Origin of the sequence: Flavobacterium sandaracinum, from assembly GCF_004349135.1 — a bacterium.
Lineage (GTDB): Bacteria > Bacteroidota > Bacteroidia > Flavobacteriales > Flavobacteriaceae > Flavobacterium > Flavobacterium sandaracinum.
In genome coordinates this window covers 1-57,671 of sequence record NZ_SMFN01000015.1, presented here as the reverse complement: position 1 = coordinate 57,671, position 57,671 = coordinate 1, and the positions used below count along the sequence as shown (strand labels likewise).

50 protein-coding genes and 1 tRNA gene (1 of these 51 running past the window's edge) are annotated in these 57,671 nt (G+C 33.5%); 21 read left to right on the top strand and 30 right to left on the bottom strand.

Translation table 11 applies throughout. From position 1 onward, the window contains the following. Window positions 1-2,344, top strand: partial view of a hypothetical protein gene (locus E0F91_RS12505; RefSeq protein ID WP_132066809.1) — the 3' portion only. The gene continues 26 nt to the left of window position 1, outside the view; only the last 2,344 of its 2,370 coding nucleotides appear in the window; its start codon lies beyond the left edge, outside the window; it ends in the stop codon at window positions 2,342-2,344. A gap of 72 nt (window positions 2,345-2,416) precedes the next feature. Here E0F91_RS12505 and E0F91_RS12500 read toward each other — a convergent pair whose 3' ends face one another. From E0F91_RS12500 to xrtF, 5 genes are all read right to left on the bottom strand, one after another. Continuing rightward, window positions 2,417-3,097 (bottom strand): DedA family protein, encoded by a 681-nt coding sequence (locus E0F91_RS12500; RefSeq protein ID WP_132066808.1) that lies wholly within the window; start codon window positions 3,095-3,097, stop codon window positions 2,417-2,419. A 221-nt stretch (window positions 3,098-3,318) separates the two neighbouring features. After that, window positions 3,319-4,674 (bottom strand): MBL fold metallo-hydrolase RNA specificity domain-containing protein, encoded by a 1,356-nt coding sequence (locus tag E0F91_RS12495; RefSeq protein ID WP_132066807.1) that lies wholly within the window; start codon window positions 4,672-4,674, stop codon window positions 3,319-3,321. A gap of 43 nt (window positions 4,675-4,717) precedes the next feature. Further along, window positions 4,718-5,548 carry a restriction endonuclease gene (locus tag E0F91_RS12490; RefSeq protein ID WP_132066806.1) on the bottom strand — a complete coding sequence of 277 codons (831 nt, stop codon included), beginning with the start codon at window positions 5,546-5,548 and terminating at the stop codon, window positions 4,718-4,720. A 58-nt stretch (window positions 5,549-5,606) separates the two neighbouring features. Continuing rightward, window positions 5,607-6,050 carry an exosortase F system-associated membrane protein gene (locus E0F91_RS12485; protein WP_132066805.1) on the bottom strand — a complete coding sequence of 148 codons (444 nt, stop codon included), beginning with the start codon at window positions 6,048-6,050 and terminating at the stop codon, window positions 5,607-5,609. Beyond that, window positions 6,028-6,519, bottom strand: coding sequence for an exosortase family protein XrtF (gene xrtF / locus E0F91_RS12480; protein ID WP_243698897.1), 492 nt, complete (start codon window positions 6,517-6,519; stop codon window positions 6,028-6,030). The genes E0F91_RS12485 and xrtF overlap by 23 nt, the downstream gene beginning before the upstream one ends. A 132-nt stretch (window positions 6,520-6,651) precedes the next feature. Here xrtF and E0F91_RS12475 point away from each other — a divergent pair, with 132 nt between their 5' ends. The 7 genes from E0F91_RS12475 (at window position 6,652) to rpe (ending at window position 14,098) form a co-directional block, all read left to right on the top strand. Further along, window positions 6,652-7,107: a GAF domain-containing protein gene (locus E0F91_RS12475; RefSeq protein WP_132066803.1), complete on the top strand. Its 456-nt coding sequence runs from the start codon at window positions 6,652-6,654 to the stop codon at window positions 7,105-7,107. A 14-nt stretch (window positions 7,108-7,121) separates the two neighbouring features. Next, a complete protein-coding gene (locus E0F91_RS12470) occupies window positions 7,122-8,075 on the top strand; it encodes an energy transducer TonB (RefSeq protein WP_132066802.1) in 954 nt (317 codons plus the stop codon). 120 nt (window positions 8,076-8,195) lie between these two features. Continuing rightward, a complete protein-coding gene (gene rpsO, locus E0F91_RS12465; RefSeq protein ID WP_066079886.1) occupies window positions 8,196-8,462 on the top strand; it encodes a 30S ribosomal protein S15 in 267 nt (88 codons plus the stop codon). Window positions 8,463-8,697: 235 nt separating this feature from the next. After that, entirely contained in the window at window positions 8,698-10,839 is a 2,142-nt protein-coding gene (locus tag E0F91_RS12460) for a polyribonucleotide nucleotidyltransferase (protein ID WP_132066801.1), read from the top strand. A 173-nt stretch (window positions 10,840-11,012) separates the two neighbouring features. After that, window positions 11,013-11,639: a hypothetical protein gene (locus tag E0F91_RS12455; RefSeq protein WP_132066800.1), complete on the top strand. Its 627-nt coding sequence runs from the start codon at window positions 11,013-11,015 to the stop codon at window positions 11,637-11,639. A gap of 296 nt (window positions 11,640-11,935) precedes the next feature. Then, complete coding sequence (locus tag E0F91_RS12450; RefSeq protein WP_007137700.1) at window positions 11,936-12,799, top strand: sigma-70 family RNA polymerase sigma factor; 864 nt, start codon at window positions 11,936-11,938, stop codon at window positions 12,797-12,799. 636 nt (window positions 12,800-13,435) lie between these two features. Further along, on the top strand, window positions 13,436-14,098 hold the full coding sequence (rpe, locus tag E0F91_RS12445) for a ribulose-phosphate 3-epimerase (RefSeq protein ID WP_132066799.1): 663 nt from the start codon (window positions 13,436-13,438) through the stop codon (window positions 14,096-14,098). A 993-nt stretch (window positions 14,099-15,091) separates the two neighbouring features. Here rpe and E0F91_RS12440 read toward each other — a convergent pair. Then, window positions 15,092-16,636 carry an Rne/Rng family ribonuclease gene (locus E0F91_RS12440; RefSeq protein WP_073352029.1) on the bottom strand — a complete coding sequence of 515 codons (1,545 nt, stop codon included), beginning with the start codon at window positions 16,634-16,636 and terminating at the stop codon, window positions 15,092-15,094. A 417-nt stretch (window positions 16,637-17,053) separates the two neighbouring features. Further along, window positions 17,054-17,344, bottom strand: coding sequence for an HU family DNA-binding protein (locus E0F91_RS12435; protein ID WP_066080765.1), 291 nt, complete (start codon window positions 17,342-17,344; stop codon window positions 17,054-17,056). A 132-nt stretch (window positions 17,345-17,476) separates the two neighbouring features. On the opposite strand from E0F91_RS12435, the gene mutY reads away from it, so the two are divergent. From mutY to gldD, 4 genes are read left to right on the top strand one after another with little or no spacing between them, the layout of a single operon-like run. Continuing rightward, entirely contained in the window at window positions 17,477-18,511 is a 1,035-nt protein-coding gene (gene mutY, locus E0F91_RS12430) for an A/G-specific adenine glycosylase (RefSeq protein WP_132066798.1), read from the top strand. 45 nt (window positions 18,512-18,556) lie between these two features. After that, complete coding sequence (locus E0F91_RS12425; RefSeq protein WP_132066797.1) at window positions 18,557-18,997, top strand: single-stranded DNA-binding protein; 441 nt, start codon at window positions 18,557-18,559, stop codon at window positions 18,995-18,997. 23 nt (window positions 18,998-19,020) lie between these two features. Continuing rightward, a complete protein-coding gene (locus tag E0F91_RS12420; protein ID WP_132066796.1) occupies window positions 19,021-20,316 on the top strand; it encodes a gliding motility-associated protein GldE in 1,296 nt (431 codons plus the stop codon). Between the two features lie 6 nt (window positions 20,317-20,322). Continuing rightward, entirely contained in the window at window positions 20,323-20,886 is a 564-nt protein-coding gene (gene gldD / locus E0F91_RS12415; protein ID WP_132066795.1) for a gliding motility lipoprotein GldD, read from the top strand. A 287-nt stretch (window positions 20,887-21,173) separates the two neighbouring features. On the opposite strand, the gene E0F91_RS12410 is transcribed toward gldD, so the two are convergent. Beyond that, a complete protein-coding gene (locus E0F91_RS12410) occupies window positions 21,174-21,551 on the bottom strand; it encodes a heavy-metal-associated domain-containing protein (protein WP_132066794.1) in 378 nt (125 codons plus the stop codon). A 109-nt stretch (window positions 21,552-21,660) separates the two neighbouring features. Between E0F91_RS12410 and E0F91_RS12405 the strand changes: the two genes are divergently transcribed. Then, window positions 21,661-22,527 (top strand): DMT family transporter, encoded by an 867-nt coding sequence (locus E0F91_RS12405; RefSeq protein ID WP_132066793.1) that lies wholly within the window; start codon window positions 21,661-21,663, stop codon window positions 22,525-22,527. Window positions 22,528-22,682: 155 nt separating this feature from the next. Here the strand turns inward: E0F91_RS12405 and E0F91_RS12400 are convergent, their stop codons facing one another. Next, window positions 22,683-24,731, bottom strand: coding sequence for an insulinase family protein (locus E0F91_RS12400; protein WP_243698896.1), 2,049 nt, complete (start codon window positions 24,729-24,731; stop codon window positions 22,683-22,685). A gap of 11 nt (window positions 24,732-24,742) precedes the next feature. Next, window positions 24,743-26,068, bottom strand: coding sequence for a M16 family metallopeptidase (locus tag E0F91_RS12395; protein WP_132066792.1), 1,326 nt, complete (start codon window positions 26,066-26,068; stop codon window positions 24,743-24,745). Between the two features lie 237 nt (window positions 26,069-26,305). Here E0F91_RS12395 and rplU point away from each other — a divergent pair, with 237 nt between their 5' ends. Beyond that, window positions 26,306-26,728 (top strand): 50S ribosomal protein L21, encoded by a 423-nt coding sequence (rplU, locus tag E0F91_RS12390; protein WP_132066791.1) that lies wholly within the window; start codon window positions 26,306-26,308, stop codon window positions 26,726-26,728. A gap of 23 nt (window positions 26,729-26,751) precedes the next feature. After that, a complete protein-coding gene (gene rpmA, locus E0F91_RS12385) occupies window positions 26,752-27,018 on the top strand; it encodes a 50S ribosomal protein L27 (protein ID WP_026709571.1) in 267 nt (88 codons plus the stop codon). Window positions 27,019-27,204: 186 nt separating this feature from the next. Here rpmA and E0F91_RS17755 read toward each other — a convergent pair whose 3' ends face one another. The 16 genes from E0F91_RS17755 to mraZ form a co-directional block, all read right to left on the bottom strand. Next, entirely contained in the window at window positions 27,205-27,351 is a 147-nt protein-coding gene (locus E0F91_RS17755) for a hypothetical protein (protein ID WP_165930129.1), read from the bottom strand. Between the two features lie 809 nt (window positions 27,352-28,160). Further along, a tRNA-Arg gene (locus E0F91_RS12380) sits at window positions 28,161-28,234 on the bottom strand. Between the two features lie 71 nt (window positions 28,235-28,305). Next, window positions 28,306-28,755, bottom strand: a complete 450-nt coding sequence (locus E0F91_RS12375; protein ID WP_132066790.1) for a GatB/YqeY domain-containing protein — start codon at window positions 28,753-28,755, stop codon at window positions 28,306-28,308. Window positions 28,756-29,024: 269 nt separating this feature from the next. Then, window positions 29,025-30,974 (bottom strand): cell division protein FtsZ, encoded by a 1,950-nt coding sequence (gene ftsZ, locus E0F91_RS12370; RefSeq protein WP_132066789.1) that lies wholly within the window; start codon window positions 30,972-30,974, stop codon window positions 29,025-29,027. A 54-nt stretch (window positions 30,975-31,028) separates the two neighbouring features. After that, window positions 31,029-32,408, bottom strand: a complete 1,380-nt coding sequence (gene ftsA / locus E0F91_RS12365) for a cell division protein FtsA (protein ID WP_132066788.1) — start codon at window positions 32,406-32,408, stop codon at window positions 31,029-31,031. 6 nt (window positions 32,409-32,414) lie between these two features. Then, window positions 32,415-33,137: a cell division protein FtsQ/DivIB gene (locus E0F91_RS12360; RefSeq protein WP_132066787.1), complete on the bottom strand. Its 723-nt coding sequence runs from the start codon at window positions 33,135-33,137 to the stop codon at window positions 32,415-32,417. Beyond that, window positions 33,124-34,473, bottom strand: a complete 1,350-nt coding sequence (gene murC / locus E0F91_RS12355; RefSeq protein WP_132066786.1) for a UDP-N-acetylmuramate--L-alanine ligase — start codon at window positions 34,471-34,473, stop codon at window positions 33,124-33,126. Before murC ends, E0F91_RS12360 begins: the two co-directional genes overlap by 14 nt. 23 nt (window positions 34,474-34,496) lie before the next feature. After that, on the bottom strand, window positions 34,497-35,594 hold the full coding sequence (gene murG, locus E0F91_RS12350) for an undecaprenyldiphospho-muramoylpentapeptide beta-N-acetylglucosaminyltransferase (RefSeq protein WP_132066785.1): 1,098 nt from the start codon (window positions 35,592-35,594) through the stop codon (window positions 34,497-34,499). Between the two features lie 55 nt (window positions 35,595-35,649). Next, window positions 35,650-36,939, bottom strand: a complete 1,290-nt coding sequence (locus tag E0F91_RS12345) for an FtsW/RodA/SpoVE family cell cycle protein (protein ID WP_132066784.1) — start codon at window positions 36,937-36,939, stop codon at window positions 35,650-35,652. A gap of 47 nt (window positions 36,940-36,986) precedes the next feature. After that, the gene (murD, locus tag E0F91_RS12340) at window positions 36,987-38,318 is read right to left on the bottom strand and encodes a UDP-N-acetylmuramoyl-L-alanine--D-glutamate ligase (protein WP_132066783.1); all 1,332 of its coding nucleotides are present in this window, start codon (window positions 38,316-38,318) and stop codon (window positions 36,987-36,989) included. Window position 38,319: 1 nt separating this feature from the next. After that, on the bottom strand, window positions 38,320-39,549 hold the full coding sequence (mraY, locus tag E0F91_RS12335) for a phospho-N-acetylmuramoyl-pentapeptide-transferase (RefSeq protein WP_073351965.1): 1,230 nt from the start codon (window positions 39,547-39,549) through the stop codon (window positions 38,320-38,322). Window positions 39,550-39,644: 95 nt separating this feature from the next. After that, window positions 39,645-41,108 (bottom strand): UDP-N-acetylmuramoyl-L-alanyl-D-glutamate--2,6-diaminopimelate ligase, encoded by a 1,464-nt coding sequence (locus E0F91_RS12330; protein ID WP_132066782.1) that lies wholly within the window; start codon window positions 41,106-41,108, stop codon window positions 39,645-39,647. After that, entirely contained in the window at window positions 41,105-43,108 is a 2,004-nt protein-coding gene (locus tag E0F91_RS12325) for a penicillin-binding protein (RefSeq protein WP_132066781.1), read from the bottom strand. The genes E0F91_RS12330 and E0F91_RS12325 overlap by 4 nt, the downstream gene beginning before the upstream one ends. Then, window positions 43,099-43,446, bottom strand: a complete 348-nt coding sequence (locus E0F91_RS12320; RefSeq protein WP_132066780.1) for an FtsL-like putative cell division protein — start codon at window positions 43,444-43,446, stop codon at window positions 43,099-43,101. Before E0F91_RS12320 ends, E0F91_RS12325 begins: the two co-directional genes overlap by 10 nt. Before the next feature lie 96 nt (window positions 43,447-43,542). Continuing rightward, window positions 43,543-44,451 carry a 16S rRNA (cytosine(1402)-N(4))-methyltransferase RsmH gene (gene rsmH, locus E0F91_RS12315; RefSeq protein ID WP_207919047.1) on the bottom strand — a complete coding sequence of 303 codons (909 nt, stop codon included), beginning with the start codon at window positions 44,449-44,451 and terminating at the stop codon, window positions 43,543-43,545. Next, on the bottom strand, window positions 44,426-44,899 hold the full coding sequence (mraZ, locus tag E0F91_RS12310; protein ID WP_132066778.1) for a division/cell wall cluster transcriptional repressor MraZ: 474 nt from the start codon (window positions 44,897-44,899) through the stop codon (window positions 44,426-44,428). The genes rsmH and mraZ overlap by 26 nt, the downstream gene beginning before the upstream one ends. A gap of 380 nt (window positions 44,900-45,279) precedes the next feature. Between mraZ and E0F91_RS12305 the strand changes: the two genes are divergently transcribed. Both E0F91_RS12305 and yihA read left to right on the top strand, forming a co-directional pair. Continuing rightward, window positions 45,280-46,053 (top strand): alpha/beta fold hydrolase, encoded by a 774-nt coding sequence (locus E0F91_RS12305; RefSeq protein ID WP_066080767.1) that lies wholly within the window; start codon window positions 45,280-45,282, stop codon window positions 46,051-46,053. A 31-nt stretch (window positions 46,054-46,084) separates the two neighbouring features. Continuing rightward, complete coding sequence (gene yihA, locus E0F91_RS12300; protein WP_132066777.1) at window positions 46,085-46,705, top strand: ribosome biogenesis GTP-binding protein YihA/YsxC; 621 nt, start codon at window positions 46,085-46,087, stop codon at window positions 46,703-46,705. Between the two features lie 399 nt (window positions 46,706-47,104). Here yihA and gldC read toward each other — a convergent pair whose 3' ends face one another. After that, on the bottom strand, window positions 47,105-47,443 hold the full coding sequence (gene gldC, locus E0F91_RS12295) for a gliding motility protein GldC (protein WP_132066776.1): 339 nt from the start codon (window positions 47,441-47,443) through the stop codon (window positions 47,105-47,107). Beyond that, window positions 47,443-48,399 (bottom strand): gliding motility lipoprotein GldB, encoded by a 957-nt coding sequence (gldB, locus tag E0F91_RS12290; RefSeq protein WP_132066775.1) that lies wholly within the window; start codon window positions 48,397-48,399, stop codon window positions 47,443-47,445. Before gldB ends, gldC begins: the two co-directional genes overlap by 1 nt. 100 nt (window positions 48,400-48,499) lie before the next feature. Here gldB and nadE point away from each other — a divergent pair, with 100 nt between their 5' ends. Both nadE and E0F91_RS12280 read left to right on the top strand, forming a co-directional pair. After that, on the top strand, window positions 48,500-49,300 hold the full coding sequence (gene nadE / locus E0F91_RS12285; protein ID WP_132066774.1) for an NAD(+) synthase: 801 nt from the start codon (window positions 48,500-48,502) through the stop codon (window positions 49,298-49,300). 101 nt (window positions 49,301-49,401) lie between these two features. Beyond that, window positions 49,402-50,031 (top strand): response regulator transcription factor, encoded by a 630-nt coding sequence (locus E0F91_RS12280; protein WP_066079986.1) that lies wholly within the window; start codon window positions 49,402-49,404, stop codon window positions 50,029-50,031. Between the two features lie 141 nt (window positions 50,032-50,172). Here the strand turns inward: E0F91_RS12280 and dnaG are convergent, their stop codons facing one another. Then, on the bottom strand, window positions 50,173-52,149 hold the full coding sequence (dnaG, locus tag E0F91_RS12275; RefSeq protein ID WP_132066773.1) for a DNA primase: 1,977 nt from the start codon (window positions 52,147-52,149) through the stop codon (window positions 50,173-50,175). 299 nt (window positions 52,150-52,448) lie between these two features. Between dnaG and E0F91_RS12270 the strand changes: the two genes are divergently transcribed. Then, window positions 52,449-56,033, top strand: a complete 3,585-nt coding sequence (locus E0F91_RS12270) for a PAS domain S-box protein (protein ID WP_165930128.1) — start codon at window positions 52,449-52,451, stop codon at window positions 56,031-56,033. 1,183 nt (window positions 56,034-57,216) lie between these two features. Here the strand turns inward: E0F91_RS12270 and E0F91_RS12265 are convergent. Beyond that, complete coding sequence (locus E0F91_RS12265) at window positions 57,217-57,348, bottom strand: helix-turn-helix domain-containing protein (RefSeq protein WP_243698901.1); 132 nt, start codon at window positions 57,346-57,348, stop codon at window positions 57,217-57,219. A gap of 82 nt (window positions 57,349-57,430) precedes the next feature. Between E0F91_RS12265 and E0F91_RS12260 the strand changes: the two genes are divergently transcribed. After that, the coding region (locus E0F91_RS12260) for a transposase (protein WP_132066289.1) at window positions 57,431-57,671 on the top strand (241 nt) is incomplete at its 3' end.

The following is a 57,671-nucleotide window of genomic DNA, read 5'->3' as shown; positions in this document are numbered from 1 at the left end:
ACTCGTTACTTCATTAGTTTCTTCGGTTATTTTTAGCCAGCCTAATGAAGAAACCGTCAAATCAAAGATTGGTGCTGTTCTTGAAAATTATTTTACATTAGATAGAGAAGCAATTCATATTCATGTAAATAAAACAACATTCTTAAGCGAAGAGACTATATGGTATCAAGGATACATAGTCAATAGAAAGACTACTAAACCATTTTACACTTCCAATGTTTTTGTACTATTATTAGACGAAAGAGGAAAACAACTCTCTGAAAAATTAGTATTTGCTGACAATGGTGTTTTTTCGGGTCATATTAAACTAGAACCCAATCTGGATTCCGGAAACTATTACATACAAGTATATACTAACTGGATGAATAACTTTACAGAAAATGAATCTACTTTGGTAAAAGTAAACATAATCAATCCAGACCAAGGCATTCGCAATACAAAAAAAATAGTTAAAGAAACACTTAAAATATACCTAAATCCAGAGGGAAAAAATCTTATTAGCGGAGTTTCAAATACTATCGGGATACAAGTAAAAGACTGCAATAATAATACACCTGTAAATCTTGAAGCAACAATACAAAATAGCAAAGGAGAGGCTTTGCAAACGGTCAAATTAAATAATTTTGGCTTCGGAAAATTTTACACAATCCCAACTACAGAAGTACTAAAAGTAGTAGTGAAATATGAAGACAAAATTATCGAAAATAATTTGCCCTCTGCTAATTTAATAGGCGTAGCTATTGAAGCAAGTTCCTTCATGCTAGAAAACAAAACTACAATCAAAGTAAAAACAAATAAATCTAGTTTCAATAGCTTACAATCACGTGGATTAAATTTAGTCATTCATCAAGACCAAAATTACATCGTTCAACCTTTAAACATTAATCCTAATGACTTAGAGCAAATAATTGTTTTCAATAATACAGATCTAAATCCAGGAATTAATACCATCAGAATAATTGATAATGAATTAAAACAATGGTCTGAAAGACAAATATACATTAGTCCCATTGCAAAAAATAACTATAATGTTATAAAAAATAACCAACAGGTAGACACTATAAAACTTGCCGCATTCTCCAATTCAACTAATAATATGATTAGTATTTCTGTTTTACCTACAGAAACGAAAAGTATCGACGAAAACAATTCTATCATTGCAGGATTGACTATCAACCCTTATATAAAGACATCTCTTCTGAATTCTAATTATTATTTAAATGATGTAAATAGATTAAAATATTACGAATTAGATTTGGCTCTACTGAATCAAGAAATCCTAAAATATGATTGGGAATACATGAAACTGCAACCACCTACTGCACATTATTCTTTTGACATTGGAATTAATCTAAAAGGAACAATGGCTAACCCACCTAAAAATAAATCATTTCATAAAGTAAAACTAGTAAGCAGTAAAGAATTCATAACGGCATCAGCGGATGTTACTGAAAATGGTACTTTCGAATTTCAAAATCTGCTTTTAACAGATTCTACTTATGTTAATTTATCCTTACATAAACTACCGAATTTTGAATATGTTGACGCAAAATTAGCGATACAAGTTGTCAATAGAAAAAAACCTTACAATAAAGTTTTTACTGGTCTTATTAAAGAGAACTGCAATTCAGAAAATGACACTATTAAAACCGTAAATCTTGATTTACCAGACTTTAAGGAAAAAATAATTCAACTTCAAGAAGTTGTAACAAAAAATAAAAAAAAACAATTAACATATAACAAAATTCTTTCAAACAGAATGCTTCGTGGTCATAAAATTGATAGTACCAACAACTTTTCAAGTATTTTAAATTTTATAGAAGCAAACGGGTTCAAGGTTGAACGAACCATTGGCAAGATAAATATATATACTAGATTGCCTGCTTTGTCAATACTACCCACACCAATTGTTTATATTGATGATAGGCAACTCTACTTTGACTATCAAGAACTTGAATTTATAAAAATGGATGAACTTGATGAAATCTATATTAATTCTCTAGCTATAGTGCCAAGCTTTAACAATAATCTTGGAATAATTAGAATTTACACCAAAAAACAACAAAATACTTACTCCAAAAAATCAAATCCAAATTCGTTTTTTGTAAAAGATGCATTTTCAAAAAATAGTCCTTTTCAAAATTTAGATTACGCCAGTGCTTCTAGTAATGGCTTTAATAACTTTGGCATAATTAGTTGGTTTACAAGAACAATTTCAGATTCAAACGGTAATTTCACATTTGATATTCTAGATTATAACAAAAAAAACTGCAAAATTATCATAGAAGGTATGACTACAGACGGACAAATTTTCCATGAAGAAAAGGTAGCTCAATTAAAGTAAAACTAAGCAACACTAAAATGCCCCCAAATAGTTCTACACTAATTGGGGGCATTTTTGATTTTTAAATTAGATTTATTCTTGAACTTTCGATTTTTTACTAAACTTGTAAATTACGGGTAAAACAGTAATTCCCACTAAAGCTAATACAATTAATTCAATATGCTCTTTCAAATCAATTTGATAATTAGCAAGCAAGAAACCATATAAATAATGTCCAGCAAAAATTAACGTAAAAGACCAGATAAATGAACTTAGAACATTATAGAACATAAATTTTTGTTTATCCATGGATACAATCCCAGCTACAATAGGTGCAAAAGTTCTAAATATTGGAAGAAAACGAGCAAAGATGATTGCTTTTCCACCGTATTTTTCGAAAAAATCTTTGGATTGAACTAAGTACTTTCTCTTGAACCAAAAACTATCCTGTTTATTGTACAAATAGTATCCACTTTTTGAACCAAACCAATATCCGACAATGTTTCCCAAAATTCCAGACAATGCTACCAATGTTGATAAAAGAACAACATTAAGAAAATCATTATCAATAAATAAAATATTTTCTATTAATTCCCGGCTATAAATTCCTGCTAAAAACAACAAACTATCTCCCGGTAAAAAGAAACCTGCAAAAAGACCGGTTTCAGCAAATACAATAAATAAAACTATATAAATACCCAATTTAATTCCATTAACATCAAAATGAATATAAAAAAGTGGGTCAATTAAATTCTTCCAATCAAAATCGTTCATTCTACGGTGTTTTATGCTAAAATTATTCGTGTGTGAAAGTACGGATAATATATCTTAACCACAATTTATGTCGCTATTTTAAAGTTTTATTAACGGTTAATACTATAACTCAATTTTAGAAATGTACAAGAAATTTAAATTTGTAAAATACACCTACAAAATTGCCTCTTTTTTCACAAAACTACTTCTACTGACAGGCATACTTCTTTAAGAAAGCAACATCACAATTCAAATTCTTGCCCCATCAGTGGAACTTTACAATCAAAACCATATTTTTCCTGTACTTTTATGCGGAGTTCATCCAGCGGCTCATTTTCACCATGAACTAAAAATACTCGGGTTGGTTTATTCTCCAATTCTGACAACCAATTCAACAAATCTTTTTGATCTCCATGTGCTGACAACCCCTGTATTTCTAATATTTTTGCTTTTACCGGATAATATTGCCCATGAATTTTAATTTCTTTTGCCCCTTCCAATAATTTTCTTCCGCGTGTTCCTTCGGCTTGATACCCTACAATAATCAAAGTTGTTTCCGGCAAACCAATATAATGTTCCAGATAACTCAAAACTCTTCCACCGGTAATCATTCCGCTAGCAGCAATTACCACTTTAGGTTGTTCATCAAAAATAACTTCCATGGTTTTCTGATAATCTGAAACTAAAGAAAACATTTTACTCATTTCGACACATTCTTCCAAGGATAACTTATGCCATTTTTGGTTATTAGAAAAAATATTTAGCGCGTTGATTCCCATTGGTGTATCAATGATGTAGGGAATATTTGGAATTCTATCTTCTTCCCTGAGTTGCCATAACAAGTACATGATGGTTTGGGCACGCTCAACGGCAAAACTCGGAATAATAATCGTTCCGCCTTTATTAACCGTATTATTGATATACATTTCTAGTTCTAATTTAGTGTTCGTTTTAGGATGAATCCGATTGCCATAGGTGCTTTCAAGAAAAACATAATTGGCTTTTTTAGGTTTAGTTGGCGGATACATTAACACATCATCATCCCGACCAATATCTCCCGAAAAAACTAATGTTTTATTTTCAAGCGTCAAAGCAATACTGCAAGCACCCAAAATATGTCCTGCATTGGTGTAAACAACCTCAATTTGAGCATCCAAAGGTATTGGCTCATTAATTTTGATCACTCTAAACAACGGAAAAACTTTTTCGGCTTGTTCCACCGTATACAGCGGCTCGGCAACTTCATGTTTAGAATATTTGCCCTCATTGGCTTTATTAGCCTCTTCTTCCTGAATTTTAGCGCTATCCAGAAGAATAAGTTTCGTTATGTCTTTTGTGGGACTCGTGCAATATATCTTCCCCTTAAAACCCTGATTGACCAGCCTAGGCAACCACCCACAATGATCTAAATGACCATGAGTCAACAAGACAAAATCTATTGTGGAAGGTAAAACTGGCAACGGATCCCAGTTGAGCTCCCTTAAAGGTTTTAATCCTTGGAATAATCCACAATCAATCAAAATCCGAATCCCATTACTCTCGATCAATGTTTTAGAACCAGTCACAGTTCCCGCTCCACCTATAAATTTAACTTTCATTTGATTTGAATTTAAAATTTAACACTCTCAGTAATCATTCCTTCTAAATATACCTGCATAATTCTGACGCTTCTTTTAAAACGTTTTTCATCCGATTAGGACTTAATCCGATTCTATTTAAACATTCTGAATTATTTATAATTTCTTTTACTAAAATAACATCCAAGATTAATAATTTATCTTTTTCAGCGATAGACAATGTCGTTAAGCAGGTTACGGGATAAAGGGAATTGCTATCATTCTTAGTTTTCAAATTGTTATCTTCAGGATAATTCCAACTCAACAAATTTAATCCTGAGCATTTAGCAAAAGTGATTGCGTCTGCTGTAAACCGGCTGTTGGTGACAATCCAACATTTAGAGACCATGTCTTTTCTATCAAAAATAGGATGACTCCTTTCCTTAATGTCATTAAAACGGGACAGAATATACATTGGAACTTTTACATCCGAAGCAACATCTCTCCCAGCATGATACTTACATTCAACCATGGAGATAGTTTCATTTTTTTTAACCAAAACATCTATTTCATGTGAAACACATTTTCCTTGTAATGTCAAATTGGTTATCGTTTTATAATGCTCCGAAGAAAACAGACGCCCTATATATTTTTCAAAAAAGAAACCTGCAGGACCCAAAAGCCGAATTGCTTCTCTTAAATTATACCTTGCTGCATGGGAATTAGCGGTTTTTTTCAACAAGGAAAAAGCCATTTTATAGATTTGTTTCGTAGCGATTCCCTCAAACATTTGTTTTTTTATAGCATGCAAAATCGAGTCTACTTCCAGAGCACTTGCACCAGACTTTAGAAGTGATTTTTTAAGTTTATCCGGATTAAATTCGACAATATCTCCTGAATGTTTTACTATTTTCATATTGACAATAATTTGATATACAATTACTTAGACCAACACTAAAGATAGGTAAAAAAGACTATTTATTCCCTTTTTGGTAATAAAATCCAGGAACAAACAATAATAAAAAAATAGGTTGAATCAAAAACCGACGGATATAAAAAAGAATCCAGTTATGGTTTTCACGAGTAAAGAAAATGATATAGAAAAAAGAAACAATTAGAATCATAAAAAGAAAATAATACAGAACAAAAGCAAACTTAACCATCATTACTTCTTTAAAAAGCACATAAATGATACCTAATGAAAGGGCGGAATTCAATGTGTAACGAAATAATAATCCTAAAAACAATTGGAATGAATTGAAACTTGGCAACCTTAATTTAGCAAAATCCTTTTTGAAGAAATCTAAAAAAGGATCATAAAATAACTGATTCTCAAAACCACGAATGAGTACTAATAATAAAACCAAAAAGAGGAATTGTACTAGTCTCAGCTTATTATTTAGTATCTTTTGAAGCATATCTTGAAAATTTACGGACCCAAATTAACCACAAAATAAAAACTACACCATAAATATACAAAGGAAAAAGGACTCCGTGCAAAAACGGCTCTTGTTTTGGAAAATAAAAAATCAGCGCACTTAAAGCAGCAATTCTTAAAACATTCAACACATAAATAAGTAGGCTTCCGCCAAAAATAAAAAAGAAGGTTGTTTTTAGCTTTCCTGAAAAGGATATCACAAATGAAATAAACAAAATAATCACACTAATCGCATTACAGCCTTCGACAATACGGGCAACATATTTATCATTAAAAAACAACTTCATATAAGGATGTGTAGCACTTTCCTCAATGAAAGATTGATCATTAAATAATTGCATGACCCATTGTGTATTATAACTCACCATTGTGGTAATAGCATCTATTTTATTTTCTTCAAAACCATTAAGATAACGCTGATACAAAAAGGTCAATACTATATATGTCAAAAAAAAAGTGCCTAGAAAAAGCAAAAACGGCTTGTAGAGAGTAAAATAATTTTTCAAAATCTATTTTTTAACAAATTTATGCAATTTTTGAAACGGTCTTTAAATACTTTTGCATAAATAAAAAGTAAAAATATGACATTTCAAGAATTACAACCAAAAGTAACCGAAATCACTTTAAATACAACACAATCTAGAGACGAAAAACTGTTGTCTATCTGTCAATTGCTTAGCAACTCCATTTCTTATTACAATTGGGTAGGATTTTATTTTGCAAATCATGACTCTAAAACCTTACATTTAGGCCCTTATGTAGGAGCAGAAACGGATCATACCGTTATCCCTTTCGGAAAAGGAATTTGCGGACAAGTGGCAGTTTCAAACGAAAACTTTGTTGTGCCTGATGTTGCTGCGCAAGACAATTACATCGCTTGTAGTTTTACCGTAAAATCTGAAATTGTAGTACCTCTCTTTGTAAACGGAGAAAACATAGGACAAATTGATATTGACAGCCATGTCATAGATCCATTCACTAAAGAGGATGAAAAATTCCTAGAGTTTGTGAATCAGGAAATTGCTAAATTGTACTAAAAAACATTTTTATAATGAACAACCTCTATTTTATGAAATCTTTGTTACTAGGCATACTATTAATCCCTATTGCGTTACTAGCGCAGCATAATACTGAAAAAAAAATATACCTAGATTCTTTATGGAACGAGACAAAAGAAGGTAGCCATAAATATTATAGGATAATCAATTCAGATGGCACTACAAATGAGCGCTATCATATCAAAGATTACTATGAATCTGGTATTTTACAAATGGAAGGAAGTTCCAAAACAGAAGATGGATTTGGAAAAGAAGGAGAATTTATTTTTTATTACGAAAACGGTAATATAAAAAACAAAACAAATTATTATAAATCTAGACTATTAGGCAAGGACGATAAGTGGTATGAAAGTGGTTTAAAAAAATCCGAAGGTGAATATTTTGAGTCAAAAGATGGTTTTTCATCCACATATGAAACAAAAAATTTTTGGAATCCAGAAGGAAAACAAACCGTTAGTAATGGAAACGGCTACTATGAGGACAAGACAGAAGATGGATTTGATTCAGGAGAAATTAAAAACGGATTAAAAGAAGGAACTTGGACAGGAACTTACAACAAAAAAATTCACTATATAGAGGAATATAATAAAGGAGAAATCATTTCTGGAGTAAGTAAAGACGAACACAACAAAGAGTACAAATACACTAAGTTAGAGGTCAGACCCGAACCCTTAAAAGGAATCAAAGACTTTTATAAACACATTGGCAAAAACTTTAACGTACCTAGAGTTTATGAGAATATGAAAGGAAAAATTATAACTACTTTTGTTATTGAAAAAGATGGAGAAATTGTTGAACTAAAAAACATCAAATCAGTATTTGAAATTTTAGATCAAGAAGCCATTAGAGTAATTCGTAGCTATGGCAAATGGAAACCAGGAATACAAAGAGGGCAAAATGTTAAAGTACTGTATTCAATACCTATTTTGTTATCTGGGGTAAAATAAAAAAAACCAAATAAAAATAATCATGGTTTGTTGGCTCATATTTCACAATTATTAATTACTTTTGCACCCGTCATATAATAGATGTGTGGCATACATAAAAATCATTAAACAAATATTGGAATGTATTTAACTAAAGAGATTAAAGAAGAAATCTTCGCTAAACACGGAGAAAAAACAAACACTGGAAAATCAGAAGCTCAAATTGCTTTATTCACTTTCAGAATTAGCCATTTAACGGAGCACTTGAAAAAAAATCGTCACGATTATAACACAGAGCGTTCATTAGTATTGCTTGTAGGTAAAAGAAGATCTTTGTTGGATTACTTGAAGAAAACAGAAATCAACAGATACCGTGAAATTATCAAAGTATTGAATATCAGAAAATAATCAATAGTAAAGAGGTGCGAAAGTGCCTCTTTTTTTATTTTACAATTTACAATCTAAAAGTTCTATTTTGGTCCTGACACAAAAGGGATTAGAACTAAGATTATACTATAAAGTCTTTACTAATTAGTATGGACAAATAAAAAAAGTTTGTTTTTCATTGGGTTTTAGGCATTAACTACGCAAAACAACAACTACAACACAACTAAAACCCATGTTTAACTAATAAATTAAATTTATGATTCCACAATTATTTGTAGAAAGTATCGATTTAGGTGATGGCAGAAACATCACAATCGAGACAGGTCGTTTAGCCAAACAAGCGGATGGATCTGTAGTAGTAAGAATAGGCAAAACTGTTATTTTAGGAACAGTAGTGTCTTCAAGAAAAGCAAGTCCTGGTATCGATTTTCTTCCGCTTACGGTAGATTATCGTGAGAAATTTGCTGCAGCAGGACGTTTTCCTGGTGGTTTCTTTAAAAGAGAAGCAAGACCAAGTGATAACGAAGTACTAACCATGCGTCTAGTTGACCGTGTATTGCGTCCGCTTTTCCCAGATGATTACCACGCTGAAGTTCAGGTGATGATTCAATTAATGTCTCATGACGATGATGTAATGCCAGACGCATTAGCAGGTTTAGCAGCATCAGCAGCTTTAGCTTTGTCTGACATTCCTTTCGAAACATTAATTTCTGAGGCTAGAGTTGGTAGAGTTGATGGAAAATTCATCATCAACCCATCTCGTGCTCAATTAGAAGTATCAGATATCGACATGATGATTGGTGCGTCTATGGATTCTATCGCCATGGTAGAAGGTGAAATGAAAGAGATTTCAGAAGCTGAAATGTTGGAAGCAATTAAATTTGCTCACGAACACATCAAAAATCAAATTGCTGCTCAACTGCGTTTACAAGCTGCTTTTGGTAAAAAAGAAACTCGTACTTACGAAGGAGAAAGAGAAGATGAAACTATTTACACAAAGGTAAAAGACGCATCTTACGATAAAATCTACGCTATTGCTAGCAAAGGTTCTTCTAAACAAGAACGCACCGCTGCATTTGCAGAAGTAAAAGAAGAAGTAAAAACATTATTTACAGAAGAAGAATTAGCTGAAAATGGCGATTTAGTTTCTAAATATTTTTACAAAACAAACAAAGAAGCCGTTCGTAACGTAACCCTAGATTTAGGAACACGTTTAGACGGGAGAAAAACTACAGAAATTAGAGATATCTGGTGTGAAGTAGATTACCTTCCATCGGTACACGGATCTGCATTGTTTACACGTGGAGAAACTCAAGCCTTGGCAACAGCCACTTTAGGAACTTCTAGAGAAGCAAACCAAATTGACTCTCCATCTCAACAAGGTGAAGAAAAATTCTACTTACACTATAACTTCCCTCCTTTCTCAACTGGTGAAGCTCGTCCTTTAAGAGGAACTTCAAGAAGAGAAGTAGGTCACGGAAACTTAGCGCAAAGAGCGTTGAAAAACATGATTCCTACTGATTGTCCTTACACAATCCGTGTGGTTTCTGAAGTATTAGAATCTAACGGTTCTTCTTCTATGGCAACTGTTTGTGCTGGAACATTAGCATTGATGGATGCAGGTATCCAAATGATTCGTCCTGTTTCTGGAATTGCAATGGGATTAATTACTGATGGAGATCGTTATGCGGTATTGTCCGATATCCTTGGTGACGAAGATCACTTAGGTGATATGGACTTTAAAGTAACTGGAACTGCTGAAGGAATTACAGCTTGCCAAATGGACATCAAAATTGATGGATTGAAATATGAGATTATGGAAGCAGCATTGGCGCAAGCTCGTGATGGTCGTTTGCATATCCTTGGAAAATTAATCGAAACTTTGGCATCACCTAAAGAAGACGTTAAAGTGTACGCTCCAAAAATTATTACAAGAAGAATTCCTAATGCGTTTATTGGTGCATTGATTGGACCTGGAGGAAAAGTGATTCAAGAATTACAAAAAACTACTGGAACAACAATTGTTATCAATGAAGATCCAACTACAGAAGAAGGTGTAATCGAGATCTTAGGAACAGATCCTGCTGGAATTGAAGCAGTATTAGCTAAAATCAAGTCCATCACTTTCAAACCTCAAATGAATGAATCGTATGAAGTGAAAGTAATCAAAATGTTAGATTTTGGTGCAGTAGTTGAATACCTAGAAGCTCCAGGAAATGAAGTATTGCTTCACGTATCTGAGCTTGCATGGGAACGTACTGAAAATGTTTCTGACGTTGTGAATATGGGCGATGTTTTCCAAGTGAAATACTTAGGTATGGATCCGAAAACAAGAAAAGAAAAAGTGTCTAGAAAAGCACTTATGCCAAGACCTCCACGCGAGGAAAGAAAAGAGTAATCAGATCTTAGTTTACTAAAGGTTTATTTATAGAAAGCCCCAATTCATTCAATTGAATTGGGGTTTTCGTTTTTTATTCTGCCAACGCTTGCTCGATATTTTAATTTATAAATTAAAGTGCCATTATTCATTATAGCATAAATTATTATATTTACATATCTAACTTGTAAAATATGTTTACCAAAGAATTTAAAAAAGCGATACAAGAGTTACCCAGCGCTGAAAAGGACAAATTAATCTTTAGGCTTTTAAAAAGAGATCTAGATCTTGCCAATAGACTCCATTTTGAACTGGTAGATACAGAAACGGTGGAGGATAAAAGAATTGCCTTTGAAAAAGCCATGCTTAAAAAAATTAATTATTTTACGGAGCATTTTTATTCTGTTGGGTATTTACTTCAAGACACGCGATACGTTAGCGGCGACATAAGTGAACACGTGAAAATCACCAAAGACAAGTTTGGCGAAATAAGTTTAAATATCAAAATGCTCAACCACCTCCTCCTGCTGAACAATGAAAGAATTCAGAGTCAGAGTTATAGAAAGGCTTATACCATGTGCATCTATGTAATTGCAAGAGCTTTTAAAATTTTGATCTTGATAAAAGCAATTGACGAAGATTATTTCTTAGACTTGAAAGAGGATTTAGAAAAGCTTGGCGTATTAATAAGCAACAATTCTTTATTAATGAAAACTGCAATTAATAATGGTTTAGATGTAAACTGGTTACTAAATGGTGAAGTTCCTGAAAATATTGTTGCCTATCATAAAGATATTAGACAACAAGGATTTTTAAAATAAAATTTCTGTTTCCTCCTAAGATTTGCGTTTTTCTAAAGTTTCAAAAATTTTATAATAATTGAAACTAAAACCTCTTTTGGGCAATAGACCGCATTAGGGATAGAAGCAACTGTTTGAGCTCTTATTGTGAAGCGCAGCGGAACAATAAAGCGAGTGCGGATAGCCGGGCCGAAGGCAATGCCCATATGTAGAATCTCAAAATACTAAAATGAAAAAAACTTTTCGAAATAGTGTAACTTTTTCGCAACTCCTTACGTATAACCATTTGTACACTTAAAAATTGAGGAGACACAAACATGAGACAACTTAAAATCACCAAGCAGGTAACGAATCGTGAAACTGCATCATTAGACAAATATTTACAAGAAATTGGTAAAGTTGACCTTATTACCGCTGACGAAGAAGTAGAATTAGCACAAAAGATTAAAGCTGGGGATCAAAAGGCACTAGAAAAATTAACAAAAGCCAATTTACGTTTTGTTGTCTCGGTAGCAAAACAATACCAAAATCAAGGACTTACACTTCCTGATTTAATTAACGAGGGAAATTTAGGATTGATCAAAGCCGCACAACGTTTTGATGAAACACGTGGTTTCAAATTCATCTCGTATGCCGTTTGGTGGATTCGTCAATCGATACTTCAAGCATTGGCTGAGCAATCTCGTATCGTTCGTTTGCCTTTAAATAAAATTGGTTCTATCAATAAAATCAACAAAATGTATGCCTTATTAGAGCAATCTAATGAACGTCCACCATCTGCTGAGGAAATTGCAAAAGAACTAGACATGACCGTTAATGACGTAAAAGAGTCTATGAAAAACTCTGGTCGTCACTTATCCATGGATGCACCTCTTGTAGAAGGAGAAGATTCTAACCTTTATGACGTTTTACGTTCCGGTGAATCTCCAAATCCAGACAGAGAATTAATTCACGAATCATTGCGTACTGAAATCGAGCGTTCCTTAGAGACATTGACTCCCAGAGAAGCTGATGTAGTTCGTTTGTACTTTGGTCTTGGCGATCAACACCCGATGACTTTAGAAGAAATTGGAGAAACTTTCGACCTAACTCGGGAGCGTGTACGTCAAATCAAGGAAAAAGCAATCCGAAGATTAAAACATACTTCTAGAAGTAAAATATTAAAAACTTATTTAGGATAAAAATAGTCTAAAGTCATAAAGTCTAAAGTTTTAAAGTCAGCGTACTTTATAACCTTAGACTTTTAAACTTTAGGACTAATAAAAGTAACGACGGTCTGATTAACTGTTCGTTTTTTGATTGATGATTGAAACCTCGGCTGATTACCGAGGTTTTATTTTTATCAATAAAACCTCAGTCTGTTCGAGCAAAGCTCTCGGGTATCCGAGGTTTTATTTTTATCAACAAAACCTCAGTCTGTTCGAGCAAAGCTCTCGGGTATCCGAGGTTTTAGTTTTTTATAAAAAACTAGTCAGTCGAAACTTTGCTCTAGTGATTAGCTTCGCTCTATTCCGCTTTCAATATCAAGTTTGAAGTACTATTTTTTCTATCTCAATTCTTTTCACTTTTCACTTTTCACTTTTCACTTTTAACCAATATGGCGTAACCCTCCGTAAAAACTTCGGGTCGGGCTTTTCGTTACAATCTTTTTATTAAAAAAAATAAAAAGGATTTCCACTTCAATCCCTTACGCAAATTACAGAATTAAATACGAATTTCATCCCAAAAAAACTTTCGCCAATTGCTGCAAAAAAAACTACTTTTGTACAAACAACAACTTAAGAATCTGAAATAAATTCAGATTAAACAACTACACAATGAAAAATACACTTATTGCTCCATCCGTACTGGCCGCCGATTTTGGAAACCTACAACGCGACATCGAAATGATCAACAACAGCCAAGCTGATTGGTTTCATATTGACATCATGGATGGCGTTTTTGTTCCTAACATTTCTTATGGTATGCCAGTTCTAGAAGCGATCAACAAACATGCAAAAAAAACAATCGATGTACATTTAATGATTGTAGATCCAGATCGTTATATCAAAACTTTTGCTGATTTAGGCGCTAACATACTAAGCGTACACTATGAAGCATGCACACATCTTCACAGAACGCTACAAGCGATTAAATCTGAAGGGATGAAAGCTGGAGTAGCCATAAACCCTCATACTAATATTGACCTGTTAGAAGACGTTATCAACGATATTGACCTAGTTTGTATTATGAGCGTAAATCCAGGTTTTGGAGGACAATCCTTTATTGAAAACACCTATGCTAAGGTTGAAAAGCTAAAAGCTTTAATCACTAGAAAAGGAGCGTCGACATTAATTGAAGTTGACGGTGGTGTAACTAACAAAAATGCAAAGCAACTTGTAGAAGCGGGAGCAGACGTTCTAGTAGCAGGTAGCTTTGTCTTTAAGGCAGAGAATCCAACACAAACGATACAAGATTTAAAGACTCTAACTAGTTTCTAGAAAGACTAATTTACAATAAAAAAGTCCCGCTCTGATTTGAATTAGAGCGGGACTTATGCTATTTTGACTTAATCAAATAATAGATTGCTCTCTGTCATATTAAAAAATCTTTTCTCTATAGATAAAGCCGTAAATGGCATTGAAAAGACTAGTTTTTAATAAGTAGTCACGCAAAAACTGTCTCACTAAGGCTTACCAATTCTTTATTGCCACACTTAATTTATCGATTTTGAGTACTTTACTTTGAATTTTAATTAACTGTAGCTGACCTTTTTCCTCTTGTATTATAGTTCCGCTTTTATAATTACAAATTAAAATACACCTAAGTAATCCGCACTTGTTTTGCAGACTAAGTCATTAAATCCACAACTGCTCAACGTACAAAGAAAAAGAGGCGATAATTTAAAATAACACTTCGATTATCTATTTTTATTCGCACAGTACTCAAAAAAATATTACCAGCTGCAAAGTATACCAACTGTTATTTATGTTTAATACGTGATAGAATTAAATTTATGAAATTTGACATTTACACTAAAACAACTATTTAAAATAATAAACAACCGTACAATTCCTCAAACTGCTCCGAGAAATAATACGGTCCAAACACTACTAAATTTTTTTAATCATAGTGTCAAGTACCATTGTCTTTTTTATTGTCCTTATTAATTCTGCAAGCCTCATGACAACTATCTAATTGTTAAAATCAGTGTGTCTTAGGATGAATTTTTGTTGAAATTTAAGTTTGTTTAATAGATTTTTGATAACAACAGTAGCTCCTTTATTTTCAAGTTATTTTATGTCTGAGTTAATACAAATATTATTATTTTAAACAGAAATCCCCTAGCCCAGATTGAAGCGAAAATCCTTTTTATTTTTGACATAAAAATAAAAAGATTGTAGTGTAAAGCTGGAAATAGCTCCTAAAAAAAAGACTATCTGTTTAAAAAAGAGCAAAAAAAAACTCCCCAATTTCTTGAGGAGTTTTTTAAATTATTCTAAAATAGCATTTCCTTTTTTATCATAGAAATGATACTCTAAATACGTGTAAGCGTCACGAGGTATGATTTTCACCCATTTCTTATGTTCAAGAAACCATTTTGAACGTAATGATGGAAAACCTTTACTGAGGTATGCAGCCACAAATGGATGTACATTAAGCACAACATGTTTATGGATTTTTAAAATTCGTTCTAAATCAAAAGCGATTTTATCAATGATTTGAATTGGCGCTTCAATTTCGCCACTTTCATTGTTTGGATCTTCTTCTCTAGTTTTAATATTAACTTCAGGTCTTACTCTTTGACGTGTAATTTGGACTAATCCAAACTTACTAGGAGGTAAGATCTTATGTTTTGCTTTATCATCGCTCATTTCTTCTTTCAAGAAATCGAACAACACTTTGCGATTTTCAGGATTTGACATATCGATAAAATCAACTACAATGATTCCGCCCATATCTCGAAGACGTAATTGTCTTGCGATTTCGGCAGCTGCAATCATATTGACTTCCATGGCTGTATCTTCCTGGTTGGTGGCTTTATTAGAACGGTTTCCGCTATTCACGTCGATGACATGCAAAGCTTCAGTATGCTCGATAATAAGATATGCCCCTTTACTCATGGATACTGTTTTTCCAAAAGATGTTTTGATTTGTCTCTCTATGTTGTATTTCTCAAAAATAGGTGTGTCTTTTGATTGATAAAACTTAACGATTGATTGTTTGGATGGTGCAATTTCTTGCAAATAATCCTTTGTTTGGTTGTACAACTCTTCGTCATCAATCTGAATACCGCTGAAGGTATCGTTGAATACATCTCTTAATATCGAAGAGGCTCTGTTGAGTTCTCCTAATACTTTAGACGGATGATGAGCAGTTGGTAATTTTTTACACATTGCAGTCCATCTGCTGAGCAGGTTCTGCAAATCTTTTTCTAATTCGGCTGTATTTTTGCCTTCGGCTACTGTGCGAACAATAACACCAAATCCTTTTGGTTTGATGGATTGTACTAATCGTTTCAAGCGTTCTTTCTCTTTTTTGTCTTCTATTTTTTGTGAAATAGAAACGCGGTCAGAAAACGGAACCAAAACTATAAATCTTCCGGCAAGAGAAAGCTCAGCGCTAATTCTTGGTCCCTTTGTAGATATAGGTTCTTTGACGACTTGTACTAAAACAGATTGATTGGAACTCAAAACATCAGTAATGGTCCCATCTTTGTCTATTTCTTTTTCAAACTGAAAGGTTTTTAGGGAGAAATCTTTTAATTTACCTGCGCTTACAAGTTTTATGAATTTCAGTTGGGAAGCTAAGTTAGGTCCTAAATCATGATAATGTAAAAAGGCATCTTTTTCAAAGCCAACATTCACAAAAGCAGCATTAAGTCCTGCAACAGGTTTCCTAATTTTGGCAATAAAAATATCACCAACTTGGAAGTTGCTTTTCTCCTCTTCTTTGTGTAATTCAATTAGTTTTCCATCTTTTAATAAGGCAAAATCTACGGCTTCAGAACTAGATCGGATGATTAATTCTTTATTCACGCTGTACATTTTTATCCGAACTTTTTAGTTTTCAATTTTCGGTTTTCAGCTTTAGCTTTACAACTAATAACTCATAACTTAGAACTCATAACTGAATTGTTAGGATGGATTAAACAATATTTTAACAGGTATTGTACCCGGGGAAACTTAAAGATTTTTGATTCTTGATTTTTGATTTCAGATGTTTTAAAAAAAATCTGCCATCTGTAATCATTAATCTTAATTCTTAAATCATTCTGTTTCAATTTCAATGAACTTTTAAACTTAAAAAAGAAAAAAGTAGTTTAAAACTACTTTTTCTTTTTGTGACGGTTAGCTCTCGCTCTTTTTTTACGTTTGTGCGTTGCTACCTTATGTCTCTTTCTTTTTTTACCACTTGGCATATCTTGTCGATTTTATGATTAATTAATATTATTATTATTTTGCTTCGTTATTTGTTTTCACTCCTTCTACAAAAACTTTTGCAGGTTTGAATGCAGGAATGTTGTGTGCAGGAATTTTTATTGTCGTATTCTTGGAAATATTTCTTCCTGTTTTTTCTGCTCTAGTTTTCACTATAAAACTTCCAAAACCTCTTAAATAAACATTGTCTCCAGTTTCTAATGAATTTTTTACTTCGTTCATAAAAGTCTCTACAGTCGCCTGTACATCTCCTTTTTCAAGACCTAATTTTTCTGAAATTTTTGCTACGATATCTGCTTTCGTCATTTTCTTTCCTATTTATAATGTTGTACTATTTTTTTGAGTTTGCAAATATAGGAATTTAAAAAACAATTATTCAAGCTAATTGATTAAATTTTAATCACATAAACTTTTACTTTTGCAGTCTAATATTTTAAGATGAATTTTTCTAACCTACTGATAAAATGGTATTTACAAAATAAACGCGAATTGCCGTGGAGAAATACCACCAATCCATACCCTATTTGGCTATCTGAAATCATGTTACAGCAGACTAGAGTTGCTCAGGGAACACCTTATTTTTTGTCCTTCACCACCACTTTTCCTACTGTTTTTGATCTAGCCGCAGCGAGTGAAGAACAAGTTTTAAAACTCTGGCAAGGTCTGGGTTATTATTCTCGTGCCCGAAACTTGCATAAAACAGCGCAATATATCGCCAATGAATTAGCAGGAGTTTTCCCAGGATCTTATAAGGAATTGTTGCAATTAAAAGGAGTAGGAGAATATACAGCAGCTGCAATTGCCTCCTTCTCCTACAATGAAGTTGTACCTGTTGTAGATGGAAATGTATTTCGGGTTTTATCTCGTTATTTTGATATTGAGACTGATATTGCCTTGGCTTCCGCTAGAAAAGAATTCGCTGCTCTTGCTTTCGAATTAATGCCGAAAGCCAATCCGGCAACGTTCAATCAAGCCATTATGGAGTTTGGCGCTTTGCAATGTGTACCAAAAAGTCCTAATTGTGGCATTTGTATTTTCAACGAAAGTTGTGCCGCTTTGCAAAAAAAGAAAGTAGATCAGCTGCCAGTCAAATCCAAAAAATTAAAAGTGCGTAATAGATACTTTAACTACCTAGTTGCTGCCGATGAAAAGGAAAATACGATCATTCAAAAACGAACCGCAAAAGGAATTTGGCATAATTTATATGAGTTTCCTCTAATAGAAACAGAAAAGGACGAGGACTTTCATTTTATCAAAGAACGGATCCAAAAAGATTTTTTTTCAAATAACGTCGTTGCAAGTCTACTCGAGTATAATGAAAAGAGTATCATTCACAAACTATCACATCAACATTTACACATTAAGTTTTGGAAAGTAACGCTTAAGGGCGTACTTAAAAACGGGATTGATAGTGAAACTTTGAAAACATTTCCTTTCCCAATTGTGATACATAATTTTATTGAATTGAATTAAGTATTTCTAAAAAACTGTATCTTTGATAAAATACCACATCCTAAAATGAACGGAACCTTAAATAAAGTAATGCTAATTGGTTTTCTTGGAGATGACATCAAAATGCACTATTTTGATGGAGGCAATTGTATTGGTAGATTTCAGTTGGCAACAAACGAGGTCTACATCAATAAAACCACCAACGAAAAAATTACCTCTACAGAATGGCATAATTTAGTTGTTCGCAATAAAGCGGCTGAACTTTGTGAAAAATACTTATCTAAAGGAGATAAAATATATGTTGAAGGACGTATTAAGTCTCGCCAGTGGCAGTCAGAGGATGGAAGCACCAAACACACCACTGAAATTCAGGTAACCGAATTTACTTTTCTTACTACCAAAAAAGAGGGGGAAACTAACAAGCAATTCAATGCACCTGATATTTCAAAAAACACTAATTTTGACCCAGAGAAAAATGTCTTGCCTATTAATGACTTGCCATTTTAATTGTCTAACTAATCCTTACTAATGTGGACCCAGAGCCCAGTTTGTTTATTACTTATATTATTGATCCTACTTTAGCTTTTGGCCTTGCAACAGTAGTCGCTTTACTCTTTTGTTCTGCATTAATTTCTGGTGCAGGAGTCGCCTTATTCTCTTTGTCACAAAAAGACATTGACGAAATGATACTGGAAAACAAATCTAAAGCTAATCTAATTTCCAAACTTTTAGAAAAACCAAAAAAACTATTAGCAACACTCATGGTGTCTAATAATTTCATTAACATATCAATAATACTATTGTTTTCGTATGTCGGCAAAAGCATGTTTATAGCCATAACTGCACCGCTTTTAAAATTCATTATTGAAGTATTGATCATCACCTTCTTAATTTTATTATTTGGTGAAGTACTTCCCAAAGTGTATGCCAGTAGAAACAATAAAAAGTTTGCCAAGTTGGTTGCCTACCCTATCGCTTTTTTAGATAAGTTACTATCGCCAATAAGCCTGCCCATGCGAGCCGTTACGATTTACCTTCATAACAAATTAGGAAAACAAAAAACAAATTTCTCAGTAGATCAACTGTCGCAAGCACTAGAACTTACTGCATCGGATGAAACTTCTTCTGAAGAACAAAAAATATTAGAAGGCATTGTAAGCTTTGGAAACACGGACACTAGACAAGTAATGAGCCCTAGAATTGATATTTTTGCTTTAGAAATTGAAGAGTCTTTTTCAGTTATTTGTCCCAAAATCATAGAAAAAGGATATTCAAGAATTCCAGTATACCGGGACAATATTGACCAGATAGAAGGTGTTTTATTTGTCAAAGATTTGCTTCCGCATATCAATACCAACGAATTTGACTGGAAATCGTTGTTAAGAGAACCCTTTTTTGTTCCTGAAAATAAAAAGTTAGACAACTTGCTAAAAGATTTTCAAAGTATGAAAAGCCATTTGGCTATCGTTGTTGATGAATACGGAGGAACTTCTGGGTTAGTATCTCTTGAAGACGTAATTGAAGAAATTGTTGGTGATATCAGTGATGAATTTGATGATGAACACATTAATTTTTCGCAAATTGACGACAAAAACTACCTTTTTGAAGGAAAAATAAACCTCAAGGATTTCTACCGAATTATGGAGGTTGATGAAGAATCATTCGAGATCAAAAAGGGAGAAGCAGAGACACTCGCTGGATTTATTCTTGAAATTTTAGGGAATTTTCCAAAAAAAAATCAAAAAATTTCATTTGGAAACTACCTATTTACAATAGAAACAGTTGATGAAAAAAGAGTAAAACAAATTAAAGTAACGATTGAATAAGTACTAATGATAAAAAAAATAATCACTTTTTCGCTAATTATTACCATGTCATTCTTAAATTTTAGCTGTAAAGACGATGTCTTGCCTAAACCCTCAAGTTACTTACGATTGGATTATCCCGAAGCAAAATATGTGAGTTTTGAAAACGAATGTCCTTTTGCTTTCGAAATGAATGCAGATGCAGTTATCAAAAAAGAGACTGATTGTGGTTTTACCATTACATATCCAAAAATGAAGGCAACAATTTATCTTACTTATAAACCAGTAGCAAAAAACATCAATGAACTATTGCGTGATGCGCAAAAATTAACTTACGAACACGTGATTAAAGCAGATGATATTCTGGAGCAACCGTATTTAAATGCAAACAAAAAAGTGTACGGAATGTTTTATCAAGTAGATGGAAATGCGGCAACAAATGCACAGTTTTACGCAACAGATAGCATCAAACACTTTGTAACGGGTTCCGTTTATTTTTACGCTAAACCGAATTATGATTCTATTATGCCTGCGGCTAGTTACATAAAAAACGATATGCAGCGACTAATGGAAACCCTGAAATGGAAATAATATTTCAAACCCGTTGGATGTAATTATACAGAAAAGACATTAATAGCTAAACGTAAAAATTTAACCACATAGAACCATAGAAAAAAAGAGTTGAATAGCTCAATACTTGGATTCACATAGCAATGTTTTCTCTCTGAATAAAATGGAAGTACTTTCAAAATGCACACAAACTATGTTTCTATGTGTTTAAAAAACATAAAAATTGAATTACACCCAACGGGATATTTCAATAAAAAAAGCATTCGCTAGTAACGAATGCTTTTTTTTGTAGAATTTGAAAATCTGGTTTATGACTTCATATTCGAAACTTTGTATGTTTTACCGTCAGCAGCAGCTTCTACAACTGTTGTTAGTTTTTCTGGTGTTTGAACTGTTTTGTCAAAAGTTACCGTAGCCATTTTTGTATCAAAATCTACTGTTGCTTTTTGAACTCCTTCGAGCCCTGTTAAATCTTCTTGAATTGTTTTGGCGCATCCTACAGCACAAGTCATTCCTTCAACAGAAAAACTCGCCGTCTGAAGGTTGGCAGCAGCTATTTCTTTTTTAGCGACTGGAGCAGCTGTTTCAGCACTTTCTTTTGAAACAGTTTCGGATTCTTTTTCTTTGCATCCTACAAATAAAACACTTGCAAGGACTAGTGTTACGATTGATTTTTTGAAATTCATTATGATGTAAATTTTAAAGATTAAAAGCATATTCGTGTTGTGCAAAATTAATTAAAAAAAGAAGCACTAATTCATAAAATAATTACAATTTTGGGGCAAAATTATTTTTATGGAATCGAAGCAGTTAAAATGGGTGTACTTGGTCGTTCTTGCCTTAGTTTGGGGAAGTTCATTTATCTTAATAAAAAAAGGATTAATAGGTTTAACAGCTTTGCAATTGGGATCGTTGCGAATTATTTTTGCAGCTATTTTTTTAGTGCTTATCGGCTTTAAAAGTTTGTCTAAAATTCCAGCATTTAAATGGAAGTACATTGCTCTGACCTCTTTATTTGGGACCTTTATTCCCGCTTATTTATTCGCTATCGCGCAAACTGAAATTGATAGTTCTGTGAGTTCTATTTTGAATTCTTTGACTCCTTTGAATACGCTAATTTTAGGAGCTCTTTTTTTTGGATTGCAATTCAAGAGAAATCAAATTTTTGGAATTCTAATTGGTTTAATAGGAAGCGCCTTGTTGATTTTGAACGGCGCAATTCATCATCCGGAACAAAATTATTACTATGCTATTTTGGTTTTAATAGCTTCGATATGCTATGCAGTCAATGTGAATTTAATCAAAAAATATTTGCATGACTTGAGCCCGTTGAGTATTACTACCGGGAATTTTATGGTGTTGTTTTTTCCAGCATTTATCATCTTGTTTTTCTCAGGTTTTTTTGAAGTGGTTCATGATTTGAAAGTACAGGAATCAGTTTTGTTTATTATGATTCTTGGGGTTATAGGAACTGGAATTGCGAATATTCTATTTTTTAAATTAATCCAAATGTCTTCAACTGTTTTTGCTACTTCAGTAACGTATTTGATTCCTGTAGTTGCTTTTTGCTGGGGTTTATTAGACAATGAAATGCTGACGCCAGTTCAGTTTTTTGGTGCTTTTATTGTTTTAATTGGCGTGTATTTATCTGCCAAGAAATAGTCTCAGTGGTCTGTTTGTTGTGATTAGTCATCGTTTTATGTATATAGTGATGAGAATTTATATTCGCGAATGGACGGTTTTATTTTTAATAATGTGTATAAAATAACAAAGGCTGCCTAAAATAGACAGCCTTTGTTTGTTAATTAAAGATTTGATTATTGAAAATCAGCATCTGTAACACCTTCGTTGATTTTTACGTCAGACATTTTTATGTCTAATTCAAAACCTACATTTTGGATGATATTAAAAGGAACTTTCACTCCTTTAACTTCTTTGTAATCTCCATAACTTGTCGTTTGAGTGATGCTTTGACCGCCTTGTTCTACCACTTTAGATTCAGCTAATTTTAAACCAGAAGTTACATCATAAAACAATGTCGTTTTACCGTTTTTAACGGCATAAGCGTCTTTTCCATTAATGGACTCAATTGTTTCTAGCGTTAAGCCTTGTTTTTTAGAAAGAGCTAATTCTTCAAAAGGTGTTGCAGTAGCTTTCAAATCAGCAAGCATAGTTCCTTCGATATTTTGGCGTTGCCCTTGTTGCATTACGTAAGCCCCTTTTTCGTTTACCACTTGCTTCATTATGCTCATTGTTCCCATCGCTAATTCAACCATTAGTTTTCCTTTAGCATCAATTTTAGATGTGAAATTCAATGGTGATGGTGCTTGTGGAATAGTTGTAGTTCCGTTCATTACGATTGTTTTTACAGCTAAAGCTGCTTTTTCTCCACCAATAGCTTTGATGTAATTATCAATAACGCTTTTGGCAGTAACTCCTGCTGGAACTGGTTTTTTTAATTCTGGTTTAGCTGTTGCATTTCCGTATTTATCGAAGTACGCTACTGGAAACTTTAATTTTTCTAATCCAGAAGCTACATCCGCTGCTTTACCTACAATAACAATTCTGCTATTGTCAGCCAAGAAATATTTATTAGCCACTCTCAAAATATCGTCTGCAGTTACAGCACTGATGTTTTTGATGTAGTTTTCATAAAAATCAGCTGGCAAGCTTTGCGTTTGGATTCTTAAAGCGTAACCTGCTACCGTTTGTGGTTTTTCAATTTGCATTACAAATCGTCCAATGTATCCTGCTTTTACGCTGGCTAACATTTCATCAGTTACTTTCTCCGTTCTTATTTTTTTGAATTCTTTGAAAATCTCAACAACGGTACTATCTGTTACTGCATTACGAACTTGTGTAGAAGCATTAAACGTAGAAACGCGTTTGTCTCCGTAGATACTTGTTCTAGCGCCATACGTCCATCCGTGAGCTTCTCTTAAGTTCATATTAATGTAACTATTAAAGTCACCACCTAAAATTTGGTTCGCAACTAAAACTGCAAAATAATCCGGATCAGTCATTTTAAGATTTGACATATTTACCACAGCAACTTCTGATTGAACCGCATTTGGCATGTCAATAAAGTTGATTTGTGTAGCGGAAACATCTTTTGGATCGCTATAAGAAATCGAAGGAGCAGATGCTTTTTTCCATGATCCAAAGAATTTCTCTACCATTTTTTTTGTTTCGTTGAATTTTACATCCCCCACAATAATTAGGTAAGCATTACTTGGAACAAAATACGTATTGTAATTCGCTTTTACATCGGCAAGAGTTACGTTTTTCAAAGTAGCTTCGCTTACATACTCACCTGCAGGATGGTTTTTTCCATAAGTCAAAACATCAACAACTCTTGCTGCTACTGCTGAAACGCTTTTTTCATTCGCTTTTAATCCTTCGATAAGTTTCGTTTTCTCTTTGTCAAATTCTTCTTGTGTGAAGTTTGGGTTTAAAGCACCGTCAGCCATTAACTCTAAAACTCTGCCAGAATATTTAGATAATGCGCTTGCTGAAGCACCGTTCGAACTAAAATTGATGTTGGCTCCTAAGAAATCAACTTCTTCATTGAAAGCTGTTTTCGAAATTTTTGTAGTTCCGCTTCCAATTAAAGTACTGGTCATGTCAGCTACTCCTTTTTTGTCACCTTCAGCATACGGATCATTGTCTAAAGTCAGGCTGAATGCTACTCTTGGTAATTTATGGTTTTCAACGACCATAACTTTCAAACCATTTTTTAATTCAAAGGTTACCGGTTTTCCAATTTTTATAGTTGGAGCGACTCCGGGTTTTGGCTGAGGGATGATTTGTCCTTGCATGATTACTGTTAAGAACAAGCTTGATAAAATTAATATTGATTTTTTCATAATGATATATCTTAGTTTTGAGCTTTGTCTTTAGATGGAACGTAATCCAAAACTAATCTTTGGTTTGGATTTAAATATTTCTTGGCAATATCTCTAATTTCTTCACGAGTAATAGACTGGTAGATTTCGATTTCGGTATTGATTAGGTTTACGTCACCGTATAACAAATGATAAGAAGCCAAGTTGTCAGCAATACCATCAATGGTTGAGTTGCTGTTCACATATTGGTTTTCGAATTTATTTTGTAATTTTTGTAAGTCTTTTTCAGAAATCAATTCTGTTTGTAGGTTTACGATCTCCAAGTCAATTTCGGCAAGAATATTCTCGGCAGTGTTTGGAGCTTGTGGCAAACCGTAAATGATATAACTTCCATAATCTTCTTGGTTGTTGCTAAAAGCACCAATCTGCAAAGCCATTTTCTTATCGTCAACTATTTTCTTGTATAATCTTGAGCTTTTTCCATCACTTAAAATAGAAGAAATCATGTCCAAAACTCTTGCATCTCTGGTTTTCATAGACGGCGTTCTATACGCTGCTACGATGGCAGGGATTTGGATATTAGCATCTTCAAATTTAGCTTTTATAGTTTGAGTAATTGGTTCTTCAACAAATGTCTCTCTTTGAATAGCCGCTCCTTTTTTAATAGGACCAAAATATTTTTGAATCCATTCCTTCGCTTGTTCTTTTTTGAAATCACCAGCAACAATTAAAACAGCATTATTGGGGATGTAAAACTTCTTGTTGAAAGCTTGAAATTCTTCTAAAGTTGCAGCGTCTAAATGGCTCATTGACCCAATTGTAGCCCAACGGTATGGGTGTTTTGTAAAAATATTCTTTTTTACTTCAGCCAAAAAGTTTCCGTACGGTTGATTGTCAACACGAAGTCTTTTTTCTTCTTTTACCACTTCGTTTTGAGTGTCAACACCAATTTGATTGATTACTGGGTGTAACATTCTTTCCGCTTCCATCCATAAACCTAATTCCAAGTTGTTAGAAGGGAAAACCTCATAATAATACGTTCTATCATCTGTAGTGTTTGCATTATTTACACCACCGTTTCCAGTTACAATTTTAAACCACTCACCGCGTTTGATATTCTCGGTTCCTTCAAACAATAAATGTTCAAAAAAGTGAGCAAAACCAGTTCTTTCAGGATTTTCGTCTTTGGCACCCACATGGTACATTACCGATGTAATAACAGTAGGAGCAGATGGGTCATTGTGCAAAATCACATGCAAGCCATTGTCTAATTTGTATTCCTCAAAAGCTACTTTTTGCGCAGAAGCGACTCCTCCTAGCATAAACAAAGCACCTAAAGCCATTAATGAATTTTTCATAAGGTTAATAATTTTGTTAATATAAATGATTAGTAGGGATTTTGTATTTATGTTACAATATAAGGGCTTGGATACAAAAAATTTAACATTAGTTGATCGTGATGTTTCATGAAAATTATTTAAAAGTCTAATTCCTAAAGAAATCTGGCGTAAAGATTGTTTTTTTTCTTCAACAAATTGCGAGGTAAATATTTAATTGTATATTTGCAACCTTAAAAATTATTAAAACAATTCAGTATGTATGCAATCGTAGAGATAGCAGGGCAACAATTCAAAGTAAGCAAAGACTTAAAGGTTTATGTTAACCGTTTGACTAATGAAGAAGGTTCAAAAGTTTCTTTTGACAAAGTTCTTTTATTAGATGATAACGGAACTATCACTTTAGGCGCCCCAGCTATAGAAGGTGCTTCAGTAGAAGCTAAAGTGTTACAACACTTAAAAGGAGATAAAGTTATCGTTTTCAAAAAGAAAAGAAGAAAAGGATACAAAAAGAGAAACGGTCACAGACAATATCTTACTCAAATTGTAATTGAAGGTATTACTGGTTTTGGTGAAAAGAAAGCAGCTACTAAAAAAGCAGCAGTTGAAGCCACTACAGAAGAAGTTGAAGCTCCAAAGAAAAAGGCAGCTAAAGCTAAAAAAGAAGACACAAAAGAATAATAACAAAATAAAACTAATACGTCATGGCTCACAAGAAAGGTGTCGGTAGTTCTAAGAATGGTAGAGAATCAGAATCAAAACGTTTAGGCGTTAAGATATTTGGTGGTCAAGCTGCTATTGCTGGGAACATCATCGTAAGACAAAGAGGTTCAAAACATAATCCAGGTGAAAACGTTTACATTAGTAAAGATCACACACTACACGCAAGAGTAGATGGAGTTGTTAAGTTCCAAAAGAAAAGAGATAACAAATCATATGTTTCTATACTTCCATTCGAAGTTGAAGCATAATTGAATTTTCTTCAAATTAACTAAAACCTTTAGAGAAATCTAGAGGTTTTTTTTTTGGAAAATAAATTCAGACTACTTTTGATAGTAGGTTTTATTTCAACCTTAAAATGAACTGAAACTAAAACTATAAATAAGCACACTACAAAATACTGCACCAACTTTTAATGCCGTAAAATTTCATAATCTTCACAAATACCAACCTTGCAACGTGTTCATATAAATAAAAAAGAAGGCGATAGAAATTAAATTGTCTTGGTCTAACCAACCACTTATACAACAAAACGGAACCGCTACAATTTCAGCCCCAAATGCAACCTCTCTTATTATTTTCAATTTCAGTTACGAATTTTGATTAATATATTATACGTAATAAATAACATAAATCAACTTTTTATTAACAGTTAATAATAGGGTATTTGCCAAGAATCCACGAAAAAAAAGCACTGACAATACATCAAATGAAACCTGTTAATCTAGAGAATTTACAGAGGACATAAAAGGAGTCATTTATCGCTAAAATGTTTCTAAAAAGAGATATAGAGGTCGTGACGGTATTCTTTTGAATTACCATTAGAACTAAAACGGTTAACTAACGCAAATAATTATAAATAATTAAGAATGAAAAAATAATATTCATCACTTTTCTATTGATTATCAACATATCATTTGCACAAAATAAAAACTTTAGTATCGAAGACGGATTGATCATTTGGAACTATATTTACAAGGATTCAACAAGCATATCCAAACTCAAAAGCAATCCACGATTAGAGTTTAAAACCGACTCCACAAGAATTATAAAAAAGACAAATTTCAGTGACAAAATGCGCCATCCGATTGTCGCTGAATTCAAAATTGAAGTAAAAAAAATAAATATCGGATCTCTGTTTTTAACACACACTTTATTGAAGAACCGCGTATCATCATCAAAGATGGGTTACTTATTCAAGCCACTAATGAGTATACAATCGACCAACCAATAAAACCATAAAAAAAACATCTCTATTCAATAATAGAACGGAAACTTTATATCCGCATTTGATACAGTTGTTTGCTATCAAAAAGCCTTCAAAAAACGATTGGTAAAAAAAGACAAAAAAAACCGTAAAATACTTTAAGTAGTACTTACGGTTTTTTTAATGTGACCACGGCAGGGTTCGAACCTGCAACCCTCAGAGTCGAAATCTGATATTCTATCCAGTTGAACTACGCAGTCAAGTTGATTCGAGAATGATGATTAACGATTTAAATTTACAATAAAAATCAATTAACAAGAATTCTTGATTATTACGTCAGTAACTTTTTAACAATCGTAGAAATAGTTTTTCCCTCAGCAGTTCCACCTAATTGCGCTGCTGCTAAGCCCATCACTTTACCCATTGAGGCTATTCCTGAAGCACCTGTTTCACTAATAATTTTTGCAATTACAACTTCTACTTCCGCTTCGCTTAATTGAGCTGGTAAGAATTTTTCTATTACCGCAATTTGAGCTAATTCTGGTTCAGCTAAATCCATACGATTTTGTTCTGTAAAGATCTTAGCACTGTCTTTTCGAGTTTTTACTAACTTTTGCAACAATTTTATTTCGTCGTCAGCAGTAATTTCTTCTTTTGATCCTGTTGCTGTCTGCGCCAATAAAATTTCAGATTTGATAGCTCTTAGAGCTTCTAAAGCTACCGTATCTTTGGCTCTCATGGCGGTTTTGATTTCGTCCATGATTTGTATTGATAAACTCATATTCTTTATTATTAATTTGATGAATCGATCATTAGTTAATCGATTGTTGAAATAGTATTTTTGATAACAATTTTTTAAACCAGCGATACTAAAAAGTCTTTCAGTAAAAAAGTTTCTTTTCGATATAAAACAGAAACGAAGACCGGATTAAGAAAGTGCAAATTTAAAGAAATTTACTGGAATTCACAACAGATTATTATGTTCACGTTGCATAAAAAAAATAACCCGAAAAATAAATTTTCGGGTTATCTCCTTTTGACTTGATTTACTTAATCTACATTGTCATGCAAATAGGAGTTGTTTGAACGCAACTGCAAATCGTTGTTGCTATCTGTTCCTACAGAAATCCTTGAATTTGTATTATTCGCCTGATTGTTTGAAATATCTATTCCTAATCTTTTGTATGCTGGCTCTTTTTCGTATTCATCAATTTTAGAAACATTGTTGTGAAACTTGTAATTGAATTCCTTTAGCTTTTTTCTTCTTTCATCAGCTCTCATTCTCAACGACTCTTCGATAGTCATTTCCATAGGAGAGATTGTCTCAAAATCTTCTGGCGCCTGTACCGATCTTTCCACTTGTTTCATGGTAATATTTAACTCAGCCGGAATAACAACTTCTGGTATTTTTGCGACTGGTTTAGCCATGAAATCAGGCTCTTGATCCATATATTCTTCTAGAGAGTACTTGATGATTCCGTTATCACTTAATTCTGTCACTGGAACAAATTGAACGGCCTCATTTACTTTGATATCACGAGTTTCATTCGTTAACTCATACAATACTTTATTTTCCTGTACTTGATCTGCTGGTTCTGTTTTAAAAAGAGGTAAATCAAAAGAGAAAGTAGTTTGTTCTTGTCTTTCGATAACCTTTGGCTGCACTGCTTTAGCTTCAGCTACAGGAGATGTGATTGTAAAATCAATATCAGTAATAGGAGAAACTATTTCGAAGGTTACATCTAAATTTTTAATAAATTCAGACATAACCATCAACTCTTCCTTATTAATTGTAGTTGGCGCAATCGCTGGTTGAGGAACGATTTCAGGCTCAGCAGCAACAATATCTTCTACTAGATCGAAAACAATTCTTTCGCTAGAGTTTGAAATTGGTGATTCTGTATTCAAATCGAATGCTGTAACTGTTTTACTACTTAGATTATGCACACTTCTTTGTTCATCCTCTAATGTGTGAATAATTTTTTTCGGCTCTGTATTTACGATTTCATTTTGTTGTTCAATGTCAAATCCTGTAGCAATAATAGTTACTGCGATGGCATCTCCAAGAGATTCATCTTCACCAACTCCCATAATAATATTAGCATTATGACCTGCTTCAACTTGAATATGATCATTAATTTCTCCAATTTCGTCAATTGTAATTTCATTAGTTCCAGAAACGATAAGCAACAATACGTTTTTGGCACCAGTAATTTTATTATCATTTAACAAAGGAGAATCCAAAGCTGCAATAATTGCTTCCTTAGCTCTGTTTTCGCCTGAAGAAACAGAAGACCCCATAATAGCTGTTCCACTATTGAACAATACCGTTTTAGCATCTCTTAAATCGATATTCTGCGTATAGTGATGCGTAATTACTTCAGCAATCCCTCTTGAGGCTGTGGCCAAAACTTCATCGGCCTTTGAAAATCCAGCTTTAAAACCAAGATTCCCATATACTTCTCTTAATTTATTATTATTGATAACAATTAAAGAATCGACTTGCTTACGCAATTTTTCTATACCAATTAACGCTTGTTCCTGACGCACTTTACCTTCAAATAAGAAAGGCAATGTCACAATCCCAACCGTAAGAATATCTCTTTCTTTTGCCAGTTGTGCTATGACAGGTGCTGCACCAGTTCCAGTTCCACCACCCATTCCGGCTGTAATAAACACCATCTTAGTATTGCGATCTAGCATTTTCTCAATCTCAGAAATACTTTCAATTGCGGACTGTTGTCCAACATCAGGGTTTGCCCCAGCACCAAGTCCCTCCGTTAGATGAACTCCTAACTGAATTTTATTTGGCACAGAACTACTCTGCAACGCTTGAGAATCCGTATTACATACGATAAAATCAACACCTTTGATCCCTTGTTTAAACATGTGATTTATAGCGTTACTTCCGCCACCACCGACCCCTATAACTTTTATTACATTTGATTGGTTTTTAGGTAAATCAAATGAAATACTTCCAAATTCTGTGTTGCTTGGCATAATTTTGGGTTTTTGATATTTATTATTAATTCTTATATTTTTCAGGCCGTGCCTTTATTCTGCATTATCTAAAAAGTCCTTAATCTTATCTACATATCGATCAAAGAAATTTCTTTGTATCCTATTTACTGTAGAATTGTGTTTCTCGTTCGAGTTATGGTCCTCTTTTACTTCCTCAGGGATTTCATTGATTATTGGACTCTGAACCACTGGCGCTCTGTACACGGTAGCTTTTGGTTGTTCAACTGCATCCAAACGTACCGCGCTTTGCGTTTTATTTTCAATGCTTTTCATTACTAAACCCACTGCCGTTGCATACAACGGACTTGAGATTTCCTCATCTGAATTCCCAGCTAAATGTTCGTTAGGATACCCTATTCTTGTATCCATTCCAGTAATATATTCTACTAGTTGCTTAATATGTTTCAATTGAGCACCACCACCTGTTAATACAATACCTGCGATCAGTTTCTTTCGAGGATCTTCATGACCGTAAGCTTTAACTTCTGTAAACACCTGATCCACAATCTCCACAACTCGAGCATGAATTATTTTGGATAGATTCTTTAACGATATTTCTTTTGGCTCTCTACCTCTTAGACCTGGAATAGAAACAATTTCATTATCTCTATTTTCTCCTGGCCAAGCAGAACCAAATTTAACTTTTAGTAATTCAGCTTGCTTTTCAATTATAGAACATCCTTCTTTTATATCGTCTGTAATTACATTTCCTCCAAACGGAATTACTGCTGTATGCCGAATAATACCATCTTTAAAAATAGCTAAATCGGTAGTACCTCCACCTATGTCAATTAATGCAACTCCAGCTTCTTTTTCTTCCTGACTTAAAACTGCATCGGCAGAAGCTAATGGCTCCAATGTCAAACCTGAAAGTTCAATTCCAGAACTTTGAATACACCTACCCACATTACGAATAGACGATGCCTGACCCACTACTACATGAAAACTAGATTCTAATCTTCCACCGTACATTCCTATAGGTTCTTTGATTTCAGATTGTCCATCAATTTTGAATTCTTGTGGCAAAACGTGTATTATTTCTTCACCAGGCAACATGGCCAATTTGTTGACTTGATCAATCAAAAGTTGAATATCATTCCCACCAATCACTTCCTCAGGATTGTTTCTGCTAATATAATCTGTGTGTTGTATACTGCGTATGTGTTGTCCTGCGATACCAACAACCACATCTTTTATTTTATAACCGGAGTTATTCTCCGCTTCTTGAATAGCTTGCTGTATGGATTGTATGGTTTGTGTAATGTTATTTACAACACCTCGTGCCACACCCAAACTTTTAGATTTACCAACACCTAAAATTTCTAGTTTACCATATTCATTCTTTTTGCCTATCATGGCAACTATTTTAGTTGTCCCAATATCTAGACCTACTGCAATATTCTCTTTTTCCATTATCTATTATTTAGTGCAAACTACTTGTTCCGTAAACCGGAGGTCAATTTTTTTATATTTATACAACGAACTATCTAAAACTGCTTTTTGAAAAAAAGCTTTGTAATTTTTAAATTTACGCTCCACATTAATCAATTTACCAAAATCAATTTGATAATCAAAATTTCTGTTGTGCATTTTTAAGCTACCATTTGGCATAATTTCAATTCCTATAATGTTTTTTTTCAAAAATGCATCATCATAAATTATGCGAAATAAGTGGGCTAAATCTTCGTTATTATTTTTATTTATTCCCCCTGAAACAAGTGGAACTCGAGCTGTAAAATTTGTCGATAATGGCATTCTATTCCCTTTATAATCAATGTAAAAAGAACCTCCATTATCAAAAACTCTAGCAATAGGAGTTTTTTGTTTCACCTCTGCTTTTAACACCCCATCAATACTCACATAGACATGTGATTTTTCAATCATTTCTTGTGCATTGAGATTTGTCTCCAGCGTATTCAAATCTAAATTAACTTTTTGAATGCTGGATGCCTCTCGATTATTTTCTATTAACAATTTATTAACCGTTTCTTGTTTAACAAAAGGATCATTATCTCCAACAAAAATAACTTCAGATTTGGTCAATTTCCTGTTTTCATTCCGTTTTGACGTAAAAGAAAACAGAAAAACTACTAATGCAAACATCAGTATCAATCGAATATTGGTCCAATTAAAGAGTTTCATTGATTGCTTTTTTAATTAATGGTACTAATTCTCCAATATCTCCTGCTCCAATAGTGACAACGACCGTTGCATCACTTGCCAATATCGCGTTAATCAAATCATTTTTGGCAACTAATTTCTTATTATTATGCAGCATCTTATCCAAGATCCATTGCGAAGTTACACCTTGTATCGGCAGTTCTCGAGCCGGATAAATATCTAACAAAAGAACTTCATCAAAGTGGGACAAACTTTTGGCAAATTCATCAGCAAAATCTCTTGTTCTGCTATACAAATGAGGCTGAAAAATCGCTAGTACTTTCTGATTGGGATATAATTCCCGTACAGCTTGATGCACCGCATTTATTTCTGTTGGATGATGTGCATAATCATCAATATAAACTTTAGCTGCTGTTTTAATTTGGTACGAAAACCTTCTTTTTATCCCCTTAAATGATGCAATGGCATTTGCAATGGCATCGGTTGGGGTGCCGAATAAATTTGCCATTGCAATAGCCATTACCGCATTCATTAAGTTATGACGTCCTGGTAATCCAAAATGTAAATCTTTAATTATTTCAGTGGGTGTTTGTACATCGAAAACATAGCTTCCGTCTCCTATTCTTATGTTAAACGCTTTATAAATAGCGTCTTCGTTTACCGCACACGTTAATCCTTCTAATGGTAATTCTTTTGTGATGAAAAGATTATTTTTATCTTCTATTTTAGCTGCAAATTCCATAAAAGACGCCTCAATAGCTTCACTTGTCCCGTAAATATCAAGATGATCAGCATCCATGGATGTAATGCAAGCAATATTGGGATGCAAATGTAGAAAGGAACGATCAAATTCATCTGCTTCAACTACCGTTACTGTTGTACCACTTCCTATTAAATTTGAATTATAATTCTCCACTATTCCACCTATAAAAGCAGTAACGTCAGCGCCACTTTGGTATAATATATGTCCTAAAATCCCCGATGTCGTTGTTTTTCCATGGGTACCTGCAACTGCAAAACAAAACGTATCCTTAGTAATTAATCCTAAAACTTCGGCTCTCTTTTTTATTTCATACTCTCTTTCCACGAAGTAATTCCATTCCGAATGTGTAACTGGTACTGCCGGTGTAATAATTACTAGCGTATTCTCGATAAAAAAATCTTTAGGGATCAAATCAATACTATCTTCAAAGTGAATTGCAATTCCACTTTCCATCAATTCATTTGTTAGAACAGAAGGCGTTTTATCATATCCGCAAACCTGTTTTCCCAAATTTTTGAAATAACGAGCTAAATTGCTCATCCCGATTCCACCAATTCCAATAAAATAGACGTTATGTATTTGATTCAAGTTCATTTTCGTTTCTTTCTTTATCTCTATTATTTTCTATCTATCAGCTTAACAATTTCATCAACAATTCGTTTTGTTGCTTCTGGCATTGCCAATTGTTTTATGTTATCACTTAGCATTTTTTGTTTTGCCTCATCTTTAATTAAAGACTCAAATACAGTACCGAATTGAGAATCTAGCTCTACTTCTTTCAATAAAATAGCTCCATTTTTATCAACTATCGCTTGCGCATTTTTAGTTTGGTGATCTTCAGCTACATTAGGAGAAGGAATAAAAATCACGGGTTTACCAACAATGCATAATTCCGATACGGAAGAAGCTCCTGCACGAGAAACCACGATATCTGCCGCTGCATAAACCAGATCCATTTTATCAATAAAAGAATGAATCTGAATATTACCATTCTCTTCCAAACGTTTATAATCATCAAAATACAACTTACCACATTGCCAAATCACTTGCACATTATGAGCTGCAAACAACAAAATTTCTTTCGCGATTAACTCATTTATTCTTCTGGCTCCTAAACTACCTCCTAAAACCAAAAGTGTTTTTTTCTTAGGGTCTAAATCAAAATGCTGTAACGCTATTTCTCGTTTGGAATCAATATCAATTAAATCCTGACGCACTGGATTTCCAGTTAAAATCATTTTTTCTTTTGGAAAAAAGCGTTCTAAGTTTTCATAGGCAACACAAATCTTTTTTGCCTTTTTGCTCAATAACTTATTGGTAATTCCAGGATAGGAATTTTGTTCCTGAATCACAGTTGGAATACCTGCAATTGCCGCTATTTGTAAAAGTGGACCACTGGCAAAACCTCCAGTGCCAATAACTACATCTGGCTCAAACTGCTTGATTATAGTGCGCGACTTTAGCAAGCTGCTAATTAGTTTTATTGGAAAAAGAGTATTGTCAAATGTTAGTCTTCGTTGTAATCCTGCAATCCATAGTCCGATGATCTTGTAACCTGCCTGAGGCACCTTTTGCATCTCCATTTTATCTTTGGCACCAACAAATAGAAATTCGGCATTAGGAAAACGAGACTTCAATTCATTTGCAATAGCAATTGCCGGATAGATATGTCCTCCAGTTCCGCCACCGCTTAATATGAATTTGTATTGTTTCATTTTTTTAAAGTTACTGAGTTGCTATTATTTTAAAAATTTAAGGGTATAAAATGGCTTACTTGTTTAAAACTGCCTGCATTGGATTTTTTGCCTTGTCTTCGATTGAATACGCTTCCTCTAAAACGTACTCTTCTTCTAACTCTCTATCGATTAATTTTTGTAGCGCTTCCTCCCTTTTTGCCGTATCTTTCAATTCCTGAGCAATTTCTTCTTCTTTCTTAGTTACACCAATAATGATTCCTAAAGCGATACAGGTCATCCAAATAGAAGTTCCTCCACTACTAATCAACGGCAGTGTTTGTCCCGTAACAGGTAATAATTCTACAGCTACGGCCATATTAATCATGGCCTGAAAAATCATTGGAAAACCAAGACCTATAACCACCAATTTCCCAAAGAGTGTGGTGGCTTTATGCGAAGCAACTACAAATCGGAAAAGCAATAACAAATAGAGCGACAAAACGCCTAATCCACCTATTAATCCGTATTCTTCAACAATAATGGCATAAATAAAATCCGATGAAGATTGAGGTAAGAAATTTTTCTGAACACTTTTACCAGGTCCTAGTCCATAAATCTTGCCTGATGCAATAGCAATTTTTGCCTTTTCTATTTGATAATCATCTTCATCTGGTTTATCGGTGCTAAAATTTTCAATACGACTTTCCCAAGTTCTTACTCTGCTAAAAAATTTAGCATCGGGAAAAGCTTTAGAAATCAAAACAAAGAAGGTTAGAAAGACTATGCCTGATCCAACTATTACTGCGATATATTTCATAGGATACTTCCCTATGAATGCCAACATTAATATCATCGAAAAAATTAATGCCGTAGTCGAAAAATTCGAAGGAAGAATAAAAATCAAGGTAATAAAAACGGGGAGCCACAGCTCTTTCAATGATTCTACAAAATCAATTGGTTTCTCTCTTGTTTTAGACAAATAACGCGCAACAAATACAAACAAAACTAAGGCCGCAAAAGCCGAAGGTTGAAATGAAATACCTACAAATGGTATCTGAAGCCATCTACTTGCATTGGCTCCACCTATCACTGTACCTTTTATCATTGTTATGGCTAAAACAACCCAAACAACGGGCAACAGCCATTTAGAAATAGATCTAAAATAGTGATACGGAATTTTGTGAACCCAAAAAATGATTAAAAAACCAAAAAAAATATGACCCGAATGTTTTACTAAATACCCTAAAGTATTTCCTGTTCCATGCCCTAAATAGGCCAAGTTACTGCTTGCACTAAAAACAGGCATAAACGAAAATAAGGCCAATAAGGCCACAAATGACCAAATCCCTTTATCTCCTTTTAGATTGCCTATTAATTGTTTCATATCATTTTCTTTTTAAAGTTTACTTTCGTTCATACGATAAAACTTTTCTATAAATTTTTAACTGCTTGTTTAAATTGATTCCCTCTGTCTTCATAATTCTCGAACAAATCAAAACTAGCGCAGGCCGGAGACAATAATACAGAGTCCCCTTTTTCAGTTAATCGTTGTGCCATTCGAACTGCATCATTCATGTTATCCACCTCAATCATCATGTCAACCACATTCCCAAAAACATCAATAATCTTTTTATTATCTACACCAAGGCAAATAATTGCTTTTACTTTCTCACGAACTAAGGACATTAATTCGTTATAATCATTCCCTTTATCGACACCACCCACAATCCAAACCGTTGGTGTATTCATACTGTCTAAAGCAAAAAAGGTTGCGTTAACATTGGTTGCTTTAGAATCATTGATATATTGAACATTTTGAATTTTTAAAACCTTTTCCAGACGGTGTTCTACTCCTTGAAAATTAGAAAGACTTTCTCTAATTGTAGCCTTTCTTATTTGCATTAATTTAGCCACAGAGGTTGCTGCCATTGCATTTTTCATATTATGTTTTCCTTCTAAAGCAATGTGTTCTGTATCCATTGTAAACTCTTCCTGACTGATCTTAATTTCCATTTTGTTGTTTTTTATATAGGCTCCTTCGCTGAAAATTTTAGTCAATGAAAAAGGGATTAATTTTGCTTTTGTTGTGTGCGTTTTGAACCAATTGCATATGGCTTCATCATCTGCATCATAGATGAGATAATCATCTTCTGTTTGATTCATTGTTATTCTGAATTTTGAATCAATGTAATTTTCATATTTGTATTCGTACCGATCTAAATGATCTGGACTTATATTCGTAATAATAGCAATATGGGGTTTGAAATCAATAATTCCATCCAGTTGGAAACTACTCAACTCCAGCACATAGGAATCGTATTTATTATCAGCAATCTGCCAAGCAAAACTTTTTCCTATATTGCCGCCCAATCCTACATTCAATCCAGCTGATTTCAGCAAATGATGTGTCAGCATTGTTGTAGTCGTTTTTCCGTTGCTTCCAGTTATACCTATAATGGATGCTTTCGTAAAAGGAGCCGCAAACTCAATCTCTGAAATCACTGGAATTCCTCGTTCCTTCAGCTTTTTTACTATTGGAGATTTATCCGGAATTCCTGGACTTTTCATCACCACAGCAGCATTCAAGATCAACTCCTCCGTATGTTTTTCCTCTTCCCAAGAGATCCCATTAATGATAAGAACTTCTTTGTAATTTCCTTTTATTTTTCCAAAATCAGATACGAAAACTTCGTACCCTTTTTTCTTACCTAGAATAGCAGTACCAACACCACTTTCTCCACCACCTAAAATTACTAACCGCATACTATCTTAATTTTAAAGTGACAATTGACAATATGGCCAGCATGATAGCCACAATCCAAAAACGGGTTACAATTTTACTTTCGTGATACCCTTTTTTCTGGTAATGATGATGTAAAGGAGACATTAAAAATATTCTTCGGCCTTCGCCAAAGCGTTTCTTCGTATACTTGAAATAACTTACTTGAAGAACCACAGATAAATTTTCGACAAGAAAAATCCCACACAATAAAGGAATGAGCATTTCTTTTCGAACTGCAATTGCAAGAACTGCTATAATTCCGCCAATTGTCAAACTACCGGTATCACCCATAAAAACGGATGCTGGATAGGAATTATACCAAAGAAATCCAATCAATGACCCTACAAAGGCGGCTATGAAAACCGTCATTTCACCAGAATTGGGGATATACATAATGTTCAGATAATTAGAGAAAATAATATTACCTGAGACGAATGTGAATATTCCCAATGCGAGTACCGAAATAGCCGAAGTTCCCGCAGCAAGACCATCAATTCCATCTGTTAGATTAGCGCCGTTTGAAACTGCAGTTATAATAAAAATTACTACCGGAATAAAAATTAACCAAGCCCATTTTTCATATCCGTCCCCAGTCCAAGCCAGCAATTCGGCATAATCAAACTCATTGTTTTTAAAGAAGGGAATTGTCGTTGCCGTAGATTTTTCTTCGATAGGCGCAGGCATAATAACGGTTTGCGTCGACGTTTTAAAAACGTCTACTTTGCCCGTATCCGTTCTTACAGTTACACCAGCATGAAAATATAGAACGATTCCTACTATCAAACCCAAACCAACTTGTCCAAAAACTTTAAATATCCCTTTTAAACCTGCTTTATCTTTCTTGAAAATTTTAATATAATCATCAATAAATCCAATCGTTCCCATCCATAACGTGGTCACTATCAACAATACGATGTAAATATTATGCAGTTTTGCAAACAGTAAAACTGGCACTAAAGTGGCAAAAATTATGATTAATCCTCCCATCGTGGGTGTTCCCGCTTTTTCATTTTGGCCTGCCAACCCTAACTCTCGAACAGTCTCCCCTACTTGTTGTGCTTGCAAAAATCGAATGATTCTTTTTCCATAAATAGTGGACAGTAATAACGATAGCATAAAAGCTAATGCCGATCTAAACGTGATGTACTGAAAAACCCCTGTTCCTGGAACATCTAATGTTTTATCTAAATATTCAAATAAATAGTATAGCATATATCGTTGTTTATTTGGTTAATCGTTGCTGTGCTGTTCGTTACTTTCCAATCTGATGGCTATTCGCAAACAAATAATAGCAACCGATTAAACTATCATTTCCCTAATTGTTCTAAAAATTCTTTTACTGTTTCCATATCATCAAAATGTTGCCGAATCCCTTTGATCTCCTGATAGGTTTCATGTCCTTTTCCGGCTATCAAAATAATATCATTCGGCTGCGCCAATTGGCAAGCTGTCTTTATAGCTTGCTTTCTATCGCTTATGGTCAATGTTTTTTTATAATTTTGAGGTGCTACACCTTGCTCCATTTCAGCAATAATAGCATCTGGCTCTTCATTTCTAGGATTGTCCGAAGTGAAAATTGCTTTATCACTGAGCTCCGATGCAATTCCAGCCATAATGGGGCGCTTGGTTTTATCTCTATTTCCTCCGCAACCTACAACTGTAATCAATTGCTCGTTTTTTGTACGAATAGCATTGATAGTTTTTAGCACATTATCTAAAGCATCTGGAGTATGGGCATAATCCACAATTGCCGTGATGTTAGTTGAAGAAACGATAAACTGGAAACGACCTGAAACACTTTCTAAATCAGATAACAATCGGAGTACTTCTAAACTTTCCATTCCAAGCTCAACGGCAGTACCATATATAGCCAGAAGGTTATAAGCATTAAAGGTTCCTATCAACTTAACCCAAACTTCGTTTCCATTTATTTTAAGCAGCAAGCCCGATAATTGGTTTTCCAGTATTTGTGCTTTATAATCAGCGTAAGTTTTTAAAGCATAAGTGCACTTTTTAGCGGCAGTATTCTGCAACATTACCTGCCCATTTTTATCGTCTATGTTAGACAATATAAAAGCCGTTTTAGGTAAATGATCGAAAAACGATTTTTTCACATCTCTATATTCTGCAAACGTAGGATGATAATCTAAGTGATCGTGTGATAAATTAGTGAATATCCCACCCACAAAATGGAGTGCTTCTGTTCTTTTTTGATGAATCCCATGAGAGCTTACTTCCATAAAACAATAGTCAACATCATTCTCAACCATTGCTGCCAGATAATAATTTATCGTAATAGAATCTGGGGTGGTATGAGTTGCTTTATGCTCTACATCATCTACCATTATTTTTACAGTTGACAGTAAACCAACTTTATAACCCGCTTTTTTAAACAATTGAAACAACAAAGAGGCAATCGTAGTTTTACCATTTGTTCCTGTTATTCCAACTAATTTCAACTTTCGCGACGGATCACCAAAATAATTTGCAGCCATAAAAGCTAAGGCAGAATTCGTGTCTTTAACCTGCACATAGGTAATTCCGTTTACGATCGTATCCGGAAAGGTATCGCATATCACTGCAACAGCACCTTGCGCAATTGCTTTTCCAATAAAATCATGCCCATCAGAAATAGAACCACGTATAGCCACAAAAATGTCATTATTTTCTATTTTTCTAGAATCAAAATCCATTTTGTTTATGGCGATATCTGTCGAACCTTTCACGGCTTCAATAGCTACTTTGTACAATATGTCTTTTAGTATACTCATGATAATTCCAATAATATCGTTGTGTTTTTTACTAAATTCTGTCCCGCTTCGAGCGATTGTTTTTTAACTTTACCAACCCCTATAACCTTCACTTTCATACCCAAATTCCCCAATAAAGCGACAGCATCCATACCTGACATTCCCTTTAAATTTGGAATTATTTGTTGCTTCTTTTGATATTTAGCATAGTAAGCATCATAATTATTTTCTTGTTTTGGAATTTTTCTATCCAAGTTTTTGATTTCATTTGTGGAGGGTGCATCTGTAAATATTTTTTGTGCAATCCTTTTAAAAACAGGACCTGCTACATCCGCACCATAAAAGTTATTAAGAGCAGTATTGGGTCTATGAACTACAACAATACAAGAATACTTAGGTTCGTCTGCCGGAAAATAACCTACAAATGAAGAGGCATAATACATTCCAGATCTGCCACTTTTTCCATAGTCAACCTGTGCCGTACCTGTTTTTCCTGCCATAGAAAAATCTTTAGAATACAGCTTTGAACCTGTTCCTTTTTTTACCACATTTGCTAAAACCGCTTTTAGCTTTGCAATAGTTGCTGGAGAACAAATGCTTGGATTTAAAACTTCCTTCCCATATTTTTTGATGGTTCTGTTCCATTCTTTGATTTCAGAGACAAATTGAGGTTTGACCATTTCACCATTATTAGCAACGGCATTGTAAAAAGCTAAAGTTTGCATTGGCGTGATCGACACTCCGTAACCAAAAGCCATCCACGGAAGGGATATATTAGACCAATTTTTATCGCTGGGTTGCGGAACGTAAGGCTTTCCTTCTCCTTTAATTGAAAGGCCTAATGGTTTATTTAATCCAAAATTATTAAGATGATTTACGAATTTAGAAGGGTCATTTTTGTAATTATCGTAGACCGCTTGCACCATAACAGTGTTAGATGAAAGTTCAAAACCCCTTGCTAACGAAATCTTACCGTAACCTCCTTCATGTGAATCACGCACTTTTTTCCCGGAATAAACTATTACGCCACCTTTACTATCATAAACAGTACTAGTATCTGCTTTTTTATCTTCTAGAAGTGCCATTAAATCAGCTAGTTTATAAGTCGATCCCGGCTCATGAGACTCAGCCACCGCATAATTAGTTGTTTCAAAGTAGGTTCCGTCCTTAGCTCTTCCCAGATTCGAAATTGCTTTTACATGACCTGTTTTTGTTTCCATGACCACAACACAGCCATGATCTGCCTGATATAACTCCAACTGTTTTAATAAAGCATGATGAGCAATATCCTGAATATAAACGTCAATTGTTGAAATTACATCGTATCCATCCTGAGGATCTACCTCATTTATATCACGAATGGGTTTCCACTGTCCTTTGGCGATTTTTTGTTTTAAAATCTTACCGTCTTTACCATTTAAATATTTTCTAAATGCCCACTCAATTCCCTTTCCTTCATAAGACTCACCATTAGAAGTTCGCTCATATCCTACGGTACGCTCTGCAATTTTTCCTATTGGATGCTCTCGCACCGTCTCTTGTTCAATTATAATTCCCCCTTTATAGGCACCCAAATTAAACAATGGAAAACCTTTAATTTTAAAATACTGAGTATAACTTAAATTACGCGCAATCAAGTAATACCTATTTTTATTGGCTCTTGCTTTTCGAAGCTCATTTTCAAAAAAACTAGACGACTTGCCTAATACTGTCGCTAAGGAATCTGATAGTGATTTAACATTTTTTTCAAATGATTCTGCTTTGGGAGTAACAGCATCAAACCGTATTTCATAATTAGGAATCGATGTAGCCAATAGACTTCCGTCAGCAGAATAAATATTTCCTTTATTTGCTGGAATCACAAAGTTCCTAACCGTTCTTTCCTTGGCTAACTTTCTATAATAATCTCCTTCGACCCACTGAATATTTGTTAATTTCACAGCAATAGCAATAGCCATGACAAAAATGCCAAAAGCTACCAGATAAATTCTGTACGATATGTGTTTATCTTCTACTGCCATAATTTTTCTAAAACACTTTTCTCTTTTTCTTCTTTAACTTTAATTTTTACTGGAGGAACTGTTGATGGAAAAATTTCTTTTTCTATCATTTTTTCAGAAACAGTCGATTCCATTTTCAGTTTCATTAATTCTGAGCGTCTATCGACAAATTCTGAGCGCAACTCTTTGGCTTTATTTGTTAATTCTGCAATCTTAAACACTTTTTGTTCAAATCGTTGGGTGTTTGCTATCATTAGAATAGCCAACAGAATTATAAAAACGATAAAACGCCAGTTTTTAACCGCATCCTCATTGACAAGGAACCTTGCTTTTAGTAAACTGTATACTCCGTTTTTCATTTTTTATTAACCCCAACCTATCTCTAAAGTAGAGAAGATCTGCAATTGGGTATATTTTATTGTTTATATTTTACTTTCCAACTCGGGCGCTTAGAATTACCTCTTTTCAGCTATTCGTAATTTTGCACTTCTGGCTCTGTTGTTTTCTTTAATCTCGGCGTTATCTGGAACGATTAATTTTCCAATTGTTTTGAACGGAACCGAAAAATTACCAAAAAAGTCTCGCTCTGGTTCTCCTTCAAACATACCATTTTTCATAAATCTCTTCACCAATCTGTCTTCTAACGAATGATAGGAGATCACACTTAATCTCCCATTTGGATTTAATATTTCAAGAGACTGTTCTAAAAACTCTTTCAAAACATCCATCTCTTGATTTACTTCTATTCGAATAGCCTGATATATCTGAGCTAAAATTTTATTTCTAACTCTCTCTGGTAAAAAACGTGCCAAAACCTCCTTCAATGCATCTGTTGTCTTGATTGGATCTTGTTCTCTAGCCTCTATAATTGTTCTGGCTAAAACGGGTGCATTTTTCAATTCACCATAATCCAAGAACACCCTTTTTAAATTAGCCTCGTCATATTCATTGACCACTCTATAAGCATTCAAATCATTTTTCTGACTCATTCTCATATCTAAGTCGGCATCAAACCGAGTAGAGAAACCTCGTTCTGCAACATCAAATTGATGGGAAGAAACCCCTAAATCTGCCAAAATTCCATCCACGCTTTTTACTCCATAAAAGCGTAAAAACCGTTTTATAAATCTAAAATTTTCATTGATTAACGTAAATCTTTCATCAGCGAGAGCATTGGCTAAAGCATCTTCATCCTGATCAAAAGCAAATAATTTTCCATCTGGACCAAGTCTTTTCAAAATCTCTTTTGAATGCCCACCACCACCAAAAGTAACATCTACATATATGCCATCAGGCTTGATATTTAAACCATCTACTGATGCTTGAAGCAAAACCGGATTATGATATTCCATTGTCGTCGTCATTTATATTTCCCATTACATCTTCGGCTAAATCCGCAAAATCTACATCTTCGCCACTTATTGATTTTTCATACAAATCTTTATCCCAAATTTCTACAATATTTACAGCAGAGGAGAAAACTACCTCTTTAGTAATACTGGAGTAAGCCACCAAATCTTTAGGAACTAACAATCGCCCTAAAGCATCAATCTCAACTACTTTTACACCAGCGGTAAACCTGCGAATAAAGTCATTGTTTTTCTTTACAAATCGATTTAGTTTGTTGATTTTTTGCATCATTAAATCCCATTCTTTCATAGGATACAGCTCTAAACAAGGCTGAAAAACAGAACGCTTCAAAACGAATCCGTTTTGAAGTGAAGTAGCCAACTGCTTTTTTAAGGGCGCTGGCATGAGCAGCCTTCCTTTAGCATCGACTTTACATTCATATGTTCCGACAATTGTATCCAAGCAAAAAGTATTAAATGATATAGAGCAAAAATATAAAAAATATTACCACTATTTACCACTATATACCACTTTGTTAATAAGTTTAACCACTTTAGGATAAAAACCCTTAATTTATGGACACTCAAAAGATTAGCCTTCCTTTGTCGTATTTGTAAGAAACATAATGTTATAAAAAATAGACCTTAAAAACACAAAGAATTATCGTTTTTAAGTACTATGAGGACCACTTAAAAAGAGTAAAATAGGGACTGAAAATTGAAAAAAAAGTATCAATTAGTAGAGCCATCTCGATAATTTTACAATTAAAAATTGTTGTAAAAATTCATTTTTATTTATTAAATCCTATATTTGTCAAAATTGAAAATCCGGTTTCACAAAAAATGGAAAAACACTATAAAAAAGAAGGTAGATACAGCTATTATGAAGCTGGCGAAGGAACTCCAATTGTGATCTTGCATGGACTTATGGGCGGACTCAGTAATTTTGATGCTGTGGCTAATTATTTTTCCACAAGAGGATACAAAATAATCATTCCAGATTTACCCATATACACGCAAAATATTTTGAAAACGAATGTAAAAAGTTTTGCAAAATACGTTAAGGATTTTATCACATTCAAAGGTTTAGAGCGCGTAATCCTTTTAGGAAACTCATTAGGCGGTCATATTGCTTTATACCACACTAAAATGTATCCTGAAAAAGTAGCTGGGCTTGTAATAACTGGTAGTTCTGGACTTTACGAAAGCGCTATGGGAGACAGTTACCCTAAAAGAGGCGACTACGAGTATATTAAAAAAAAGGCTGAGGATGTGTTTTACGATCCCAAAGTAGCTACTAAAGAGCTTATTGATGAAGTATATGAATCGGTAAACGATCGTATAAAATTGATAAAAACATTGACGATTGCTAAAAGTGCTATTCGTCATAACATGGCAAAAGATTTACCAAAAATGCATGTTCAAACTTGCATTATCTGGGGGAAAAACGACAAAGTTACCCCGCCGGATGTTGCTGAAGAATTTCATAAATTATTACCTAATTCTGCTTTGTATTGGATTGACAAATGTGGTCATGCAGCTATGATGGAACATCCCGATGAATTTAATCGCTTGTTAGAAGACTGGTTAACACATACTCATTTAGCAGTACACTAAACGTAGAAGGAGAATTTTATACCCTGAAAAAATGAAAATTAATACCGCCGAATTTGTTATTAGCAACTCCGATGTAAGCAAATGTCCAAAGGACTTTTTGCCGGAATACGCTTTTATAGGCAGATCAAATGTTGGAAAATCCTCTTTGATCAACATGATAACGAATCATAAAAAACTAGCAAAAACATCTGGAAGACCAGGAAAAACTCAATTAATTAATCATTTTTTAATAAATAATAATTGGTTCTTGGTCGATTTACCTGGATATGGGTATGCAAAAGTTTCCAAAAAAACAAAATCTATTTTCCAAGAATTTATCACGGATTATTTTGAAACCAGAGAACAATTAGTTTGTGCTTTTGTGTTGATAGACATTCGCCATGAAGCACAAACTATAGACATTGAATTCATGTCATACATGGGGGAAAGTGAAATTCCTTTCTGTATTGTTTTCACCAAAGCAGATAAGATTAGTAAAGTAAAAATTGATTCTCATGTAGCCGCTTACAAAAAGAAAATGTTTGCTAACAACTGGGCCGAAATGCCACATTATTTTATAACTTCAGCGACCGAATCTACTGGGAAAGAAGAATTATTGAGTTATATAGACGAAGTAAATCAAGAAGTTTTCAAGAACAATGCTCAGTTATAGAAATAGGCTACTTTCATAAAAATAAATCCCAAAACTTAATTTAGTTTTGGGATTTTTGCTTTAGTGGAACTTCAATTCTATTACTAAAATTCTACTCCGTTTCTTTATATCTGTTCCGACTATTTTTTGGCTGTAGTGAAAAATTTAAAGGCATATAAAAACAGCTAAGTAATAAGAATAAAACAATGACGTATTTTTTTTTACCATATAAGTCATTGAAGTTTCATTTGTGTAAGACTGATAACTTAAGCAATAATAAGGTCGTTTAAGGTTTACATGACTTTTTATGTTAAATAGTATTTCACTCCTTTTATAGTACGGCAATAAATAAGTCCAACTACTTACTTCCCAACCTATAATGATTTATCCTAATAAATAATAACGCCAAAGCGTACTACATTACTGCTTTTTCAGGTCCAATTTTTCAGCAAAATAATCACAGAAATCTTTCATTGTATCCGCCATTTTTTCATCATCCGTGGCTCGTTTAAATGTTTCAGACATTGCTACTAAAGTCTGATGAAAGAAAATTTTCATTTCATCAACTGGCATATCTTTTGTCCATAAATCAATCCGCATACTTTCTTTTGCTTTGCTATCCCAAATGGACAGCATAATAGCTTTTGCTTCCTCTAATTCGACTCCTCCATCCTTTGCAGACCACATAAGTTTTTCTGGAACACGGTTTTCATCTAATTCGACTAGAAACTTAATTTCTGATGTATTTTTATTTGACATTATTTCTTGGGTTTGTATTTTGATTTAATAAAAATTTCTTTCGCATTTGTTTTTAACAAATCCGCAATAGGTACTTCATTATTTTTTACATAGGATCGCACGATTTGCCAACCTAACCATGCCCCAACTTGACCAGGTGAATCATTATCGATTTCCAAATAAAATTTGGAAAATGGAGCTGGATTTATAAATCGAGGAACTAATTTTTGATCACTGCTGTAAAGCATTTCTTTTTCAATAAAATAACGCCACATGTAACTTTCATTTTCCTGACACCATACTATTTGTTCAGGAGTATATCCCATTTTTTCAGCATCTGAATAAGCAGGCAACAACAAATCTTTTAAATACAATTGCTTTCCATTATAAATCATTTGACTTAACAAATCCTTATCTAAAATTGGCACAATTTTACGACCAGCAAAACTTGAAACAACATCTGGCGCAATCTGCCTTTGCTCAAAATTTTGTTTTAAATAATTTGGAAACTGATAAAACCTGTGGTCCTTCCCTAAATATAATTCAAGGGAAACAATGACTAAACTGTCTGCATAAATAGCTTTATTTTTATAATCCATTTCAGAGATTATAGCAATTACTTTAGGCGTTTGGGTTTGTGGAAAGTAGTATTTAATATGTTTAAAAAGCGTTTCTAATTCCTCTTTCACGGGTTCAAAATCAGCATATTTTTTTTGAACTTCGGTATACAATTCTCTCCAAATAGGATCTTGCATTTTATTTAACCAAACACTGTTATCGTTTCCTAAAGGGAAGAAAAACGGAAATTCCTTTTTAACATTTTCTAAATCCTGCGGTGGTGTTTCAAAAAATATTTTGTCAAACCGTACTACTTTTATTTCTACAGGAATGGCTGTTACGGCACTTTCCACTTTACTTTTCTTGTCACAGGACAAAACGAAGAGGCAAAAGGCTACAAGAAACAGATATTTTTTCATATATATTAATTAAATTTGTTCCCAAAGAATCCTGGGAAATAAAAGCACAACATAATTATTTTGCAAATATACATTCCTGCTTTTTAAAACGTAAACTATTATGACTAAAAAAAGTACAATCCAAATTGAAAAAGTGAATACCCAAATTGTAGACTGGCTGAAAAGTTATGCTCAAAATGCAAAGGTAAATGGATTTGTCATAGGCATATCAGGCGGAGTGGACTCCGCTGTTACCTCAACCTTGTGCGCTCAAACAGGATTAAAAGTTTTATGCGTAGAAATGCCAATCCATCAAGCACCAAGTCATGTTACTAGGGGAAGAGAACATATTGCACAGCTAAAACAACGATTTCCTAATGTTACTAGTACTGAAGCGGATTTAACCCACGTTTTTGATACCTTCCAATCAGCAGTTCCTGGCGATTCAAATGACGCAAAAGTATCCTTAGCACTAGCCAATACTCGCGCACGATTACGAATGACTACTTTGTATTACTTTGCTGGAATTCATGGCTTATTAGTTGCTGGAACTGGTAATAAAGTAGAAGATTTTGGAGTTGGTTTCTATACAAAATATGGAGATGGTGGAGTGGATTTGAGTCCAATTGCCGATTTAATGAAATCCGAAGTCTATTTATTAGGCCATTTTTTGAAAATACCAGAATCTATATTAGAAGCCTCCCCAACAGATGGCCTATTTGGTGATGATAGGACGGATGAAGATCAATTAGGAGCTAGTTATGATGAACTAGAATGGGCAATGAAGCAGGATGAAGCTAAAAAAAATAAGGATGACTTTTCAGGAAGAGAAAAAATTGTTTTCGAAATTTACAAACGATTAAACACCATTAATCAACATAAAATGGCACCAATTCCGGTTTGTTTTGTGATAAAAGACTAAAGAAATCATATTTTATATTGATTTACAATTAATTACAGAATTTATTTATTAATTTTACAGTTCCAATTACAAATAAAAACAATTCTAAAAAATTAAAAGTTATGATTAAAGTATGTATAGCCGATAATTTCCCTGTTGTGCATTTTGGAGTAAAATCTTACTTTAAAGATAATGCAGACATCTCAATAGTTGCCAATGTGGGCAATTTCTTGATGGTGAGGGATATACTTCAAACAAAAGACATTGATGTATTAGTACTAGATTTGGAGCTGGAAGGTCTTTCCAGTATTTTTGAGGTTAAAGCAGTCTTGAAAAATTTTCCAAAAACAAAAATTATTATCTTCAGTGGTCTTTCTGAACAAATTTATGCGCCAAATGCCATAAAAGCCGGAGTATCTGGCTTTGTGCATAAATCAGAAAAGTTAGAAACTTTAGGTATTTCGATCATTAAAGTCTACCAAGGTAAGATCATAATGAATGAAACCGTGAAGAAAAACTTAGCATTGATTGCTAAACAAAGTAAGAGCGAGCGTTTGTATCGCAAGCTATCTAATCGAGAAGTGGAAGTATTACGTTATTTAAGTGGGGGGAAAAAGAATCACGAAATTGCTGAAATTTTAGGACTCAACGAAAAAACTATTAGTACGTACAAATTGCGGTTGCTTACAAAACTAAATGTCACTAATTTAGTAGACTTAGTAGAAAAAGCAAAAAAATTAGAGATTGTCTAGCACTAGCTAAATGATATTCTTCCTTTTTTTCTAAAAAGGGATTACTCTTAACGAAAAGCGCTATAAAATCTGAATTTAATTTAGATTTTATAGCGCTTTCGTAATATTTAAATGTTTGATCAAAGTTGAAATTATATTTTTTCAATGGTAGCGCACTACTACTCTTCCCAATTTCCTTGAAAATTTTCCTCTAAGTTCGATATAATTCATTACCATGGTTAAAGATTCCATATTATCAGAATCTGGTTCATTTGACACTGCATTTTTTAAATCTTCGATGATCTCACTGAGTAAGAACCATCTGAGAGTAAACAACGTGTCTGAAATACTCTGATTTAAGGTTTCTTCTTTGGTTTTTGGAAAAATATTCTGGCCAATCCAGTCGTGCAATACGTATTTCTCATCCTCCATCATAATACTTGTTACCTCCTGAGGAACACCCGCCTGCAAATGGTTTATGTATTTTTCCACACCAGAATCTTCGTTTTGAAGATAATAATTAATTAAATCACCATAAATTTCTCTGAATATTGGACTTGCAAACTCTACTTCATCTTCTTGTAAACTTAAATATATTTTTTGGAAAATCTTTAATTCTTTCATCTCAGAAACTTCAATGATTTCCCCTTCTTCATTGGCCTTCATCAATACTTCTTCGAAATTTTCCGTCTTGTTTCCGTATAACAAAAGAACTTTGATAATCTCTCGCTCAAATAAATAAAGAGAATCCACTTTATCCGTTGGATTTGTGCTTTCATTTTTCACAAAGTCAAATGCCTTTTGAACTTGTTTTTGCTTTTTGTCCACTTCATTCACCTCTTTTAGAACTAATTGTGCCAGAGTACTTTGCAAAACTTGTTCTGAAATATCCATTATCCTAGAACACTCCTGAATGTAAATTTCTCTCTGAATTCGATCAGGAATTTTTGAAATACTCACCACCATATCCCGAATCAAATCAGCTTTTTTGATAGGGTCATTTTTAGCTTCATTCATCAAAAGCGATGCTTTGAACTGGATAAAATCTTTAGCGTTATTCTCTAAATAAAAAATTAAGTCTTCATAGGATGTTTTCTTGGCAAAACTATCTGGATCCTCTCCGTCTGGAAAAGTACACACTTTCACATTCATGCCCTCTTCTAGAATCAAATCGATCCCTCGGATGGAAGCACGCAATCCTGCTGCATCACCATCAAAAAGTACGGTAATATTTTTTGTCAAACGGTTGACTAATCGGATTTGATCTGGAGTCAATGCGGTACCAGAAGAAGCAACGACATTCTCAATTCCCGCTTGATTGAACTGAATTACATCTGTATATCCTTCTACTAAATAACAATTATTAAGTTTAGCAATAGATTGTTTGGCTTGATAAATCCCGTAAAGCACTTTACTTTTGTGGTAAATATCACTTTCAGGCGAATTTAAATATTTTGCTGCTTTTTTATCATTGGTAAGAATCCTTCCTCCAAAACCCAGCACTCTTCCTGACATACTTTGGATAGGAAACATAACACGCCCTTTGAAACGATCAAACGGTCTGTCTTCTCTAGGGATTGTCAACCCTGTACTTTCCAAAAATTCTAATTGATAGCCTTTACCAAGCGCTTCTTTTGTAAAAGCATCCCACGCTTCGGGTGAATAACCTAAACTAAATTTCTTTATTGTTTCATTGGTAAACCCTCGTTCTTTAAAATAGGAATACCCAATCGCCTTTCCTTCTTCGGAGTTTAAAAGGGTAGTATGGAAGTAGGTTTTTGCAAATTCCGAGACCAGATACATACTTTCTCTTAAATCAGTATTGGCTTTCTCTTCATCAGTTTGCTCCGTTTCTTCAATTTCAATATTGTACTTTTTGGCTAAATAGCGAATCGCTTCCGGATAAGTAAACTTTTCGTGTTCCATCAAGAAAGCCACAGAGTTACCCCCTTTACCTGAGCTGAAATCCTTCCAAATTCCTTTGGCGGGTGAAACCATAAACGATGGAGAGCGCTCTTCAGAGAAAGGACTCAATCCCTTGAAGTTAGATCCAGCTCGTTTTAAATTTACGAAATCACCAATAACCTCCTCAACTCGAGCAGTTTCGAAAACAGTATCTATAGTAGCTTTTGAAATCAATTTTTTTATTTTGGAAATCCAAAGTTACAAAGTTTAGTGCGACAAAATTATACGTACAATGAATAAAATCAAACATCCTTTCACTTTTTCACTTACACTATAAATTCAAGAAATTTAAATACACCAAACCTGACTTTCAAATATTTTTTTTAGAGTAATAAACTTACTTTTAAAATCGATTTCTTCAAGAATCCCAAATTCCTATTTAATCCCTGTTCATTTTAAATAAAATATGCGTTCATTTGCAAATGCTATCCAAACCAATATACTAATTTACGACCCCATAAGCTATGATTTTTATGGAAATCAAACCTTTAGCGCAGACTAAAAAAGCCAATACTAATTTGCTATCAAGTACTGTCTACAAAAAAGAATTTAATGAAATTTTATTATTTCTATCAGAAATAGGTATAATTTCAGATGCTTTTATTTCCCTTAGTGCCAATGAGGGACATTCCATTCAATCCAAGATAGGCTTGGAGACTTTAAGAAACCCATACGATATTATTTGCTTTCAAGATTTTATAAATAGCAATCAAGTGGTACTTGTTTCTAATATTAAAACTGATTCTAGATATCAATCTCTAGATAAAACTAATCCTCACTCTTTTGAGTTTTTTGCTGGATTTCCTATAACTATTTCTGACCATTTTACAGGAACACTTTGTATCCTAGATAAAAAGTCTAGAGAACTTTCCTCCAATGATTTAAAAATCATAAAACAATCCGTTTCCAGAATTGAATCTGTGCTGCAGCTGCACATAACCAACCAGGAGATAAAAACACTTGACAATCACAATAGAATGAAATTTAAAATGTTTGAAGAAAATTCAAATGAGATTTTATTTCAACTTAATTTTGAGGGCGTACTCACTTACGTCTCCAAAAATTGGACAACATCTTTTGGATATGAAGTGAATGAAGCAGTAGGCAAAAACCTCATTCAATTTATTCATTCAGAAAATATTGACTCATGGGCGAGTTATTTAAGTAGTACATCTGTAAATAAAAAAAATACAGACAAAATTACATTTAGATTCCAACATAAGAAAGGGCATTATGTTTGGCTTTCCTCCTGTGTACAAATATTGGAACAAGACGGAGCATACTTTTATATTGGCAACTGCACAGATATTTCAGCATTTATCGAAAATGAGCATAAACTGAATCAACAAAAAGATTTTTACGAAACCATATTAAATAGTTTACCAACTGATGTCGTGGTTTTTGATGTACACCATAAATACCTATATTTAAATCCTATTGCTATTAAGAACAAAGAACTTCGTGAATTTATTATTGGGAAAGATGATTTTGAATACGCTGCACATCTGAATAGAGACCCTTCAATTGCCAAAAGTCGTCGAGAACGATTTCTCGCTGCACTTCACACTAAAGAGGTCATTGCTTGGGAAGAAATGCTAAACACTCCAACTGATGGTAAAACCTATCATAATAGGAAAATAACTCCAGTATTTAATGAAGACGGAAGTTTTAAAATGATGATTGGTTTTAGTGTAAACATCACAGAAAGCAAAAATATACAAGAGGAAATACTACAAAGTAAAGCGTTGATTCAAAACATTCTAAATAATACCGCCGTTGGGATTTTGGTTCAAGGACCCAACTCGGAAATTTTAGAAAATAATTTAGCTGCCTCTGAGATGCTTGGACTTAGCCAAGATCAATTAGTAGGAAAAACCTCTTTTGATGAGTATTGGCACGTAATTCGCGAAAATGGCACCAACTTTGAACCGGAAAACCATCCTGTCTCACAATCTATAAAGTATTTAAAACCAATCAATAATATAGTAATGGGAGTTCATCGACCAACCAAAAAAGATTTGGTTTGGTTATTGGTTGATGCCGTACCTATTTTTAACAATGATCAGGAATTACTTTATGTAATTTGTTCCTTCAATAATATTACACAACAAAAAAATACTGAAGAGGCGCTGAAAATAAGCAACGAACGTTTTACTTATGCCACCAAAGCTACATCTGATGTAATATGGGATTGGGAAATAGGAACTGAAAATTTTATAATTGGAGAAAATTATACGAAGATTTTTGGTCATAAATTAAATAATGAACATAACTTTTTAAAAGTGACGGATTTTGATAATTTGATTCATCCTGAAGACTTAGAAAGAGTTCTTAAAAACGTCAAAACAACACTTAAAAGCAAAGCAACAACTTGGTATGATGAATTTCGCTATTTAAAATCTGATGGTTCTTATGCTTATATAACAGACACCGCCTATATAATCCGTGACAAATCCAATAGAGCGATTCGTATGATTGGGGCTCAAACGGATATCACTACCAAGAAAAAAGTAAGTGAAGAATTACGGATCAGTGAAGAAAAATTCAAAGGGGCATTTGAACATTCTGCTGTAGGAATGGCTATCATAGATCTCGATGGTTTCTGGATAGAGACAAACAAAAGATCATGGGAAATATTAGGCTATTCTAAGGAAGAGTTTAAAAAACTAACTTGTCTTATGATGACCTATCCAGATGATATAGAAGAAGATGTGATTAATAAAAAAAGATTGACTCTAGGTTTGGCCCCAAATTTCAGTTTAGAAAAAAGATACATTCATAAAAACAAGTCTATAGTTTGGGTTCATTTGTCTGTATCTGTGGTAAGGGATAACGAAGGAAGGATTTTGCATTTTATACCTCAGCTTATAGATATTACAGAAAGAAAGAAAATTGAAAAGGAGAATAGATTATTAGCAGAAGAAAATTTTAAAAATAAAACACTTCAACTTGACGAGGCTAAAAACAGATACCGCCTTTTAGCAGATAATACGGTAGATTTAGTTTGCTTGCATAATTTTGATGGTACTTTTCAATATATTTCACCTTCAGTATTTAAACTTTTGGGCTACCATCCTGAATACTTAGAGGGAAAATCACCTCTAGAGTTCATGCACCCACAAGATGTTGAAGAGGTGCAAAAAAACATTTCAATTTTTAGAACTAAAAAGGAAGACATCTCTATACGAGCTAGATTTAGAAATACAAATGGAAAGTATATTTGGTTTGAAACCAAGGCTAACTTAGTAAAAGTAAATGGAATTTCAGAGAGTATTCTTTCGGCAACAAGAGATATCACTGCGCAAAAAGAAGCAGAAGAATCTATAAAAAATGCATTGGGTCAGGAGCGAAAATTAAATGAATTACGCACCAATTTAGTTTCTACCATATCGCATGAGTTTAGAACCCCTATGACAACTATCAGAACAAGTGCCGAATTAATAGAAATGTATATTGAAGATGTGACTTTTAAAAACTCCGATAGATTGCAAAAGCATTTGTATACTATTACGAATGAAATTGATCGAATCGTCGAACTAATGAATACTGTTTTGACCATCTCTAGAGAAGATTCAGGAATGACTAATTATAGCCCAATTACTTTCGATTTAAAGCAAGTTTGCTTAGACGTGATAGAAGCTAGTTATTCCAATCAAAAAGACGGTCGAATAGTAGAAACAACTATTCAGGGAAATGCTTTTCCTGTTCTTGCTGATAAAAAATTAATGGAGTACGCGCTATTCAACGTTTTAAATAATGCTTTCAAATATTCTGAAGGATGTGGTAATATCGTCCTTTATCTTTTTTCTACAGACGCTACTGTTAGTGTTGAAATTATTGACTTTGGTATCGGAATTCCAAAAATAGATCAGCATAAACTTTTTAACACCTTTTTTAGAGCTAGTAATACCGATGGGATTCAAGGGACTGGTCTTGGGCTTTATATTGTAAAGACATTCACTGAAAAAAATTCAGGAACTATAAAACTCGAAAGTAAATTAGGAAAAGGGACTAAAATAACGTTAGAATTCCCACTGCATCATAGCAACAAAAACTAATAAATAGTGTATTAGGACAAGGATAATTTAGATTACAAACTGGGAGGTACGCATTGCTCTTTGTCAAAAATTAAAGTATTATTAACAAAACGATCAAGTACTGAATACGCTGGAAAAACATGATGTTTAGATAGTTTTATCGCTAAAAATCCAGAAGATTTTGTATTGAGTACTAATTTATAGGAATACCATCGAAATGATAAAGAAAATCGAAGGCATAACAGCACAAATACGAAGAAAAGACATTGCAAAGGGAAGTTTATTTTACAAGAAATTAGTATTGAATAGTAACATAAACAGGTTATAAGCATCAATAAAGTATTTATGGATAGATCCCTACTTTTCGTGATTCTAATGTTGGTTATTTGATTCAAGTCTAAACCTATTTTATGTCCGTTATTACAAACTAATAGTTTCTGTTCTACAATACCAAAAAAACAATCATTAGGCGTATTATTATGTTTATTTTCTAAACTAAAAATCATGTTACTACATCATTTAACTTATAATATTCCTACCAAAACAGCTTACATTAATCAACCAAATCTTAATTATAAAAACTTATTACTCCTAACAAATTTTAAGTAAGCTGTCCGGTAAGAACCCCAAATCTTGAACCAAATGTAACTTAAGAAACAACTTGGATACGGATTTTAATTAATAGGTTAAAAAGAAGTAGTGATAATTTTAAATGTCAAAAAAATGACTATTAAATTAAGACTTTATTTTGTTCTCTAATTTTTTGAACTAATTTCATAACCAATAAATAAATTAGATAATTTTTGAAAAAAATGAATAGGAATTTAATTTACCCAATTTTTCTAAATAATTCCTTTGATAATATGAATAAGGCTATTCTTAAAATAAAGTCTATCAAGAATAAAGCCAGCAGTATTACTTATATATTACGAAAATAAAAAAAGCAAAAACTACAATAAATACTCCAAGAAGGAGGACTGCGCTGACACAGAGATTAATTTTTTTATTTAAATTTGTGTCTGTATTCTTTAGCAAAAAATCTAATTTAGCCCAATCACTATCTGAAAGAGGAGTATTCATAATTTACTTTTTCATGGAATTATAGTTTAAATATAAAATCCTAAAAAGAGATTAATTGCGTTTTGACTAATAAATTAAAAAATAAAAGAAATAATTTAAAATGGCACTGATTTAGAGATACTCATTAGCCTTGCTCATGATTGTTCACTTGAATAGATTTAATATAATCAGACGGAGTCATCCCTTTATACGCTTTGAAACTTGTGGTGAAATAAGAAAAGGAATTAAAGCCCGTTTCATCTACTAAAAACTGAATATTTCTTTCTCCTAAATCGATGAGTGGATGTACTAATTTAGCTGGGAGTTTGAGTTAAGAGAAAAAACCTTAATTTTAACTTATGACAAGAGAAAGAAAAATTTATGACGCAGCGTTTAAAATAAAAGCTGTAGAATTGAGTAATGAACGATCTAACCTTACTGAATTAGCCAGAGAATTAGGTATCCGTGTTAGTATGCTGTATAAATGGCGTAAAGATTACGATAAATTTGGATCTGGTAGTTTTCCTGGTAATGGAATTTTAAAACAAACCGCAGAACAAAAATTGATTAGCGAATTAGAGGCAAAATTAAAAGAAGCTG

Coding starts and splice junctions, on each gene's coding strand:
- E0F91_RS12500 (WP_132066808.1), bottom strand. CDS start 3,097: ATGAACGATTTTGATTGGAAGAATTTAATTGACCCACTTTTTTATATT.
- E0F91_RS12495 (WP_132066807.1), bottom strand. CDS start 4,674: ATGAAAGTTAAATTTATAGGTGGAGCGGGAACTGTGACTGGTTCTAAA.
- E0F91_RS12490 (WP_132066806.1), bottom strand. CDS start 5,548: ATGAAAATAGTAAAACATTCAGGAGATATTGTCGAATTTAATCCGGAT.
- E0F91_RS12485 (WP_132066805.1), bottom strand. CDS start 6,050: ATGCTTCAAAAGATACTAAATAATAAGCTGAGACTAGTACAATTCCTC.
- E0F91_RS12475 (WP_132066803.1), top strand. CDS start 6,652: ATGACATTTCAAGAATTACAACCAAAAGTAACCGAAATCACTTTAAAT.
- E0F91_RS12470 (WP_132066802.1), top strand. CDS start 7,122: ATGAACAACCTCTATTTTATGAAATCTTTGTTACTAGGCATACTATTA.
- rpsO (WP_066079886.1), top strand. CDS start 8,196: ATGTATTTAACTAAAGAGATTAAAGAAGAAATCTTCGCTAAACACGGA.
- E0F91_RS12460 (WP_132066801.1), top strand. CDS start 8,698: ATGATTCCACAATTATTTGTAGAAAGTATCGATTTAGGTGATGGCAGA.
- E0F91_RS12455 (WP_132066800.1), top strand. CDS start 11,013: ATGTTTACCAAAGAATTTAAAAAAGCGATACAAGAGTTACCCAGCGCT.
- E0F91_RS12450 (WP_007137700.1), top strand. CDS start 11,936: ATGAGACAACTTAAAATCACCAAGCAGGTAACGAATCGTGAAACTGCA.
- rpe (WP_132066799.1), top strand. CDS start 13,436: ATGAAAAATACACTTATTGCTCCATCCGTACTGGCCGCCGATTTTGGA.
- E0F91_RS12435 (WP_066080765.1), bottom strand. CDS start 17,344: ATGACGAAAGCAGATATCGTAGCAAAAATTTCAGAAAAATTAGGTCTT.
- mutY (WP_132066798.1), top strand. CDS start 17,477: ATGAATTTTTCTAACCTACTGATAAAATGGTATTTACAAAATAAACGC.
- E0F91_RS12425 (WP_132066797.1), top strand. CDS start 18,557: ATGAACGGAACCTTAAATAAAGTAATGCTAATTGGTTTTCTTGGAGAT.
- gldD (WP_132066795.1), top strand. CDS start 20,323: ATGATAAAAAAAATAATCACTTTTTCGCTAATTATTACCATGTCATTC.
- E0F91_RS12410 (WP_132066794.1), bottom strand. CDS start 21,551: ATGAATTTCAAAAAATCAATCGTAACACTAGTCCTTGCAAGTGTTTTA.
- E0F91_RS12405 (WP_132066793.1), top strand. CDS start 21,661: ATGGAATCGAAGCAGTTAAAATGGGTGTACTTGGTCGTTCTTGCCTTA.
- E0F91_RS12400 (WP_243698896.1), bottom strand. CDS start 24,731: ATGAAAAAATCAATATTAATTTTATCAAGCTTGTTCTTAACAGTAATC.
- E0F91_RS12395 (WP_132066792.1), bottom strand. CDS start 26,068: ATGAAAAATTCATTAATGGCTTTAGGTGCTTTGTTTATGCTAGGAGGA.
- rplU (WP_132066791.1), top strand. CDS start 26,306: ATGTATGCAATCGTAGAGATAGCAGGGCAACAATTCAAAGTAAGCAAA.
- rpmA (WP_026709571.1), top strand. CDS start 26,752: ATGGCTCACAAGAAAGGTGTCGGTAGTTCTAAGAATGGTAGAGAATCA.
- E0F91_RS12375 (WP_132066790.1), bottom strand. CDS start 28,755: ATGAGTTTATCAATACAAATCATGGACGAAATCAAAACCGCCATGAGA.
- ftsZ (WP_132066789.1), bottom strand. CDS start 30,974: ATGCCAAGCAACACAGAATTTGGAAGTATTTCATTTGATTTACCTAAA.
- ftsA (WP_132066788.1), bottom strand. CDS start 32,408: ATGGAAAAAGAGAATATTGCAGTAGGTCTAGATATTGGGACAACTAAA.
- E0F91_RS12360 (WP_132066787.1), bottom strand. CDS start 33,137: ATGAAACTCTTTAATTGGACCAATATTCGATTGATACTGATGTTTGCA.
- murC (WP_132066786.1), bottom strand. CDS start 34,473: ATGAACTTGAATCAAATACATAACGTCTATTTTATTGGAATTGGTGGA.
- murG (WP_132066785.1), bottom strand. CDS start 35,594: ATGAAACAATACAAATTCATATTAAGCGGTGGCGGAACTGGAGGACAT.
- E0F91_RS12345 (WP_132066784.1), bottom strand. CDS start 36,939: ATGAAACAATTAATAGGCAATCTAAAAGGAGATAAAGGGATTTGGTCA.
- murD (WP_132066783.1), bottom strand. CDS start 38,318: ATGCGGTTAGTAATTTTAGGTGGTGGAGAAAGTGGTGTTGGTACTGCT.
- mraY (WP_073351965.1), bottom strand. CDS start 39,549: ATGCTATACTATTTATTTGAATATTTAGATAAAACATTAGATGTTCCA.
- E0F91_RS12330 (WP_132066782.1), bottom strand. CDS start 41,108: ATGAGTATACTAAAAGACATATTGTACAAAGTAGCTATTGAAGCCGTG.
- E0F91_RS12325 (WP_132066781.1), bottom strand. CDS start 43,108: ATGGCAGTAGAAGATAAACACATATCGTACAGAATTTATCTGGTAGCT.
- E0F91_RS12320 (WP_132066780.1), bottom strand. CDS start 43,446: ATGAAAAACGGAGTATACAGTTTACTAAAAGCAAGGTTCCTTGTCAAT.
- rsmH (WP_207919047.1), bottom strand. CDS start 44,451: ATGACGACGACAATGGAATATCATAATCCGGTTTTGCTTCAAGCATCA.
- E0F91_RS12305 (WP_066080767.1), top strand. CDS start 45,280: ATGGAAAAACACTATAAAAAAGAAGGTAGATACAGCTATTATGAAGCT.
- yihA (WP_132066777.1), top strand. CDS start 46,085: ATGAAAATTAATACCGCCGAATTTGTTATTAGCAACTCCGATGTAAGC.
- gldC (WP_132066776.1), bottom strand. CDS start 47,443: ATGTCAAATAAAAATACATCAGAAATTAAGTTTCTAGTCGAATTAGAT.
- gldB (WP_132066775.1), bottom strand. CDS start 48,399: ATGAAAAAATATCTGTTTCTTGTAGCCTTTTGCCTCTTCGTTTTGTCC.
- nadE (WP_132066774.1), top strand. CDS start 48,500: ATGACTAAAAAAAGTACAATCCAAATTGAAAAAGTGAATACCCAAATT.
- E0F91_RS12280 (WP_066079986.1), top strand. CDS start 49,402: ATGATTAAAGTATGTATAGCCGATAATTTCCCTGTTGTGCATTTTGGA.
- E0F91_RS12270 (WP_165930128.1), top strand. CDS start 52,449: ATGGAAATCAAACCTTTAGCGCAGACTAAAAAAGCCAATACTAATTTG.